This window comes from Enterobacter cloacae complex sp. IR5422 (genome assembly GCF_049238165.1).
Lineage (GTDB): Bacteria > Pseudomonadota > Gammaproteobacteria > Enterobacterales > Enterobacteriaceae > Enterobacter > Enterobacter roggenkampii.
Window position 1 is genome coordinate 1 of sequence record NZ_JBMKHT010000004.1, and the last position, 57671, is coordinate 57671.

General features: G+C 57.9%; 47 protein-coding genes (1 of these 47 running past the window's edge). 12 read left to right on the forward strand and 35 right to left on the reverse strand.

What is annotated here, in order from left to right; translation table 11 throughout:
• The 26 genes from ACOTXT_RS03065 to ACOTXT_RS03190 form a co-directional block, all read right to left on the reverse strand.
• Positions 1-1173, reverse strand: a 1173-nt coding sequence (locus ACOTXT_RS03065) for a PAAR domain-containing protein (RefSeq protein ID WP_421625279.1), incomplete at its 3' end; no start/stop codon positions are given.
• A gap of 2 nt (positions 1174-1175) precedes the next feature.
• Positions 1176-1970, reverse strand: a complete 795-nt coding sequence (locus tag ACOTXT_RS03070) for a DcrB-related protein (protein ID WP_008503526.1) — start codon at positions 1968-1970, stop codon at positions 1176-1178.
• 11 nt (positions 1971-1981) lie between these two features.
• Positions 1982-3910, reverse strand: coding sequence for a type VI secretion system Vgr family protein (locus tag ACOTXT_RS03075; RefSeq protein ID WP_279767835.1), 1929 nt, complete (start codon positions 3908-3910; stop codon positions 1982-1984).
• 65 nt (positions 3911-3975) lie between these two features.
• Complete coding sequence (locus tag ACOTXT_RS03080) at positions 3976-4386, reverse strand: hypothetical protein (protein ID WP_223825724.1); 411 nt, start codon at positions 4384-4386, stop codon at positions 3976-3978.
• 231 nt (positions 4387-4617) lie between these two features.
• On the reverse strand, positions 4618-6036 hold the full coding sequence (locus ACOTXT_RS03085) for a serine/threonine protein kinase (protein WP_055322267.1): 1419 nt from the start codon (positions 6034-6036) through the stop codon (positions 4618-4620).
• A 24-nt stretch (positions 6037-6060) separates the two neighbouring features.
• Entirely contained in the window at positions 6061-8676 is a 2616-nt protein-coding gene (gene tssH, locus ACOTXT_RS03090; RefSeq protein ID WP_023344382.1) for a type VI secretion system ATPase TssH, read from the reverse strand.
• A 38-nt stretch (positions 8677-8714) separates the two neighbouring features.
• Entirely contained in the window at positions 8715-9758 is a 1044-nt protein-coding gene (tssG, locus tag ACOTXT_RS03095; RefSeq protein WP_333165272.1) for a type VI secretion system baseplate subunit TssG, read from the reverse strand.
• Positions 9755-11626: a type VI secretion system baseplate subunit TssF gene (gene tssF / locus ACOTXT_RS03100; RefSeq protein ID WP_055322270.1), complete on the reverse strand. Its 1872-nt coding sequence runs from the start codon at positions 11624-11626 to the stop codon at positions 9755-9757. The genes tssG and tssF overlap by 4 nt, the downstream gene beginning before the upstream one ends.
• Before the next feature lie 2 nt (positions 11627-11628).
• Positions 11629-12192 carry a type VI secretion system baseplate subunit TssE gene (gene tssE, locus ACOTXT_RS03105; protein WP_024909842.1) on the reverse strand — a complete coding sequence of 188 codons (564 nt, stop codon included), beginning with the start codon at positions 12190-12192 and terminating at the stop codon, positions 11629-11631.
• The gene (locus ACOTXT_RS03110) at positions 12185-12997 is read right to left on the reverse strand and encodes a type VI secretion system accessory protein TagJ (RefSeq protein ID WP_008502635.1); all 813 of its coding nucleotides are present in this window, start codon (positions 12995-12997) and stop codon (positions 12185-12187) included. The genes tssE and ACOTXT_RS03110 overlap by 8 nt, the downstream gene beginning before the upstream one ends.
• Before the next feature lie 9 nt (positions 12998-13006).
• Positions 13007-14005: a hypothetical protein gene (locus ACOTXT_RS03115; RefSeq protein WP_021240378.1), complete on the reverse strand. Its 999-nt coding sequence runs from the start codon at positions 14003-14005 to the stop codon at positions 13007-13009.
• Positions 14006-14021: 16 nt separating this feature from the next.
• A complete protein-coding gene (locus tag ACOTXT_RS03120) occupies positions 14022-14819 on the reverse strand; it encodes a PP2C family protein-serine/threonine phosphatase (protein ID WP_008502637.1) in 798 nt (265 codons plus the stop codon).
• Positions 14816-16576, reverse strand: coding sequence for a type VI secretion system-associated FHA domain protein TagH (gene tagH, locus ACOTXT_RS03125; protein ID WP_044596602.1), 1761 nt, complete (start codon positions 16574-16576; stop codon positions 14816-14818). Before tagH ends, ACOTXT_RS03120 begins: the two co-directional genes overlap by 4 nt.
• A gap of 108 nt (positions 16577-16684) precedes the next feature.
• On the reverse strand, positions 16685-17083 hold the full coding sequence (locus ACOTXT_RS03130) for a hypothetical protein (RefSeq protein WP_055322272.1): 399 nt from the start codon (positions 17081-17083) through the stop codon (positions 16685-16687).
• Position 17084: 1 nt separating this feature from the next.
• Positions 17085-18074, reverse strand: coding sequence for a hypothetical protein (locus ACOTXT_RS03135; protein WP_063929813.1), 990 nt, complete (start codon positions 18072-18074; stop codon positions 17085-17087).
• A gap of 295 nt (positions 18075-18369) precedes the next feature.
• Positions 18370-18852: an Hcp family type VI secretion system effector gene (locus ACOTXT_RS03140; RefSeq protein ID WP_008502640.1), complete on the reverse strand. Its 483-nt coding sequence runs from the start codon at positions 18850-18852 to the stop codon at positions 18370-18372.
• A 180-nt stretch (positions 18853-19032) separates the two neighbouring features.
• Entirely contained in the window at positions 19033-19422 is a 390-nt protein-coding gene (locus ACOTXT_RS03145; protein ID WP_100245875.1) for a T6SS amidase immunity protein Tai4 family protein, read from the reverse strand.
• A 368-nt stretch (positions 19423-19790) separates the two neighbouring features.
• Entirely contained in the window at positions 19791-21290 is a 1500-nt protein-coding gene (tssC, locus tag ACOTXT_RS03150) for a type VI secretion system contractile sheath large subunit (RefSeq protein WP_021240385.1), read from the reverse strand.
• A gap of 3 nt (positions 21291-21293) precedes the next feature.
• Positions 21294-21818: a type VI secretion system contractile sheath small subunit gene (tssB, locus tag ACOTXT_RS03155; protein ID WP_008502644.1), complete on the reverse strand. Its 525-nt coding sequence runs from the start codon at positions 21816-21818 to the stop codon at positions 21294-21296.
• Positions 21819-21893: 75 nt separating this feature from the next.
• Positions 21894-22910 carry a type VI secretion system protein TssA gene (gene tssA / locus ACOTXT_RS03160; RefSeq protein WP_023293800.1) on the reverse strand — a complete coding sequence of 339 codons (1017 nt, stop codon included), beginning with the start codon at positions 22908-22910 and terminating at the stop codon, positions 21894-21896.
• Between the two features lie 11 nt (positions 22911-22921).
• A complete protein-coding gene (tagF, locus tag ACOTXT_RS03165; protein WP_032675002.1) occupies positions 22922-23638 on the reverse strand; it encodes a type VI secretion system-associated protein TagF in 717 nt (238 codons plus the stop codon).
• Positions 23639-23654: 16 nt separating this feature from the next.
• A complete protein-coding gene (gene tssM / locus ACOTXT_RS03170) occupies positions 23655-27275 on the reverse strand; it encodes a type VI secretion system membrane subunit TssM (protein ID WP_421625280.1) in 3621 nt (1206 codons plus the stop codon).
• A 3-nt stretch (positions 27276-27278) separates the two neighbouring features.
• A complete protein-coding gene (locus ACOTXT_RS03175) occupies positions 27279-28517 on the reverse strand; it encodes a DotU family type VI secretion system protein (protein WP_008502648.1) in 1239 nt (412 codons plus the stop codon).
• A gap of 17 nt (positions 28518-28534) precedes the next feature.
• Positions 28535-29878, reverse strand: coding sequence for a type VI secretion system baseplate subunit TssK (tssK, locus tag ACOTXT_RS03180; protein WP_021240388.1), 1344 nt, complete (start codon positions 29876-29878; stop codon positions 28535-28537).
• A 28-nt stretch (positions 29879-29906) separates the two neighbouring features.
• On the reverse strand, positions 29907-30410 hold the full coding sequence (tssJ, locus tag ACOTXT_RS03185; protein ID WP_023344389.1) for a type VI secretion system lipoprotein TssJ: 504 nt from the start codon (positions 30408-30410) through the stop codon (positions 29907-29909).
• A 23-nt stretch (positions 30411-30433) separates the two neighbouring features.
• The gene (locus tag ACOTXT_RS03190) at positions 30434-30928 is read right to left on the reverse strand and encodes an SH3 domain-containing protein (protein WP_333165264.1); all 495 of its coding nucleotides are present in this window, start codon (positions 30926-30928) and stop codon (positions 30434-30436) included.
• A 1003-nt stretch (positions 30929-31931) separates the two neighbouring features.
• Here ACOTXT_RS03190 and ACOTXT_RS03195 point away from each other — a divergent pair.
• Positions 31932-34220, forward strand: coding sequence for an FdhF/YdeP family oxidoreductase (locus ACOTXT_RS03195; RefSeq protein ID WP_333165261.1), 2289 nt, complete (start codon positions 31932-31934; stop codon positions 34218-34220).
• Positions 34221-34241: 21 nt separating this feature from the next.
• A complete protein-coding gene (locus ACOTXT_RS03200; RefSeq protein ID WP_333165258.1) occupies positions 34242-35138 on the forward strand; it encodes a LysR family transcriptional regulator in 897 nt (298 codons plus the stop codon).
• Here the strand turns inward: ACOTXT_RS03200 and ACOTXT_RS03205 are convergent.
• Positions 35117-35875: a phosphate/phosphite/phosphonate ABC transporter substrate-binding protein gene (locus tag ACOTXT_RS03205; protein ID WP_126288356.1), complete on the reverse strand. Its 759-nt coding sequence runs from the start codon at positions 35873-35875 to the stop codon at positions 35117-35119. The two genes, ACOTXT_RS03200 and ACOTXT_RS03205, sit on opposite strands and share 22 nt — an antisense overlap.
• Positions 35868-36839, reverse strand: a complete 972-nt coding sequence (locus tag ACOTXT_RS03210; protein ID WP_058673538.1) for a fatty acid desaturase — start codon at positions 36837-36839, stop codon at positions 35868-35870. The genes ACOTXT_RS03205 and ACOTXT_RS03210 overlap by 8 nt, the downstream gene beginning before the upstream one ends.
• 148 nt (positions 36840-36987) lie before the next feature.
• Here ACOTXT_RS03210 and ACOTXT_RS03215 point away from each other — a divergent pair, with 148 nt between their 5' ends.
• On the forward strand, positions 36988-37968 hold the full coding sequence (locus ACOTXT_RS03215; protein ID WP_039024216.1) for a GlxA family transcriptional regulator: 981 nt from the start codon (positions 36988-36990) through the stop codon (positions 37966-37968).
• Positions 37969-38046: 78 nt separating this feature from the next.
• The gene (gene gap / locus ACOTXT_RS03220; RefSeq protein ID WP_021240396.1) at positions 38047-39057 is read left to right on the forward strand and encodes a type I glyceraldehyde-3-phosphate dehydrogenase; all 1011 of its coding nucleotides are present in this window, start codon (positions 38047-38049) and stop codon (positions 39055-39057) included.
• A gap of 41 nt (positions 39058-39098) precedes the next feature.
• Here the strand turns inward: gap and ACOTXT_RS03225 are convergent, their stop codons facing one another.
• The gene (locus ACOTXT_RS03225) at positions 39099-40286 is read right to left on the reverse strand and encodes an MFS transporter (protein WP_333165254.1); all 1188 of its coding nucleotides are present in this window, start codon (positions 40284-40286) and stop codon (positions 39099-39101) included.
• A gap of 115 nt (positions 40287-40401) precedes the next feature.
• On the opposite strand from ACOTXT_RS03225, the gene ACOTXT_RS03230 reads away from it, so the two are divergent.
• Positions 40402-41358 (forward strand): AraC family transcriptional regulator, encoded by a 957-nt coding sequence (locus ACOTXT_RS03230; RefSeq protein WP_008502659.1) that lies wholly within the window; start codon positions 40402-40404, stop codon positions 41356-41358.
• Between the two features lie 102 nt (positions 41359-41460).
• A complete protein-coding gene (locus ACOTXT_RS03235; RefSeq protein WP_021240398.1) occupies positions 41461-43146 on the forward strand; it encodes an alpha,alpha-trehalase in 1686 nt (561 codons plus the stop codon).
• A 64-nt stretch (positions 43147-43210) separates the two neighbouring features.
• Here ACOTXT_RS03235 and ACOTXT_RS03240 read toward each other — a convergent pair whose 3' ends face one another.
• A complete protein-coding gene (locus tag ACOTXT_RS03240) occupies positions 43211-45313 on the reverse strand; it encodes a TonB-dependent siderophore receptor (protein WP_252454626.1) in 2103 nt (700 codons plus the stop codon).
• Between the two features lie 112 nt (positions 45314-45425).
• Positions 45426-45680: a GlsB/YeaQ/YmgE family stress response membrane protein gene (locus ACOTXT_RS03245; RefSeq protein ID WP_008502662.1), complete on the reverse strand. Its 255-nt coding sequence runs from the start codon at positions 45678-45680 to the stop codon at positions 45426-45428.
• A 208-nt stretch (positions 45681-45888) separates the two neighbouring features.
• On the opposite strand from ACOTXT_RS03245, the gene ycgR reads away from it, so the two are divergent.
• The gene (gene ycgR, locus ACOTXT_RS03250; protein WP_008502663.1) at positions 45889-46620 is read left to right on the forward strand and encodes a flagellar brake protein YcgR; all 732 of its coding nucleotides are present in this window, start codon (positions 45889-45891) and stop codon (positions 46618-46620) included.
• A 39-nt stretch (positions 46621-46659) separates the two neighbouring features.
• Here ycgR and emtA read toward each other — a convergent pair whose 3' ends face one another.
• Positions 46660-47271 (reverse strand): membrane-bound lytic murein transglycosylase EmtA, encoded by a 612-nt coding sequence (emtA, locus tag ACOTXT_RS03255; RefSeq protein WP_008502664.1) that lies wholly within the window; start codon positions 47269-47271, stop codon positions 46660-46662.
• 107 nt (positions 47272-47378) lie between these two features.
• Between emtA and ldcA the strand changes: the two genes are divergently transcribed.
• Both ldcA and ACOTXT_RS03265 read left to right on the forward strand, forming a co-directional pair.
• On the forward strand, positions 47379-48293 hold the full coding sequence (ldcA, locus tag ACOTXT_RS03260) for a muramoyltetrapeptide carboxypeptidase (RefSeq protein ID WP_055321140.1): 915 nt from the start codon (positions 47379-47381) through the stop codon (positions 48291-48293).
• 97 nt (positions 48294-48390) lie between these two features.
• Positions 48391-50124, forward strand: coding sequence for a potassium/proton antiporter (locus ACOTXT_RS03265; RefSeq protein WP_021240401.1), 1734 nt, complete (start codon positions 48391-48393; stop codon positions 50122-50124).
• A 94-nt stretch (positions 50125-50218) separates the two neighbouring features.
• Here the strand turns inward: ACOTXT_RS03265 and dadX are convergent, their stop codons facing one another.
• Both dadX and ACOTXT_RS03275 read right to left on the reverse strand, forming a co-directional pair.
• Positions 50219-51289: a catabolic alanine racemase DadX gene (dadX, locus tag ACOTXT_RS03270; protein WP_008500515.1), complete on the reverse strand. Its 1071-nt coding sequence runs from the start codon at positions 51287-51289 to the stop codon at positions 50219-50221.
• Positions 51290-51298: 9 nt separating this feature from the next.
• Entirely contained in the window at positions 51299-52597 is a 1299-nt protein-coding gene (locus ACOTXT_RS03275; protein ID WP_055321139.1) for a D-amino acid dehydrogenase, read from the reverse strand.
• A 321-nt stretch (positions 52598-52918) separates the two neighbouring features.
• Here ACOTXT_RS03275 and ACOTXT_RS03280 point away from each other — a divergent pair, with 321 nt between their 5' ends.
• Entirely contained in the window at positions 52919-54451 is a 1533-nt protein-coding gene (locus tag ACOTXT_RS03280; RefSeq protein ID WP_023293929.1) for a SpoVR family protein, read from the forward strand.
• Between the two features lie 116 nt (positions 54452-54567).
• Here the strand turns inward: ACOTXT_RS03280 and fadR are convergent, their stop codons facing one another.
• A complete protein-coding gene (fadR, locus tag ACOTXT_RS03285) occupies positions 54568-55287 on the reverse strand; it encodes a fatty acid metabolism transcriptional regulator FadR (protein WP_008500512.1) in 720 nt (239 codons plus the stop codon).
• A gap of 201 nt (positions 55288-55488) precedes the next feature.
• Here fadR and nhaB point away from each other — a divergent pair, with 201 nt between their 5' ends.
• Together nhaB and dsbB are read left to right on the forward strand one after the other, a co-directional pair.
• Entirely contained in the window at positions 55489-57027 is a 1539-nt protein-coding gene (gene nhaB / locus ACOTXT_RS03290; RefSeq protein ID WP_023293930.1) for a Na(+)/H(+) antiporter NhaB, read from the forward strand.
• A gap of 143 nt (positions 57028-57170) precedes the next feature.
• Positions 57171-57671, forward strand: partial view of a disulfide bond formation protein DsbB gene (gene dsbB, locus ACOTXT_RS03295; protein ID WP_028015880.1) — the 5' portion only. Its footprint extends 30 nt past the window's final position; 501 of the gene's 531 nt are visible here — the first part of the coding sequence; the start codon lies at positions 57171-57173; its stop codon lies off the right edge, out of view.

The window sequence follows — 57671 nt, forward strand, 5'->3', positions numbered from 1 at the left end:
CAGGGCCAAAATCAGCCACGAAGAGACGATTTTGGGCTGAAAATTGGAAAATTGAGCCACAGGACGTCGATAAAGGACGGTTTGGGGCGTCATATCGGGAGCTGCGGACCACTTAATCGCAACTTCCCTAAAAGTAGGAAGCTGGTCTAAGCCATCATTTATATGTTGAGTAAATGCTTCCATTTCTTTAGTCATTGGTTTCATACCTCGTAACGCTGGGTTTACCATTTGGTAGCCTGGATCGGTAGTATAACCATACAATGCACCTACTTGCTCATCACTGAGTAAAGCAGACAGAGCAGGATCTCGATTATCCGCCAATTCTCTGCCACGAGTAATCCATTTTTCGGCTCGTTGTTTCCCCACGGCTTCGCTTAAGCTCATCCTTGGCGAAGCTGAAGCTGTAACAGGTTCCGCACTAACGCGCGGCATTGATTTACCAGCCCGCCACGTATCAAACCGTGCCCCGCCTTTAATACCAGCCCCGCCGCCGATAACGGAGCCGATCAGCATCCCCCATTTCTGACCGTCGCTACCTTCGCCACACAGCATTCCACCCGCGTAGCCACCAATAGTCCCACCGCCCATCGCACCGAGGGTACTCAGAAGGGCGATTGCTGGACTGGCTAGCACCGCCATGGCTCCGGCACCAACGGCGAGCATCGTCCAGTTCACCCATTCCGGGATTTCAGGACTTATTTCATCGGTCTGAACTTTGCTTCCACCGATAATAACATTACGCGATCCCTGACTAATCTCAGCGCTGCATGTCAATTTATCGCCTGTGCGAGAGGCGGGAAAGTTGTTGATGTAAACTTTTATCGAACCTTCCGCAACCCGTTGCAGGCTACCGCTGTGCTCATCACACTCTCCGGCTGACAGGTGAGCGCGGATCGCCTTTCGGCTGTTGATAAAAACATTGGGTGAACCTTCTTTTAGCGTACCGGTAGTATGGCGTGGAGCCCATGACATACTGCCGAGGAGCTCACCCAACCCACCCGCAGCGCATGCCCCAGCCGCAACGGCAGAAACAGCAACCAGCGCGGTCCCTCCGGTGACGACAACGGCAGCTGCGCCCAGAATGGCCCCGCCCACCAATCCTGCAATCATCCAGCCTTTTGAGGCTGTATGTGCAATCTCATCATCTACGCGAGCAGCCTGACATTCGGACATGGCTATTCGGCTCGCTGTGCCATCAGATACTTACGGATCCGGTCGGCTGTATCAAGCGGGTCAGAACCAGACACCTGGCGGCATACGGAAAGCTGTGAAAGTAGGTGATGTGATTTGTCTGCGAAAGTCGTCCACAGCGCGTAACGAAGGGGTTGGCTCCCCGGAACGGGTGCAATACTGAGTGGTTTACCCTGTTTTTCAAAAAGCAAATATTGCCCCTCTTTCGCCCGCTGAAGCGAAAGATGTCCATACAGTTCCTGAATGTTTTCAAAGACACTCAATTCCTTACTCTCACTATCAAGCGCAAAAAATGGCCCCTGGCTGTCGGCAGCGAGCATTTCTCTAGTTTCAGTCTGAGCCGGTTTGTGGAACTTAATACTGCGAATAATTTCCTGATATTGATTATGATAATAATCGCTAAACTCGCCCGGGCAAGTACCGATATAACACACCATCTTTTGGCCGCCAGGATGGTCACCGAGCAAAATAACGGTCTGTCTCTGGAAAATGATCGCATTATCATTTTTGAATTGATAAAAAAGCTCAACCGCCGGGAGACCATCAACAGAGGTCATCTGCGAGGATTCGAGACGAAAGTCGGGCACCGTAATTTCCAGTTCACGTACCAGCCTTGTTGCCGCATCATGGACTTTATCTTCGTTTTTAGCACTCGCACGAGAAACAACAAAAGTAAACTCGCTGGCTCCGTTATCACTCAGGGTAAATAAATTCATGGTTCTGTCTTTAAATACATCGGGTAAGGCAAGGGATGCTTCCTGAAGAATATATTCAGCCATTCGGGTTACTCTTATTTATTGCCATTAATAACAAAAAAACTATCCACTTCCTGCTGGATTTCACCCTGAAGGGATGCGCCAGGCGGATCGATGACATTTTGTCCATCATCAGGGTTCAAATGTAATTCGCCGGAAAGCGTATTAATTTGCGCATTCTGTTTCGCAGTAAAGTTAAAGTTATTACCAATGATATGGACGCTGCCGTCTTTTGATAGCTCGATGGCGCTTTCACCACATTCCAGTCTCAGCGTATTTCCTGCGGAAAGTATAAAATTATTAACGACTTTATCGTTTCGACTGTTCCCCGTCAGGCATACCACATCGCCTTTAATCCCTGATTTCTGATTTTTCGCTACCCGTAAGGTTTCATCTTCGCCAACAAACTGGGTTCGATTTTTTTCAGTAGAATGTGTTTCGTCGTTTTTGACGTTAATATCAAGATTGCGCTCGGCCTGGATCCATACCTGCTCTGCGCCCGCTTTATCCTCAAACCGCAGGGCGTTGGCATTGTCCACGGAACCGTCTTTCGTGCGGCTCATAAAGCCCATCTGCGTCGCCGCAGCTGGCAGCGCCCACGGCGGCATGCTCGCGTCGTTGTACACGCGACCGGTAATGATCGGACGGTCCGGATCGCCGTTGATAAAGTCCACCACCACCTCATCGCCCACGCGCGGGATTTGCACCCCGCCGTAGCCCTGGCCCGCCCACGCGCTCGACACGCGCACCCAGCAGGAGCTGGTGTCATCGCCCTTCGCCAGCCGGTCCCAGTGGAACTTCACCTTCACCCGACCGTATTTGTCCGTCCAGATACTCTCGCCCTTCGGCCCCACCACTTTCGCCGTCTGCGGGCCGTAGGTGCGCGGCCACGCCGTGGTCTGCGCCGGACGGTAGGCCACCGCCGACGGGATGACCGTAAAATCGGTACGGTGAATGGTCTCCCCCTCGCCGCTGGCATAGCGGTTCTCTTCGAGGTGGTAACCCGCCGCCGTGACCAGATACTCCCCGTTGTCGCTGAAGAACGGCGCGTTGGTTAACGTGAAGGTGTGCCCCGGCGCAATCCCCGCCGCCGTCGCGGTGGCCTGAATCTGCTGATGCTCCACCTGCCAGCGCTCCTGACGGATACGGGCATAGAACTCCCCGTGCCCCTTGTCCACAAAGCGACCCGGCCAGTCGTACACGTCGATGCTGCCCGGCGTCGGCGACGCCGGGTTCTGCTGGGCCTGGAACAGCCACGCGTTCGGCTTGCGGAAGTCATAGTCGTCGAGGCTGTAAATCCCCGGCGTCACGCTGTCCTCCAGCGCCCACTGGCTGATGCCCTCTTCATCCGTACTGCCGCCGGACGGCGTCTGGTGGTAAGGAATAACCTCATAGCCGCTGAACGGCTGGTACTGCGTGGCGGCATCGGTGAGCACCAGGGTGTGCTTGTCCGCCTCATGGCGGAAGTGATACGCAATCCCCTCCAGCTCCATCAGGCGGCTGATGAAGTCCAGGCTCGACTCCTGATACTGCACGCAGTAGTCCCACACCCGGTAGCTGCCGGTGAGTTTATCCTCAACGTTGACCTGATGCTCACCCAGCAGGGTTTTCACAATCTGCGGCACCGTCTGCCCCTGGAAGATACGCAGGTTGCGGTCGCGCTTCATCGGCCACAGGTCCGGCTCCACCGTCAGCTGGTACACCGCATAGCGGGTGCCCGTCAGCTCAACGGCGCTGACCGCCACCCGGGTAATCTTGCCGTTTATATAGCGGGGCGTCAGCAGGCTCTGCGTCGGGATGGTCACCGTGACCGGCTGGCCCAGCAGCTTACTGCGGTCAATGCGCGCGTCCGTGCCGAGCACGGTCAGCGTCAGCGCGAACGACTCGGACATCGCCTCGCGGCCCGTCAGTTTCCAGAACAGAAGCCCCTCCACCGGGAGCTGAACGGTAATTCGGTTGAGCATAATCTTTATTCCATCTAGCTTATGCGATGCAGATAAGAGGTTCTGCATCTGTGATAAAGCGTCATTCAAGAAAGGGGCTTTTCCCTCTTGATCATCCAAAAAACAAGAGAGTAGATTTTCAGTGACTCTGATGTGACAAATAAACCTACATTCAACCAGATGTTTGAAAAATCAAACATACTTACTAAAAGAGGGAACAATGAGACCGAACATCTGAATGAAATCAAGCGAAATAATTCCTGAGCGAGGGCAAGTTTAACCGCTCCGATCTTTCGCTTGAAGAATAAACAGGCCGAAGTACACAAAGAGAGTAATAAAAGTAAGTCAAGCACAAAAAAAAGCATGACCAAAATGCTGAAACCATCACCTGCATAATAATGCAACGAATCACTAAACGCTTTTGCGTCAGAAATGAATGGAATTCTGTGCTGGCGAACTGAATTCACGCAATAAAGCAATATTGCGAGAAGATCCATACTTCCCCAGAAATACCATAGATGGCTATTTAAATGAGCGAGGTTGTTTAGTGTACGCCCGTTATTGTTATTTAAAAAAATGGGGGAGCACATATTGGCTTCAACTCAACCCTCCGGGTTAGGAATAAATTCAAAACGCACAAACAGGAGAGACAATCTTCTCGTACTCCTTGGAATGAAGCCTAAGACTTCGAAGATCGTACACTTCCATAGTCTCCCCTGTTTATATTCCTACGGATTCACCAGCCAGGTGCCCGGCTTGGTAATATCCAGCGTCTGGCCACGCGTTCTTCCGTTGCCCTGCAGTTCAATCTTCGCCTCACCGGCTGGCAGCTTGAGCGATGCATAGCCGTTGGTTCCCGGGCGCAGCGCTTTTGGCTCGCCGTTCACTTTCAGCGTTTCGCCGTCGAGGATGCGGATATAGACCAACGCAACAGGGCTCGCGGCAGGCGGTGGCGTATGCTGTGCCGTCGCCGGTTCGCTCACCTTCGCCGTTTCTGGCTTCACGTCTGGGGCGTTCGCGGCGGTTTCGGTTGGACGCGTCTCTGCCGGTGCCTGCGCAGCCTGCTCTGGCGCATCTTTGCCGCCGCTAAACAGCATCGCGCCAGCGACAACGCCGACCAGCACGCCTGCGGCAACCATGCCCGGGATCCTGTAGCGACGCCAGTCGAGCAGCGACGCCGGTTTTTCGTCTTCCACCGGTACCAGCATCGTGCCGGGCTTTTTCGCCGTCAGCACATCGTTGATACCCGCGACCGGCATTTCAATCAGCGCGGCGAACTCGTCGATGGACTGCGGACGATCCTCCATGTGCAGCGCCAGCGCGCGGTCAATGGCCTGCAGCAGCGGAATGGAATAGCCCTGCGGCATGATTTCCACCAGCGGTTTGCAGGTATCCTGAATCGAGCGCACCACGCTGACCGGCGGCGGAGAACCCACAATCAGGGTACGCAGCACGGCGCCGAGGGCGTAAATGTCCGTCCACGGGCCCTGCTCGCTTTCGTTGTCGTCGGTGTATTGCTCGATCGGCGCAAAGCCCGGGCGCAGCATGGTTTCCGTTTCATCGGAAAGGTTACCGATGGTGCGGCGCGCGGAGCCGAAATCAAGCAGCACCGGCAGACCGTTATCCTGGATCTGGATGTTATCCAGCGAGATGTCTCGGTGCAGATAGCCTTCGTCATGGATGGTCTTGATCGCACCGAACAGCATCGGCAGGGTGCGGCGGATCCAGGCTTCGTTGATCAGCTCCGGCTTTTCCTCGCGCAGGCGCGAAAGCGTGGTGCCGCTGTAAAACAGCGTCCCCATGTAGGCCGTGTCGTTTTGCACCCAGAAACGCAGGACGTGCAGCAGGTTCGGGTGGTTAAAGCGCGCCAGCAGACGGGCTTCCTGGATAAAGCTGTTCAGGCCTGCGGAAAACGCTTTGCCAAAGCGCTCGCTGCGCAGCACCAGGGTCATGTCGTCGCCGCGTACGGCGAGCGAGGAAGGCATAAATTCTTTGATAGCGATAGTGCGTTCGAGCTGGTGATCCCACGCGCGATAGACAATGCCAAAACCGCCGCCGCCGATCACCTCTTTGATTTCAAACTCGTTGAAGCGGTACCCGACCGGGAGCGCGTTTGGGACAGTCCGATTGTTATCATTATCCGTCATCTTTTACAGTTCTCTTGATGATTATTACGCGGCAAACTGACAGTGAAACTCGCCCTGCTCGCAGGTGACGTGCAGACGTCGGTACTGTTCGTCGCTGCGGCTGGCGGTAAGTAAGATCTGGCTCATCTGAGGCAGCAGGGTGTTGGTCAGAATAGCATCCACCATGCGGCCGCCGGACTCCACCTCGGTGCAGCGCTGAACAATCTGTTCCACCACGCTGTCGTCAAACTCAGAAATAATGCTGTGATTCTCCTCCAGACGACGCTGAATACGCTTAAGCTGCAGGCGAACAATCTGCCCCAGCATCTCGTCGCTGAGCGGGTAGTACGGCACCACCAGCAGACGGCCCAGCAGCGCCGGTGGGAACACCTCCAGCAGCGGCTGGCGCAGCGCGCCGCTTAAGGCCTCAGGCTCCGGCATGAGGTCCGGATCGGCGCACATGGCGCTAATCAGCTCGGTGCCAACGTTGGAGGTCAGAATAATAATGGTGTTGCGGAAATCAATATGGCGCCCCTCGCCGTCTTCCATCCAGCCTTTGTCGAAGACCTGGAAGAAGATCTCGTGGACGTCCGGGTGCGCTTTCTCAATTTCGTCCAGCAGCACGACGCTGTATGGACGGCGGCGGACGGCCTCGGTTAATACCCCGCCTTCACCATACCCTACGTACCCCGGAGGCGCACCTTTTAAGGTGGAGACGGTGTGCGCTTCCTGGAACTCGCTCATGTTGATGGTAATGACGTTCTGCTCGCCGCCGTACAGAGATTCGGCGAGCGCCAGCGCGGTTTCGGTTTTACCGACGCCCGACGGACCGCACAGCATAAAGACGCCCACCGGCTTGTTCGGGTCGTCCAGCTTCGCCCGGGAGGTTTTCACGCGGCGGGCAATCAGGTCCAGACCGTGACGCTGGCCGATAACGCGCTGGTTCAGCGTGTCGGCAAGGTTGAGTACCGCGTCGATCTCGTTTTTCACCATCCGGCCCAGCGGGATCCCGGTCCAGTCAGAGACGACCGCGGCGACCACGTTTTCATCCACCGCGGCAAACAGCAGCGGCTCGTCTCCCTGTAAGGCGTTCAGCGCCTGCTGCTGTTCCGCCAGCTGGCCGCGCAGCTCGGCGGTATCTTCTTCGCCCGCCGCGAACAGCGCGGCGCGCAGGCGGATAATCTCCTGCACCAGGCTGCGCTCTTCTTCCCAGCGCCGGGCCAGGGCTTCGCGTTTTGTCTCATACGCGTCGCGTTCGGCGCGTAATGCCGTGACGCGCTCGGCGTCACCGGCCCCCACGCGCGCTTCGCGTTCTGCGATCTCAATTTCCACGTCCAGCGCGGCAAGGTGGCGCAGGCAGTCTTCCAGCTGCGCAGGCGGCGCGCTCTGGCTGACCGCGACGCGGGCGCAGGCGGTATCGAGCAGCGCAACGGCTTTGTCCGGCAGCTGACGCGCCGGGATGTAGCGGTGGGACAGCTTCACCGCCGCGCTGACCGCTTCGTCGAGCAGCAGGACCTGATGGTGCGTCTCCAGCGGCGACACGGTGCTGCGCAGCATCAGAATGGCTTTCGCTTCGTCCGGCTCGTGAACCTGCACCGTCTGGAAACGACGGGTCAGCGCCGGGTCTTTCTCAATGTACTTTTTGTATTCTGCCCAGGTGGTGGCGCCGATGGTGCGCAGCTGGCCGCGCGCCAGGGCTGGCTTCAGCAGGTTCGCCGCATCGCCAGTCCCCTGCTGGCCGCCTGCGCCAATCAGGGTGTGGATCTCATCGATAAACAAAATGATCGGCGTGGCGCTGGACTGGACTTCGTTAATGAGCGCCTGCAGACGGGCTTCAAACTCGCCTTTCATGCCTGCACCGGCCTGCAGCATACCGATATCCAGCAGCCACAGCTGAATGTTCTGCAGCGGCTCCGGCACGTCGCCGTCGGCGATACGCAGCGCCAGCCCTTCCACCACCGCCGTTTTCCCGACTCCGGCCTCCCCGGTCAGCAGCGGGTTGTTCTGACGACGGCGCATCAGGATATCCACCATCTGGCGGATCTCCTCATCGCGCCCGACAACAGGGTCAATCTTGCCTTCCCGGGCGCGGGCGGTCAGGTCCTGGCCATACTGGGCCAGCGTCCCCTGTGCAGCCGGAACCGCCCCCGCCGGTGCGTCGACGGCGGCAGCGGCCTGCTGCGTCTCTTTGCTGTTGGCGCAGATGGTATCGAACTGCTCAATCAATACCTCGACGTTAAGGCGGGTGAACTGCGCCGAAATGCTTTTCAGCACGTTGGCCAGGTTCCAGGTTTTGAGTATGCCGATCAGCAAATGGCCGCCGCGAATGCGGCTGACGCCAAACTTCAGTGAGCCAAAGACCCAGGCGCGCTCCACGGCGCTGTCGATATGCTCGGAGAGATCGGAAACGGAACTCGCCCCGCGCGGAAGCACATCCAGCGCGGCAACGATGTCGCGCGTCAGCTGCTGCTCGTCGAGGGCAAAGTGGCGGATGACCTGCTGCAGATCGCCATCCTGCTGCTGCATCAGCTGATGCAGCCAGTGCACCAGCTCAACATAGGGGTTGCCGCGCAGCTTGCAGAACGCAGTGGCGCTTTCCAGAGAGGTAAATAACAGCGTATCCAGTTTGCCGAAAAGCACGGCACGGCTAATTTCTGACATGTTAGTTTCCATTAACAATGATTCGGTAGACGGAAGGATTACCGCTCTGCGCGATACACCAGATCGCCGCGCGGGACAGGCTGCGGCTGAAGGCCCAGCCAGGTGTTATAGCCCAATCGCGCATGGCTGCCGAGCGTGGCGCCCTGCACCGCGTCTTCGCGCAGGATCACCCGCGTTTCCCATTCAAACTCCACTCCAGCGTACTGACGCACCCAGTCGCGCAGCTCGGTCACCCACGCTTCACCCGGCAGAAAGCGGTTGTACTCCTCCGCGCTCAGCGGGCCAATTTCGATGCGAAACTTATGCTGCACGTCGCGGACGGCGACGCCGAGAAAGGCCGATTCACCCATGCGCGGCATGCGGCGTCCTTCCCCAAGCTGCGCCTGCTCGCGCGTGGAGAGCGGCATCCACTGCGGCACGTTGCTGACCAGTTTGACCGGCGCCTTAAAATAGCTGCGCAGGATCTTCTCCAGCCCCTCCGGATCCCGCCCGTGACGGGTCAAGTGCCCGGCGTGGGTAAAGCGCGCGTGTGAGCTCAGGCTGCCGTTTTCCATTTGACCCGGCTGGCCCATACCAATCAGCGACGCCAGATAGCCCTCAAAGCGCTTGTTATCGGCGCGGTCCAGCGAGACGGTCGGCTGCGCATCCGCCCAGGCGCGGTAAAACAGCAGCGCCAGACGATGGTGGAACAGATCGGCAAACGCGCTCAGGCTGGTGTCCTGATGATGATAAATACGCTCGCGGGCGTACTCGGTCATGTGGACCGGCAGCGGGCCGTTCGGGCCAAACAGGCCGAAGCTGAGGATAGAGACCTCATGCAGCCCGCTCTGTTCCCGCTGACGCACCCTGGCCAGCGTCGACGGGGCAAAACTCATCGACGGCTGCTGGCCGATGCGCAGCGGTTCAAATTTTGGCAGCGGCGCGCGGCCCAGCGGATAGCGCTCGCCGCCCTGGGCATCAATGCGCCTTAACAGCTGAAACAGATCGTAGCGCCAGGGCGTCTCGCGGACGCCGTACCAGAACGCATCCGGCAGCTTCGTCAGGCGATGCACGCGCAGCGGTGCAGTGGCGGCGTCACTCATATCAGCGCCCTTTTACCCATGCGCGGCGCCCAGTAGCCAATCTCGCCGCGCTGCTGACTTTTCAGGGTGAACTCGGTGAAGCTGTTGATAGAGACCAGACGGGCAAAGAGGCGCTCCATCACGCTGCCGAAGAGCCACGGACTGGCCCCCGAAAAGGCTCGCTCATCCACCGTCAGCGTAATGCCGATCCCGCGGGCGAACACGACCGGACCGGGTTCAGGCACGCGGCGGTGAACCGGCTCCAGCACGCAGTGGCGCACCCCCTCCACCTGACGCGCAACGGGCGTTTCGGCCAGGTTGGCATAAAGCCCTAACAGCTGGCGCAGCGCGGCAGCCCCCTCCTCATTGTCACTGTCCATCAGGCTGAGGTAGTTCATCTGCAGCTGGCTGATAAGCCGCCAGGTGCTGAACCCTTCTGCCAGCGCCGGACGCGGCGGCGTCGGCCCTTTACGCAGGGTGAGGGATTTCACCGGCATGGAGTCAGCCATAATGAACTCCCCGAGCTCCTGCTGCAGCATCAGCGGCAGGTCACGGCTGGTGCAGAGCACCTCCGCAGAGATATAGCGCAGATTTTCCTGCCACGGCGCGTGCTGTTCATCCACCAGCGAGACGAAGACCTCCGAGCCGATATAGCCGGTACGGGTGCCGTAGCGCAGCGCGTGCTCGGACAGCACGCGCTGCTCGCGTCGCAGGGAAAAATAGGCCCCGTAGTTGCCCGCATCGCCGCTCCAGGTGCTCCAGAACGGACGAAACGTCTGGTCATCACGCTGGCCGTCCGCGCTGCCATAGATTTTTTTTACCGCGTAGATTTCATAATCCAGCGGACGGATGTTATCGACCACCAGATGGTATTCATGCTGACCGTCATTTAGCTTCTGCCGCGCCGCAACTTTCGGGAAAAGGTTGATGACCGGGGTGCAGTGCAGCGCCAGATGGCTGGCATCGACCACGCGCTCCAGCTGTTCATCCGACTTATCCAGCAGGATGAAGATGTCGAAGGCTTTTTCTTCTTCACAGCGCTGGATCAGCGTGCTCAGGCCGCTGAGGCTAATGAAGCGGAAACGGGCCGGAAACGCGAAATACTCCTGCAGCAGGCGATAGCCGTCAAAGTTACGCAGATCGTCCGGCAGCAGCGCCTGGTCAGGCTCAAATCCCTCCTGGCGCAGCGCGTCCGTCGCCAGCAGCTGCCGCTGCGGCTGCGGGCTGACCGTCTGACAGACGATCCCGGCGTGGTGCTCCATCACCAGCTCCAGCAGCTTCAGCGCCTCGATATCCGGACCGGCGAGGAAAAATTCCAGACGGTCGAAGTCCAGGTGCCCGAGATGTTGCGGGCCGTCGCAGGCGATGCGGATCCGCAGGGCGCTGCCGATCCCCCGCTGGCTCAGACCCAGCTGTGCGAGGGGCAAATCGGCGGGAACTCCGCCCAGCTCAACCTTGTCGATTTTCAGCGGCAGCAGGTTGACCTCGTGCGCCGTGGTATAGCTGCAGGTCACGCCGGTTTTTTTCAGCGCCAGGCTGTCCATCATGGTGCCGCGCGGCACGACGAAGCCCTTGCTCAGGTCGCCCCGGCTGCTGTCGGGCTGAATCTCCGCAATCGCCATCGACGGCGTGGGCGCAAGATAGTTCGGCGCAATCATCTCCAGCAGACGCTGGGAGAAGCGCGGAAACTCCGCGTCCATTTTCATCTGCACGCGGGAGGTCAGGAAGGCGAACCCTTCCATCAGACGTTCGGTATACGGGTCCGCCACGTCGATGCCGCGCATGCCCAGCCGTCCGGCGACTTTCGGGTAGCGTTCGGCAAACTCGGCCCCCATTTCGCGCAGGTAGGCCAGCTCACGGTTGTAGTATTCGAGCAGTTTACTTTCCATGATTACCCCGCATCTTTCAGTTCAAAATGGCCGTTTTCCAGATCGACATCGGTGCGAAACAGAAACTCCAGCGGGTACGGCACGCACCATAAACGCCCTTTGATCTCGATGGAGAGCACGTTGTGCAGATCCAGCGAGGAGGTATCCGACACGCAGCGGACCTGCAGCCCCTGCGGCAAAATGCGTGGTTCAAAATTGATGATGGCCTCGGTGAGCTTGCGCTGAATGTCGTGCCATTCGATGTCCGACATTCTTTTCCCGGCCAGGGGCGCGACGCCGAAGTTAACCACCGAGCGGCTCACGTGCGGTAGCGCGCTTAAATCGCCGGAGGCATCGTGGTTGATGGTATTAAACAGCCACTGCAAATCGCGCAGCACATTGCGGCGCAGGGCGGCGTGGGTGATCAGATTGCTGTTGGCCGACTCACGCTTTTTTTCCGGGTCGTTATCAGTGAGGCGATCGAGCAGCGAGGGCTGCATTTTGTCGCGCGCCCCCACCTTCTCCTGCTTGCTGCGGGCTTGCCAGCCGCTGCGCAGCAGATCGCCTTCGCCAGCGGGATTACTCATCGGCTCCATCCGTCGCAAACGTCACGAGGCTTAAGGACAGCAGCGGGCTTTCGCTTTGCTCGCTCAGCCAGGCCTTCTGGCCCTGGCCTTCATAGAGCGTGCCGTCAGTATCGAGCGGGTGCCAGTCGGTGGTCCGCCCGAGTTTAACCGCGTCAGAAGCATCGGCGGCAAACGGGTAACGCGCCGGGATCTGGCACACCTGCTCCGTCCCGTCCGTCAGGCGCACCAGCGCGTGACGCCAGACCAGATCGGTCACGCTGGCAGGCGCCTGGAAACGGATCTCCGCGATAGCGTTAAACGGCAGCCAGAAATAGCGGCCGTTGACGATGGTTTCGCATACCGGGCCGAGACGGGCATCGCCGTCCATCAGCCAGTCAAAGGCCTGCGTCTCCTCGTTTTCGAGGGTAATCTGGCCGGGGGTGGCCTGCGCCTGCTCAAGGGCTTCCAGACGCAGCGCCTGCGCGCGCTCGCCCTCCTCGCTCAGCGCCGCCGCAAGGGTGGTTAGCCACGGCCACTGGGTTTCAGGCATCGCCGGACGCGCCTGTCCCGCCATCACCTGCGCGCGCTGCAGCTCGCCCTGAATGGACTGCTCCAGCAGCGTGACGGTGGGTTTCGCCTGCGGCTTCAGCGCCAGCCAGCTTTTCAGCTGGGTCAGGGCACGCGTCCAGTTGCCGCTAAGGGTTAAAAACTGCACGAACGCGGCGCGGAGGTCGGCATCCGCCGGACGGGCTTTGATTTCTGCTTCCAGACGCGCGAGCGCGTCGTTGAGCGACTCACCCGCCAGGTGTTGATAGAGCGTATTCATCGCCATTCCTTAATTTGCCGCGCGCCATGCGCCAACGGCCGGATCGCGCAGCTGAGGACGCAGGGTGTCAATCAGCACGATATTCAGCGGGGTGCCGGGTGCCACCCAGGCGCTCCAGGTTTTTTTCACCGCGGCGATACGCGCCTGCAGCTTTGCATCGTCGCTGGCGGTTTCACGGGAGATCTCCACCGCGACGGTGCCGTTGCTCTTCCAGCTGTTCAGGGCGCTGTCGTAAGGCAGGATCATCCAGCTCTGGTCGCTGTTTGGGGTGCTGAATACCATGCGCTCTTTGTTGACGGAGGTGATCAGCGCGTTTTCCGGGTCGGCGCTCTGATTCAGCCCGGTGACCGGGAAGCCATGAATGTACGTTACCGCCATCTCTTTCTGCCCGCCGTTGCGGGACTGCGAAACAACGGTGTGTCCGCTCAGCCAGCTGCCGTTGCCGCAGCGGGTGGTGTCAGAATCCGGAATGAAGAGCGCCGGTGCAGAGGCGCCCCCTTCCCAGAAGGTGCGCAGGTGGCAGCCGTCCTGCAGGGTAAACTCCTGCCACGGCGTACGGTCGGCGGCAACGGTGCGGGAAGCCACGTTCTGATCGGGCGGCAGTAACGCGCCGCTGGCTGGGGTGGCGGTGACGGTCGCAGCAGGCGCGGCCTGCTCCTGTTTCACCACCAGCGCCCAGTCCTGCGCTTTGCCAGCCGTGCCCTGCGCCAGCGTGGTACCCGCCGGATCGTTGAGCGTCCAGCTGAGTTTATTGACTTTACTGCACTGGTGTTCCAGCAGCGCGCCAAGACGCGGCACAAAGTTCTCCAGCACGGAGACGTCTTTCTTGCCGTTCGCCACAATGCGCAGCGCCACCTCAGGCTTACACCAGCTCTGCGGCGTGTTGTCTTTGATGTTGTCGATCCAGATATCCAGCTTCTGCGCAGGAGACTGCACGATGCGGAAATTTTCAGCCTGCGCGGTAGAGGTCGCCGCCAGAAGTGCCAAACCCGATAGCCAAAGTTTCATATCGTTCCTTGTGTGTCTAATCAGTTCCGCAGGGAAGAAATTGTGCTGCGTCAGAGAGGGTGTGCAGCAAAGTGGTGTCCTGAGGGTTGCCCATCCATACCGCCAGGGCAGTATAGTTATCCTGGGCATTCCCCTCCTGTTCGCCATTCTTTTGAATGATTTGGTTCATTAAGGTCAGCCACTCCTGCGGCGTATTAACCATATGCAGCGACTGCTTCATTTGCTCTTCGCTGACGCCGTGCCAGAACCCGTCGGTGCAGAGTAAAAAGGCATCGCCGTCTTCAACCTGCACCACGTCGCTGTAGCTCGCTTCCGGCCCGCCGTTTTCAATTCCCAGCGCCAGATAGAGCAGATTGCTGTTCAGGTTGTCGGTCTGGTGCCCGGCATCTTTCATCTGCTGCACCAGGCTGTGGTCGGTGGTCACATGCCACAGCCATCCCCGGCGGAACAGGTACAGGCGGCTGTCTCCGGCATGGGCCCAGTAGGCCAGCCCGTAATCACGGTCAATGAACAGGCTAACCAGCGTCGTGCCCATCCGGCGATAGTCCTGAACGGCCTGCTGTTCGCTGAGAATAGTGCGATTCGCCGTCTGCACGTAGTCGCGAATATGCTGCGCATTAAGATGTTTGTCGCCATCAAAGCGGGAGATAATGCTGTTGCGGGCCAGCGCGGCGGCCACTTCGCCGCCCGGCAGCCCCGCGATGCCGTCGCAGACGACAAAGCAGGCTGAACGTTCCCCAATGGTTTCTCCCGTCTGATCCTGGTTGCTGGCGCGCGTCCCCTGGCGGGAGAGAGAAGCCGTTGCGATATTCATTTGTCTTCCGATCCGCTCTGTGAGTCTTTGTACTGATTGACCTCCATGTCATACGCATGAAGGAAGGCCTCGCCGAACAGGGTGTGGAAGTCGTCCTCAATCTCGCCCGCCGTCTCGCCATAGCTGCGAACAAAGTAGTCCCACAGGGCGGCTTTGCGGCTGCCCGGCAGCGCCAGACGCGAGGTCATGCCGTTCTGCTTCGCCTGCTCTTCCAGCTGTTCCGGGTTAAAGGACTGCAGCATCGCGGCAATAATGGCGCGGATGCCGGAGATCATGCCCAGCTGGTGCGCCTGCAGGTCGATCAGCGCGTCGCGCACGGATTTGGTCGGCGGCATAAAGCCCGGCATTGGGGTGCCGAACATCTGGATTAACACGGTTTTGCCGGTCGGCAACAGCTTGAACGGGTTGTTGGCATCGTCCAGCACCATGGTCATGTCGGCTTTTACGCCGCGCTTGAGAATGGAGCGCGAGGAGAGCAGCGCCACGGTCCCCTGGGAGAACATGCCGAGGATCTGCCCCAGCTGACGCATATTTTCACGGTCAAACTGCGGGACGGGCTGCATTTCGCTGAGCCCCATCCCCTCCAGCAGCGCCTCCAGCAGCTCGCCCTGCAGCACTTCGCCCTTCTCACCGCTGTTTGCCGTGGCGGTTGGGGCGGCGGCGTTATTCACCGGATCGATGCGCAGGCGGCCCTTCGGTGCCTGAGCGCTGCTGCGCGCAACGGCCTGTGGCGTCGGCATGGTGAAGCCAGCGTAATCCGGTCGCGCGGGTTCCTCTTCAGCACGCGGTTCCTCCTGCGGCTCAGGGGCGAACAGCGGAGAATCGGCCAGCGCGTCCTCTTCCTGCTCAGGTTCCGGCACGGGGGCTGGCTTCTCGTTAATCACGTCATCCGGATGGGTTAACGGCGCGCCGCCCATCAGCCCGAGCGGGTCGTCATTACGCGCGGCTGGCGCGCTGGACTTACCGCCAAACAGGGCCAGCGGATCGAGCTCATCCGTCCCCTCTTCGTTCGGGGCTGGCTGGGTCTCAACCGGTGGCACCAGCGTGGAAGGCGTAACGTCGTCAAAAATGCTCTCTTTTTTAAACAGCGCTTCGTCGCTGAACAGCGAGTCCGGATCGACATGCTTACGTTCGAGCGTGGGATCGCTGTCGTTGAACATCGCCAGCGGATCTTCGGCGTTACGCTCCGGGGCTGCAGGCTGGGAGAACGGATCGTGCGATGCCGCAGGCTGCGGTTTTGTACGGTTGCTGGAGATGCTGTCGGAGATGGAAAACTCCTGCATCAGGCTATCCCAGATCTCCGTTGGCACGGCGGTCGGCTCGGCTTTCCCACGGGGTGCGGCACTCGCCGGTTTCGGCTGCTGCGCAGGCGCAGGAGTCACGGTCGGACGCGCCTGCTGGTGCAGGCTGGCCGCCATGCGGCTCACGGGCTGGGTATCGTGGATCAGCTCGGTCACTTCGATACGGTAGTCATCAATACCGAGAATGTCGCCATCCTGCAGCTCAACCTGACGCCCTCGCTCCAGCGGAATGTCATTTAATACTACGCGGGTGACGCTGCCGCGGTTGGTGACGCGGCATTCGCCCTGAGCGTCCACGTGAACAATGGCCTGCAGACGAGAGATGGTGCGGTCATTGTCCGGCAATACCAGATTGTTATCCGTACCGCGCCCAATGGTGCCGCCCGGGGCGTAAAAATCACAGCTGCTTTGCGGCGGCTGATGACCGGGTTTCGTAGAAATAATCGTGAATCGCATGGCGTATTCCTGCTGGTATGATTAGCGCTCAAACGCTGCCGCTCTCGGGGCGAGAACGGCGGCGTTTGGGGTTAAGCCTACAAAATCAATCATAAAGACAATGAAAAATTACATTCCATTTATACTCGCCAAAATTAAAAGCAGTATAAAAATAGCCATAGTGAATTTAATTTTTTTGTCATATGAATAAACCCAGGAGAGTTCAAAGTCCGTTAAAACACCATGACATGCATGAGCTTCTAGTCTTCGAGAGTCGGTTAACTTAACACTCTTCCCCCGTAATAATCTTGATAAAATTGTGACACGAAAACCGAAGCCCCAGAACCCCAGCCCTTCCCAAACCTGGTAATCTTCTTTTCTTAATAATCCAGCTTGCGTTAATGAATTATATATTTCCGAAACTTCACTTGAGTGCTTTCGATAATCAGTATAAAAAGCAACCACCAGGATTAAGAAAAGAACAAAAAGAAAAATCACAAAAATGGAGAAAATATCATTAGTAGTCACATCATTCTCCACTGAATATTAAGCTACCAATCTGCTCGCCAACAAACCCACCGATTTTCGTGCCCCCTGCAGCGCCAGCAGCACCTATAATTAACCCGCAAACAAGCGTTCCTGCCCCGGCGGTCGGGACCCCCAATGCAAGACAAATAGGTGCAGCAAAGGTGGAGCCTAATGCAGCTCCAGCGACACCGCCACCAAATTTGCTATATTCAGTCACAGCAACTTTTCCACATTCATCTTCCCTGTCAACCGTACATGCATGATAAACATCATTGGATGTACTCATAAAAGAAAAACCGAGCGCTACCCATCCACCGGCTTTCATGTAAGCCGTAATTTTGGAGACTCTATCAATATAGGTAGAATAACCGGGAATTGCACCTATACCGACAGTACTCCATTCATGAACAATTGATTTCGTCGATAAGCCTAGCGCTCTTTTTAAGTCGACATAATCTTTAAACCTCAATTGTTTTTTTGTAATTTTATTTAATAGCGGTTTTAACTGGGAAAATAGAGCATTCCGTTCAATATAAAATTGCTGGCCAATCAAAGTTCCTTGCGTGCGAAACTGGTTTTGATATGTGCTTTCAATTTTAACCAAAATACTCTCAATCTGCTTGAAGTAAGAATCTCCAATACCACTTGCGTTTCCGACTACAGTGTCACCCCAGAATGTTATGGATTTAATTTTATCGTAATTTTTATTTAAAAAATCAGCAGTAGATGCATCTATAGTTGCTAATGCAGCATTGACCTTTTTCTTTGCGTTAACCAAACTATTGATTATGTGAGATTGGTTTTCATTATGCGGATCGGCAACAATCAATATCTGCCCAGGTTTTAACCAGGCCGTATCCCTATTCAGTTGCATAAAATATTCTGAAGTTTCATTTTGCGAACTACCAAACAACTGTCTTGCCTGAAAATCAAGGGTACCTGGTTGTTGTACAACACAGTAGCCTGGAGCAACTCTCGACTGAATCGCCATACTCATTTCCTTTTGGCTATCTAAATAGCTAATAATTCAGGGAAAAATGCAGTATAAAAAAGTATACAAACATAGACGCAATTCTTGACAACACCAATGTTTGAACACTTACCTGCTCAATGTTAATTAACGATACCACCTCATAATCATCTTTATTAAGTATAAAGCGAACCGCATAGCGGTTACTGTTGGCCTGTAAATGTAATTACGATTAACTTTCCAATCATCATTAACCTGCAGCAAATGCAGAATCAATCATCATGACCGGGGCAAAACCCCGGTCAAGGATGAACAATTACGCTTCTTTGTTCTCTTTGATGTTCCAGCCAGCGCTGCTTTCAGCACCTTTACCACCCGACGTGGTCTGCTCCCAGTACTGCTGTTTCACTTTCGCAGCCTGGAATGCATAGGTCACACCAACGGTATCGCCATTGTCAGCACCGGTGTACTGCACAGAGGTCACCAGCACATCTTCCAGCGTGATGCGGGAGTATTCCACCTGCTGGCCGCCCGCTTTACAAACGGACAGCTCAACTTTGGTCAGGTGTTTACCGCTGGCGCAGTGTTTCAGGATAGCGGTGGTGGATTTGTCGATCAGCGCGTTAACGTGCAGGTCGTTAAAGTTAACTTTACCGGCACCGCCGCCACCGCCAACGCTCATATTACCTGGCTGGGAAGCGCCCCAGGAGAAGGAGGTAATATCAGTCCAGCCGGTGTGGTTAGAATCTTTAGATTCGCCCGTAACACCCTCGACCTTCAGAAACATATCAATAGCCATAATATCTACTCTTCGTGGATGAACAATATTGCTTTCGAAAAAGCACTTATATGGCAAACAGGAAAGCATGGGGCTGAATAAAACCGTCCATATTTTACCTCTGCCTCATATCAAATGACCCGTGTCATTTGACAGTCTTACATTCCCCCTGAATGAACGGAAAGAATGTGAAGTCTTTTACTACTGCGGGTTATCCTGAATCCAGGTACGATCAGGATCGCCTATGATGACCTGCGGAACCAGTTTGTTCAGCTCATCGCTATGATAAAGACGTAAACAGTTTAAGGTTACACCTTTGACATCGGGTTTTCGCTCTGAATGAAAAACGTTAATTTGATTTTTATATTTTCCGATGAGGGCATCCACTTTATCAGTGCCATTTTCGGCATCAAAAGGTATCCACTCAATGAATGCACTTGCACTGCGGGCCGCATCAGCAGAAAACTGGCTGCCTTTATCTGCCACCTGCGCAAGGCATCGCGCCAGAACTAAATCTTTTAAAACCTGCCGGTATGTTTGCTGATGATAAAAATCAGGATAGTTATTTCCGGCACACACATAAGAGGTCATAAATACGAGGAAAAAACAGAAACGTTTCACCTTAATATCCTTTGCCATAGGATCCGCAGCGCATCAGTCCGCGTAAAATACTAATTTTTCTCTTTCCGTTTTTCTGCGACAACGTATATCCCTATCGCTAATGCATTAAGTCCAGCGCATAGAAATGCATGCATTGCGATTCGCGGGAAATCTGCCGGCCAGTCAAAGATAAACAAATAGTAGCCGGATACCGTCACAAACAGCATGAATGAAATTATTAGCAACGTATAAATGGCTAAATAGCTGATGAATTTTCGTATTAACGCTGTCAGAGTCAAATTCATTAGCTATCTCATATTCACCGAAATGTAGCCGGCCCAATGGGCCGGCTAAATTTATCACGCGTCTTTCGTCTTCAGCGACGGCAGTTTAGAAACCAGACGCAGGGAAACGGTCAGACCTTCCAGCTGGTAGTGCGGACGCAGGAAGAACTTCGCGGCGTAGTAGCCCGGGTTGTCCTCAATCTCCTGCACCTGCACTTCCGCAGCCGCCAGCGGTTTGCGGGACTTGGTCTCCTGGGAGGAGTTCGCCGGGTCACCGTCGACGTAGTTCATGACCCAGTCGTTCAGCCAGCGCTCCATCTCTTCGCGCTCGCGGAAGGAGCCGATTTTGTCGCGCACGATGCACTTCAGGTAGTGGGCAAAGCGGCAGCAGGCGAACAGGTACGGCAGACGAGACGCAAGGCGCGCGTTGGCGGTGGCATCCGGGTCGTGGTACTCGGCCGGTTTCTGCAGAGACTGCGCGCCGATGAAGGCGGCAAAGTCGGAGTTTTTGCGGTGAACCAGCGGCATAAAGCCGTTTTTCGCCAGCTCGGCTTCACGACGATCGCTGATGGCGATCTCGGTCGGGCACTTCATGTCCACGCCGCCGTCATCGCTCGGGAAGGTGTGACACGGCAGGTTTTCCACCGCCCCGCCGGACTCCACGCCGCGAATTGAGGTGCACCAGCCATACTCTTTGAAGGAGCGGTTGATGTTGGCGGCCATCGCGTACGCGGCGTTCGCCCAGGAGTAGCTGTTGTGGTTCGCGCCGTCGGTCTGCTCTTCAAAGTCAAAGCTGTCGACCGGGTTAGTGCGAATGCCGTACGGCAGGCGCGACAGGAAGCGCGGCATCACCAGGCCCAGATAGCGGGCATCTTCGGATTCACGCAGTGAACGCCAGGCGGCGTATTCGGTGTTCTGGAAGATCTTGGTCAGGTCGCGCGGGTTGGCCAGCTCCTGCCAGGACTCCATCTGCATCACGCCCGGTGCGGTACCGGTAATAAACGGACAGTGCGCCGCAGAACCGATGCGCGCCATTTCCCCCAGCAGCTCAACGTCCTGCGGGCTGTGGTCGAAGTAGTAGTCGCCGACGATGCAGCCAAACGGCTCGCCGCCGAACTGACCGTACTCCTGCTCGTAAATTTTCTTGAAGATCGGGCTCTGGTCCCAGCCCACGCCCTTGTAGCGCTTCAGGGTGCGGCCCAGCTCCTGCTTGGAGATGCTCATAAAGCGGATCTTCAGCATCTCGTCCGTTTCAGTGTTGTTCACCAGGTAGCTCAGACCGCGCCAGGCGCTCTCCAGCTTCTGAAACTCTTCGTGGTGAATGATCTGGTTCACCTGCTGTGACAGCTGTTCGTCGATACCGGCAATCAGGTTCTGAATGGTGCGGTAGGTATCGTTCGAGAAGGTGACGGTATTTTCCAGCGCCTGCTGCGCCAGGGTTTTGACCGCGCTTTCGACGGCGGAACGCGCCTGGTCGGTTTTCGGGCGGAACTCTTTGTTCAGCAGCGCGCTGAATTCATCCTGGCTGAACGCCTGACCCGCCTGCTGCTCGTGTTGTTGAGTCTGGTTGCTCATCGATTATTCCTCGCTACCTTTCGCGCTTTCGTCATTTTTCGGCAACTGGCTCAGGGATTTGAGCAGCGTCGGATCCTGCAGAATTTTTGCGATCAGCTCTTCCGCACCGTTTTTACCGTCCATATAGGTCAGCAGGTTGGAGAGCTGGGTGCGCGCTTCCAGCAGCTTGTTCAGCGGCTCAACCTTGCGGGCCACCGCGTCCGGCAGGAAGTCGTCCATGCTGTCGAAGGTCAGATCCACGTTGAGCTTACCTTCGCCCGTCAGGGTGTTGTCCACCTGGAACGCCACGCGCGGCTTCAGCGCCTTCATGCGTTCGTCAAAGTTGTCGATGTCAATTTCGAGGAATTTACGCTCGTCGACGGCCGGCAGGTTTTCCACCGGTTTGCCGACCAGATCGGCCATAACGCCCATCACAAACGGCAGCTGAATTTTACGTTCTGCACCGTAGATCTCTACGTCATACTCGATCTGCACGCGGGGGGCACGGTTACGTGCGATGAATTTCTGCCCACTGTTACTCATTGCCATGATGTTCTCCATCAAAGATGCGCGGTGAAGGTGAAACGCCAGGCTCCATGCCTGACGTCATAATGCCTGGACGCGCTATTCGCGGCGCCCAAAGATGTTTTCCAGTTGGTTAACGCCGTCTGGCGCCAGGTCGCGAATAATGTCCATAAAGTTAAGTTCTGACAGCCGCTGCACCCGTTCAATCATCAGCGGTGCGGGGTGGCTTGGTTCGTACTGCGCAAAATACTGCTTCGCTTTTTCCAGCATCAGCTGGGCGTCGGCGCGGCTGGTGACCTGCACGCTGCGCCAGTCGGTCACCGGCTGAACGGGCTGCGTTGCCGTCGGCTGCTGTTCAGCCAGTGTCTCTGCCTGCGCTTCACGGTTCGGCAGCAGCTTGCTGATGTCGGTCACCTGACAGGCGCTGGCGACCAGCCCCACGGTTTTCAGCAGTTGCTCCATCTCAGGTACGCCGCTTTCACCGAGATGCCCGATGAGCAGCTCGCGAATGGCCAGCAGACGTTCGTTAATGACGATGACCGCGGCGGTCCCCGGCTGGTCGCCGCGAGCCAGCTCGTCAATCAGCCGCGGGCGCCCGCCGGGATAGTCCGGGCATTCGGTTTTACTGCCGTCCAGCAGCGCCTGGGCATCCCGCAGCGAAATTTCATCGCCGTTTGAACGCAGCAGCGAGGCGTTGCGTACCGCGACCGTCAGGTCAGATTTATCACTCAGCCCGGCGAGAGCGTTGATGCGGTAGAACGGGTCGGTTTCGCCATACTCTTCGAGCAGCGGATAGAGCGGCTCCCAGTAGCGGGCGATCGCCTCCTGCACCAGCAGCAATCCGTCCGCGTAGCCTGCCAGCCCGCGACGGCGGGTCCAGGCATGGGTTAACGCCAGCAGGACGCGAAGATCTTTGGTGCGGGTCAGCAGGCTGGTGGCGTATTTTTCGACCGTGTTCCAGTCAGCAGGCTCCGCCGGGATGATGGTGTCGCCAAACTGCTGTTCCGCTTTCCCAAGACTTGCCTGGTTCATCGCCTGGAAGTCAGCGTCGTACTCCAGGTTTTCGCCGCAGGGGTTGTCGGGGCTTATGGGCGCGAGAAATTCTTCGATATTCATGAGATCCCTGCTTATTCAAACATAGGCGGATAGAGACCGTGACGGCCCGGACGGGCGCCCCCTGCCGGATCGAACAGCAGGGTGAAAAGCTGCCCGGTAAAGTTACCGCTGTGCACGTGGGTGTAGAGCGGGTATCCGTCGCAGCGGTTGGTCCACCAGTAGCTGGTCTGACGCAGCGGGTCAAAGCACTCTGCCGCCTGAGGCCAGCCCAGCGTGCTCTGGCCGTCCTCGTCGTAGCCAATCACATCCAGGATGTCGGAGCGCTTTTGCGGCTCGACCGGCTGCGGTGCCGGAATGGACATCAGCATCTCGTCGAGCTGCGAGGCGGAAAAACTGTTGCGCACCGCGTGCAGCCCCAGGCGTCCAATCTGCTGATACCAGCTTTCGGCCTGGCTGAGCAGGCTGGTCGACCACTCTGACGGGGCGAAGCTCAGCTGAAGGCAAACCGGGTATTGTCGGCCGACGCTGTCGCGCCCGGGCAGCAGACAGCCCATCTGGATCATCTGGCTGCCCAGCATGGGCGGTACCACAAAATTCCAGACGGGTGCTTTCTGAAACGGGCGCTCGCCGCTGCGCTGCTCTTCCTGCTGCCAGGCCAGCAGACCGACCTGGAACCAGTGCGACCACTGGCGCTGTAAGGTGTCAGGAAAGCGGCGCTGCAAAAAATCTCCGGCGCTGGGTAACTTGCCATACCAGCTGTAGCGGTTCATCGCAGGGGTATTCGTCATACGGCTGTCCTTGCGGTTATGGGCATGAGAAACGGGGAAGCTGGAACGGGTTGCGAATGCTGTTTGGCGCAAACTCCAGCGTGACCTGATGTCCGTCGACGTTGAAGGTGGCCTGACGGCTGAGGCTACCCGCCCCCGGGCTGGTGCTCGCTTTATCAAAGAAGCGGTTCAGCGCCCAGGAACCGTTGGTCACCAGCGTCGCCGTGCTGCCGTTCGCCAGACCCAGCTGCATGCGGACCTGGTTGGTGCCGCCCGGCCCCGGCCAGTTCATGATCTGCACCGCCTGCGGCCCGTGGCTGTAGCGCAGCAGCTGACCGTCCACGTCCAGGGTCAGGTTCAGAATGGTGTTATCCATTCGCACGGTGCGAACCGTCACCTTGAAGGACGGCGTGGTTGCGCCGTTAGCAAAGAAGGCGTCGCGAATCGACTGGGCCTGCTGGAACGGTCTCAGCAGCCCTTCGCTTCCCGGCAGCGTTTTCCCGTCGATGCCCGGCATAAAGCGCCAGTTGGCCTGGGTGGTGTCCACTTTGCTGGTCAGGTTATCGCGAAAGAAGGTATCCATCAGCCCGGTCCCCGGCGCAAACATGCGCGCGAGATCGTCAGGGGTGACCTCGGTGCTGGCGCTGCGCACCAGCGGGTAGCGACCGGCAATCGCCTGACGGCAGAACCCGCCCACCTCAACGTTAATGCGCTTACGCACGTTTTCCAGGTCACGGCGCTGGGTGTCGCTGCTGGCACCCACCGCCATGTTGCTGAACATGGTTTGCAGCCCGCCGGGAAGACGACCGGCGCTGGCCTGCAGGCGGCTGATCGCCTCCCCGCCCGGCGCCGGCATGCCGCTGTTGGCGGCATCCTGCACGGCGGTCAGGTAGCGATACAGCTCATCCACCTGCTTGAGAAAATCGTCAAACACGATGGTCTTCCCGCCCTTCTCCAGCGGCTGAGCCAGCTCAATCATCGGCGCGTAATGGTCGGTCACCAGCTGCTCCGGCGCCTGGGTAACCGCGGCGGCCTGCGTTGGCGCGTTGTCATTATTGCTGAACAGCGCTTCCAGCGTGCGGGTGGCGCGGCTGCTTTGCGCCTGCGCTTTACCCGCATCTTCCGGCGCTGGCGTATCGCGGGAGAGCGTCAGGACCTGGCTCAGGTTCTGCACCAGGCGGCGCAGCGGCGAGTTGGCGCCGGAAAGCAGGCGCGCGGTGTTGATGCGCTGGGAAAGGTCGGCGCTGTTATTCAGCTGAATGTCAGCGAGAAAGCGATCCCAGTTAGCGATAAAGTCGCGCATATAGAGCTGGCGCACGGCGTTATCGATCTGCTGTTTATCTTCCTGCGCCGTGGCGGCCCCCAGCACCCAGGCGTCGTCCTCGTGCAGGGCGGTGGTAACGCTGTCAATCTGGCCGTTAAAGCTTTTCCAGTAGCCGTCCGGCGTATACAGACCCGGAACGCCTTCGCTCACCGGCTTGCCGCTTTTGCGGGAAAATACCAGCTCGCTCTGCGGTCCGCCCAGGTCGGAAAGGGAGACCGGCTTCAGGTTGTCGTCATGTTCCAGCAGGCGCTTCAGGCGGCCGTAGACGCGGGTTGAAAGCGGCTGCTGGCCGATCATCGCTCTTTCGCGCGCCACCAGGGACTCGTCCTGCGCGTACGGCGAGGCCTGAATTTTCGGCTCCAGCAGCTGCGTCAGGTGCCATTCAAGCTGCTGCAGCTGTGCCTTCGTGACGTTCTGCGGCAGGTTACGCTGCAGGTTGAGCATTACCCACGAATGCAGGAATTTGCCGTCGTAGTGCTTCGGCTGATAGAGCATCTGATAGGCTTTCAGCGCCTCGTAGCTGTATTCCACATCGCTGCCGTTGTCGTTGCGAAGCCAGGTGGTGATGTGCATGGCGACGGCAGGGAGCAGCATCTGATCCAGCGCTTTCTGATACAGGGACTGAGAGGCGTCGCTGACGTCGTCCCCGCGATAGAGCCCCATACGGCGGGAGACCGGCGGATCGTTCACATCAAACGCGTCGCTTTTCGGCAGATCCACCAGGCTATTCAGCAGCGGCAGCAGTTCGAACAGGTCACGCTGGGTCTGGTTCTGTAAGGCCTTGCTCTGCTGGTCGAGCAGCGGAACCTTCGCATCCACTTCTTTCAGGTATGCCTTGTTTTTGGCATAGCTGGTGAGCCACAGCCCACCCAGGATCACCAGCAGGGCCAGCAGCGCCGCATAGCCAGACCAGATCACGGCCCGGTTGCGCAGCTCCCACCAGCGGTTTTCTCCGGCGATCCCGGCTTCCTGGAAGATGACGTTTTGCAGCAGGTTCTTGATGAAGAAACTCTGGCCTTTTGCGCCCGGGATTGGCGATTCTTTGCTGACCGAATCCCAGTTATCGCTCTCTGCCCCTTCCGGCAGCGACAGCGCGCGGTTCAGTTCGCCCATCACGCGGTCGAACGGCATGCCTTCCTGCGTCCCGCTGGCGAAGTAGATCCCGCGCGGAGAGAACTCGGTTTCGAAGTTCGAGCGGGCGAAGACCGTGCTCAGGTAATCCGCCAGCAGCGGACGCAGCGCGGCGAACTCCTGCGGGAAAAGATATGCTTCGGCGCGGGTCTTCGCGTCATGCTCTTTGAGCATGGTTTCCGGCAGCCCGGCGTCGAGGCGCTGCTGCAGCAGAGAAAACTCCTGCTGGAAGTTGCCCATCAGGTCGTAATCGGCGTGTTTGGTTTGTTCCCACGGCAGCGTGAAGCCCCAAATCTGGTCGCGCTGCGCTTTATCGTAGTCGGCAAACCAGGCGCGGAAGCCTTTAAGCAGGTCGGCCTTGGTCACCATCACGTAGACCGGGAAGCGAATTCCCAGCTGTTCATGCAGCTCGGACAGACGCTGACGCAGGTTCACCGCCTGCTGGCGGGACGCCTCGGCTGACTGGGTGAGCAGGTCAGAAATGCTGATGGTGACGATCACACCGTTGATCGGCTGGCGGCGGCGATACTTGCGCAGTAACCCCATGAACTGCAGCCATTCCCCGGCGTCCTGCACCTGCTCGCTCTCCTGGGTGGTATAGCGACCCGCGGTGTCCAGCAGCACGGCCTCGTTGGTAAACCACCAGTCGCAGTTGCGCGTGCCGCCAATGCCGCGCAGGGCGGTCTTACCGAAACGGTCGGCCAGCGGGAACTGCAGCCCGGAGTTGACCAGCGCCGTGGTTTTACCGGAACCCGGCGCGCCGATAATGACGTACCACGGCAGCTGATAGAGGTATTGCGTGCTGAAGCGCTGCGTCCACTGGGCGCCCTGTCCCGCCTTGCTGAAGTGCGCTTTTTTCAGCATCTGCGCGGCTTCATCAAAACGGCTGGCGAGGATCTGCTCCTCGTTGTTCAGTCGCTTCTGCGGATCCGCCGCTTCCGGGCTGGTGGTGTTCTCATTGAGCTTGTCCATCAGCTTGCGGTTCAGCCAGGCGTTATAAAGACGCGGCAGAATGTGGCCCTGCGCCCACAGCAGATAGACCACGGCGATACTGATGATGCGGTTCTGTTCAGATTCAAGCGGCCGGGTGTCCACGATGGACAACAGCGGGCCAATCATCCAGATCACCGCCGCCAGCGCCGTGACGCCGAGGAAGCTCCACAGAATGCGGTTAGTCAGTATGGAAAGAAGAGTCGTCAGCATTCCTTAGTTTCCTTGCGGCAATCCGTTCAGCTCGGCCTGGGTATTTTCAGGCGACACCAGCAGAGTAATTTCCACACGGCGGTTACGGGCGCGGTTTTCAGGCGTCGTGTTCGGCGCCACCGGGTTAATCTCGCCCCGCCCTTCCGCTTTCACGCGGCCAGGCTGAGAGAGGCTTCCCTGCAGCATTTTCTGTACCGAGCGGGCGCGTTCCAGAGAGAGTTCATAGTTAGAGGCAAAGCGCGCGCTGCGGATCGGCACGTTGTCGCTGTAGCCCACCACAAGAATTTTGCCGCTCACGTTATTCATTGCCTGCGCGATGCGGTGGATGACCGGTTCATAGCGGTCGCGCACGACGGTCGAGGCAGAGGCAAACAGCCCGTCGCCTTTCAGGATAACCACGCTGCGATCCGCTTCGTCTTTCACCGCGACGAGGCCAGCCTCGATCTCCGGTTTCAGGAAGCCGCGCAGGTTCAGCACTGCCGGAAGCTGACGCGCCGGTTGCTGAATAGTGGTTTCCGGCAGCTGGGACTGGTAAATCTTCGCCAGCACCGGGTTGGTGCTGTCGCCAAGACGCCAGTTGAGCACGATATAAAACAGACAGGCGATAAACCCGGCCAGCGCCACGCAGGCCCAGAGAGGAACCATCGGCCGCCAGAGCTTGCGCAGCACCGGGCGATCTTCCGGATGGGGAGAAAGCGGCGCCGGATAGCTGCCGCGCACGCCGCGGATCATCTGCCACAGTCGCTGCTTGATGGTCTCAAGCTGGGTGCGGCCATTGTCCAGCACCCGATAGCGTCCTTCGAAGCCGAGCAGCAGGCAGTAGTTGATCATCTCCAGCAGCAGAATGTGCTCGCGCGGGTTTTGCGACAGGCGCGCCAGCAGCTGGAAGAACTTCTCGCCGCCCCAGGTTTCGTTATGGAACGTCACCAGCAGGCCGTTGCTTGACCAGACCCCGCTGCTGCCCCAGGGGGTGAGCGCGGCGGCTTCATCAAGCGCCGTACACAGGCAGTAACGTGCCCCGACGATCACTTCGTAAGGCAGCCCCGCCTGCTGACAGCGGACTTCGAAACGGCGAATTTCATCGATCAGGCGCTGGCGTAACGCCACCTGATCGTCGTGCGATACCGAATGACGGATCTGCGGAATCGCATTGAGCAGCGGATTGGCGGCCGCCACCAGCTGATTGTTGCTACTGGCCCCGGTGAACGCGGCATCGCTGCCGGTATCCTGTCGTTCCTGCATATTAAGCGCTCGCTTTATTATTCTGTCGGGCTACGGATGGCCCAAAACTCCATATCCAGCCCCGGGAACTCCCCCGCAAGGTGCAGGGCGAATGCGCCGGACTTATCCATCTCGTGCCACAGCTCGCTGCCCTTCTCGAGCTCAAAGTAGCTGTAGCCGGCATGCCACGGGATCTGCGGCGGTGCAACCGGCATGGCGCGCAGCATAATGCCCGGCAGCTGAAGCTGAACCAGATCGCGGATTTTCGACACCGGTGCGACCTTCATCTGCGCCGGGAAATGGGTTTGCAGGTGTTCGCCCGGCACGTTGGCTTTGACCGCCAGCACGAAGCCGAACTCACGCACCATGCTGGTTTCAGGCACCGTGGCGATGTTGAGGCCGTGAGAGCGCTCGTTAAGCGGCAGCTGGATAGCGTGGTCTTCCATCACCAGCGACAGCCCCTGACGCAGCATCAGCATCAGCTTGCTGAAGCAGTTCGCCAGATCGTCATGATCGTAAATCGGCAGCACGCTTTCGGCGGTCCGCTGCGACGTCCAGGTGGCGAGCTCGGTGGCAAACGGCAGCCAGCTGCGCCAGAGGGTTTCCGGGTGCAGCAGCGGGAGGGTTTTTAAATGAGACACCTCGCCCAGATGACGGTTAACCAGCGACAGCAGCGTAAACTCGATCATTTCAGAGGTGTTAAAGCGGCCTGGCTGGCGCAAACGGCCGCCAATCTGCTGGCTGCGCTGCACCAGTAAGCCGTGCAGATCGTTGATCATGCTGTAGATCTGCGGGCTGTTATTGGCATTGAGCATCGGCGGGATGTAGCTGTTGTCGAGCCGCACGTGGTTGTCATTACGCTTCTCGGTCACAAACGCCACGCCGATGGCGGTCCACTCCGCCGTGAGGTCTTTTTCGAGCATCAGGGTCAGACGCAGGCGGCCAAACTGGACGGTAGCATCCCCCACCGACATGGCGTTATCGTCCTCCACCTCCTGCTCGAACGCGATAAAGCGCGCCAGCGAGGATGGCTCTTCGCTGAAAATCACCTCTTCTCTCTCGCCACGACGAACCGGCAGTGCGAGCACCACCTTTTCGTTGGTGAGATTGTCAGGAATTTTCAGCGGTACAGGACCGTTGCGCCCGTTGCGCACCTGGAAAAAGGTGCCGTCCGGCAGCAGCCCACTGCAGTAGCTCAGGGCAATGCATCCCTGACGAAGCATCGCTTCATCCAGTTCAACGTCGAGAAAGCCCCAGAGATACGATCGCTGCAGCGCGCCCCATTCACGAACATGGTTGAGCAGATAGCTTTCAGTCCGCTGAAAATGGTGTGGACGCAGGAACATGCCTTCGGTCCAGACGACCTTTTCTGCTTTCGTCATGATGATGTGTTTCCTGTTTAGAAGCGCGTTACTGGCTGATGACCCGAATGCCGTTCACGTCGAGAAAAACGTTGGCCTGAAGTTCATCGGCGGACCATTTCCAGAACTGGTAGATATGATTTTCGCCAGGCACGGGCAGAGGGAGTGAAACGCGCCATTTTTTGCCATCCAGCACCTGGTACTCCGCCATCACGCCGATGTAGCGAGCCTCCGGCGAGCTTTGCCCGCTGAGAGTTTTTGACAGCTGTCCCGGCATCAGGAAGAACACATCGCTGTTCAGCAGATTCGCGCCAAGCGTGGCTGACGCGTTGTTCTGCAGGGAGTAGAAGTCGCTGGACATGAAATCCGCATCGGATTTCAGCAACAACACCCGAACCTTAAGCGGCGCAGATTCATTGATTTGTGGATGAGCCTGAAACTGCAGATTGTAGCGGGAGGGGTCGCTGTGTGAAGACGACGAACAACCACCGATCAACGCGAAAATCATCGCGTAAAAGAATAACCACAGCCTATGAAAATTTTTATTATTCATAAAAATGCGCTCATGAAAGCCGTTTAGTTCAGGATCCAGGTACCGTTAGCGCTGTCTTTGCAGGCTTTGCTGTTGCCGTCGACATCGACACAGGTCGCTTTTTTACGCGTCTTATGGCGAATGGCCTGTTTACTCACGGCGGCGTCGTACTGGTCGGCCTTGATAACGGCGCGCATCGGAACGTAACCAATCAGCTGCTCGTTGCCTTCATCGGCAAGCGCCATCCAGTAGTGTTCAACCTGACCCAGCACCACGTACGTTTTTCCGGTATCAAGAGTGCGGATAACTTTACCGCCGAAGTCAGGACGGCTCATCAGAGAGGCTGGATACATGGCACGATACGGCTCGTTAACCGGCGTGAACTCCGTCGGCGGCGTCACAGCGTGACGGTGGGTTAAGGTGACGCCGTTGACCTGGCTGGTCTCGATCGTATCGTCGTTGATCACAGGTTTCTGCGGTGCTTTACAGCCCGCCACCGCCATTACAAACAGAAGTGAAAACAGTACGCGCATTTTCATATGCTTTTCCGTAGCGATATTTCGATGATGGAGATAAGGGGATGAAGTTTGACTTAAGTGCTATTGTTAAAATAGCCAGGATATTTTCGGGGCGTTACTACTTTAAGGGCATAGCTACCGCACGAGCCTTTCAGAATAAGGCCCAGTGTCTTCCTGACATATTTTGACAAACGGTAAACAAGTTTACATGAGCTTCGTATCAATTCAATATTTACCGCCGCGTAACTGTTGGTAAATGAAGCAGTCGGAAAATTATAGGATTAATCCTATGATAAAAAACGATATGGCCCACCCTTTCTTATTTCTCCACCACAAAACTACATAACATCATGTTTTATCTATTAAAAAACACAAAAGAGAACCACTTTCATTAACGCAATCACGCTATTATCGCCACTACCATAATTAGTAGAATTCGCGTTTTTTTGATGTCAAAGGAATATATCCCTGATGAATTATTTGTTGCACTAACAGGGTATCTTTAATATTGAAGACGCTTCATCGCCTGGGTGAGAATATTTCACCTATGCAGAAAAATGTTAATTTCATGCCGCAAAAAAAGCGTATATTTTAGGCCGTAATAATTCCACTGCCAGGTATACCTTATATCTATTATTCATTAAGCGTGAGTAAACCTTCCTGCCATTCTCTCAAATGAAAAATGCCTCCGGCAGCCCGCCAGCCGCGAATCGTGGCGATATCTCCAGCGCAACAGCTTCAGTCGATATTTTACTGGCGCTACATACTTTCCTGCTCACTGCCATCTATCTCGCCTACCGGACGATAGATAAGATTTATTATTAAAATGATAAATATTCGTTATAATTTCTTTAAATATTTAAACACCAGACCAGATAAATTACTGTAATAAAAAGAGTTTGCGTTAAGGCATTTTCCCGTTCCGTATGTGCGTTGCCATCCGGTCGTCATTGCTTTCACCTATTGCTCTCGTCAGTGATTTATTGGCTCAGGCGTTGTGTGATCGAACAAATCAGGAGTGGGTATGAACAAGAAAAGACGCTCGGTGCCAGGCATCAGACACTATGACGGCCCTGCCGGCGGCTGGGGCGCACTGAAAGCGACGGCCATTGCGGTACGCACCCAAATGGATACCTTTGACGCCCCGGCGACGCTGCTGCGCACCAACCAGCCTGACGGCTTTGACTGCCCGGGCTGCGCGTGGCCTGATAAAGAACACAAATCGACGTTCCAGTTCTGTGAGAACGGCGCCAAAGCGGTGACGTGGGAAGCCACCAGCAAACGCGTCACCCCCGCGTTTCTGGCCGCAAACAGCGTCTCCTCGCTGCTGGCAAAATCGGACTTTGAACTTGAAGGTTACGGTCGGCTGACGCATCCCCTGCGCTATGACCGCGACAGCGATACCTTCCGCCCCGTCGAATGGGACGAGGCGTTTCAGCGCATCGGAGAGGTGTTGCGCGGGCTCGAACCGGACCAGGTCGAGTTCTATACCTCCGGGCGCGCCTCTAACGAAGCGGCGTATCTGTTCCAGCTGTTCGCCCGCGAATACGGCACCAATAACTTCCCCGACTGCTCAAATATGTGTCACGAGGCCACCAGCGTCGGTTTGCCCCGTTCGATTGGCATCGGGAAAGGGACCGTCTCGCTGGACGATTTCGACAAGACGGAGCTGGTGATCTCCATCGGCCATAACCCCGGTACGAACCATCCGCGAATGATGGGGACCCTCCATGAGCTGGCCCGTCGCAACGTGCCGATTATCGTCTTTAACCCGCTGCGCGAGCGCGCGCTGGAACGTTTTGCGGACCCGCAAAGCGTGATTGAAATGGCGACCTACGGCTCCACGGATATCGCTTCGACCTATTTCCAGGTGAAGGCCGGAGGTGATGCCGCCGCGCTGAAAGGGATTGCCAAACACCTGCTGGAAATGGAGGCCGCTCGCGGGGACGTGCTCGATCGCGCGTTTATTGCCGAACATACTCAGGGCTTTGAGGACTTTGCCGCCGATATCGCGCAAACCCGCTGGGACGAGATCGAACGCGAGTCGGGTCTCAGCCAGGCGGCGCTCAAAAAGGTGGCAGAGGCGTATGCGAAATCGAATGCCACCATCATTACCTACGGGATGGGCATTACCCAGCATAATAAAGGGACGGCCAACGTCCGCCTGATTGCGGACCTGCTGCTGATGCGCGGGAATATCGGCAAGCCCGGCGCGGGAATATGCCCGCTGCGCGGCCACTCAAACGTGCAGGGGAACCGTACCGTCGGGATTAGCGAGAAACCCACGCCGGCCTTCCTGAACCGTCTGAAGGAGGTTTTCGGCTTTGAGCCACCGTCTCACCACGGCCATGACGCGGTGCAGGCCACCCAGGCGATGATCGACGGCCGCGCGAAGGCGCTCATCTGCCTCGGCGGTAATTTTGCGGTGGCGATGCCCGATCATGAACGCGGCTTTCCGGCGATGGGATCCCTGGATTTGAGCGTCCACGTCGGCACCAAGCTCAACCGTACCCATCTGCTGGTGGGCAAAGAGACCTTTATTTTCCCATGTCTTGGCCGTACCGAGCTGGATGTTCAGGCCACCGGCCGCCAGTCCATTACCGTTGAAGACTCGATGTCGATGGTGCATGCCTCATCCGGCAAGCTCAAACCCGCCTCCCCGTTGCTTCGGTCAGAACCCGCTATCGTCGCGGGCATGGCGAAAGCCACCCTGCCGGATACCCGCGTGGACTGGATGACGCTGGTTGAGGATTACGACCGCATCCGCGATCTGATCGAGCAGACCGTTCCGGGGTTTGAGAACTATAACGCGCGGATCCGCGTTCCCGGCGGCTTCCGTATGCCGCTGCCGCCAACGCAACGTCTCTGGCCAACGGCGACGGGAAAAGCGATGTTCTCGGTCTTCGACGGCGTACACGAGAACGCCAGCGGTGAAGGTGAGCACGTCCTGCGCCTGATCACGCTGCGCAGCCACGACCAGTACAACACCACCATTTACGCGCTGGATGACCGCTACCGCGGCGTGTTTGGCCGCCGCGACGTGCTGTTTATGAACGAAGAGGATATGGCGCAGTCAGGGCTGGAGCACGGCGACCGCGTGGATATCGAAACCGCCCTGCCCGGCAACGGACAGCGTCTGGAAGACATTACCGTGGTGGCGTACAACATCGCGCCGGGGACCGTCGGGGCCTATTATCCGGAGGCCAACGTGCTGGTCCCGCTTGATTATCTGGATAAGGACAGCGGTACGCCGTCGTATAAATCCGTTCCGGTTCGCATCACCCTGCGCTCAAAAGAGATCCGCATGCTGTAAGCCGATCGCGCAGAGAAAAAGATGGATATTAAACAGTTAAAATATTTAATCGCGCTCGACGAGACCCGCCATTTTGGCAAGGCGGCCTCGCAGTGCAACATCACTCAGCCGACCCTTTCCATGCGCATCCGCAGCCTGGAAGAGGAGCTCGGGCTGGTACTGATTGTGCGCGGGCAGCGCTTTGAAGGGTTTACGCCGGAGGGTGAACGCATCCTCGCGTGGGCCCGCGCGCTGCTGGCTGCACATGACGGGCTACAGGCGGAAGCCGCGCTGTGCAAAGGTCAGGTGGTGGGCGAACTCCGTCTGGGGATGGTGCCGCTGGCGAGCGTGGATCCGATGATCTTTATTCGCCTGCTGACGGAAAAATACCCGGAGCTGACCTACAGCCTCTATTCCATGTCCTCCACGCAGATTGCCGACGGCGTCAGCCGCAATCAGCTTGAGCTGGGGATTTGCTATCTCAACAGCATCGACACCAGCCTGTTCGATATTATCCAGCTTCCCAAAACGAAGATGGGCCTGCTGCACGACGTCCGCCATTTCCAGCTCGGCCAGGAGACATTGACCTGGCGCAATCTGACGGATTTTCCGCTGGGGTTCCTGACCAAAGGGATGCATTACCGGGCGCATATGGAGGCCAGCTTTAAGTCTGCTGGCATTGAACCGAGGTCCGTTTTTGAGAGCGACTCCACGTTCCAGATCATTCAGGCGGTGCAAAGCGGCGTGTGCTGCGCCGTGATGCCGCTGAACAACGGGCTGGAAGAGTTGAACAGCCATTTCAGGATTGTCCCCATCGCCGACGCGGATATCGAGGCCCCTGTCGGCCTGATTATGCGCCGACAGAAACCCGTCTCCTCGCTGGCGCTGCGCTGCTTTACCGACGCGCAGGAGATCTATCACGCCAGCAATGAGGCGTAGGCCTGACGCGTCACCACGCTAAAACCGCGGATCAGCACCGCGTCGCAAACGGCCCGGTGCTCCGGCGAACTCACCAGCGCGTGGAGCGCATCGCGAAGGGCGTTCAGGGTCTCAGGCGAGGTGCGGGGCGAGGTAATGAGCGGCAGCCCCGGCGTCAGCGGGGTACGGTCAATGACCGCCAGACCCGTCAGGCTTTCCGGTTCGTGACGCTGCAGCAGTGCCCAGGTGACACAGTCGATGGCCGCGATATCCCCTGCCCCGCGTTTGACATCCTTCAGCGACTGGCGATGGCTGCCGCTAAAGGACGTTTGCGCGAAAAACGGCTCCTGAGCCACCAGAGGCGCCACTTTTTTTCGCAGCGCATTGTAGCCGGACTGCGAGTCCGCAGAGTTACAGACCGCCCGTCGTCCGCGAAAATCCGCCAGCGTGAGGTGCCGATCCTCCTCGCGCACCACCAGAAAGCTGCGGTAGTGGAACCCTGCGCAGCCCGGGGCCGCGTAATGAAAACAGCCGACGACCTGCACGTCCGGAAGCTGCGTGACGAGCGGATAACCGCAGGCCTGGCTGAGGACAAGCGCAGGCTGTCGCCAGTGGGTCAGCAGATCGGACTCCGGCCCGTCGGGGACATCTTCGACGGGCACACCGCGAGCGGCCAGCAGCCCCTTGACCGCCAGCCAGAGCGCGCGGGTGTCGGCGCGATCCACCGCATACATGGGAAACGCCAGCAGGTTACTCATATCCCTCCTCCTGTTGTTTTCCGGGGTGAACGGTGACGTCGACGGGCCTGGCCCAGAACTGGCGCAGCCATTCACCGTAGCCCCTGACGAGAAAACCGCGGTTTCGCTCCCGGTACGCCTCCCGGTTTTGCTGGTAGATCGCCTTCAGCCCGTACCACGGCACGCCCGGTAAATCATGGTGTACTGAATGGTAGTTGAGATTTAAAAACAGTATCCGCCAGAACAGCCCGGCCTCGTTAATGACGGAGCGTGCCAGGGGATCGTCCGCCGCGCGATGTTCGAGAAACGATCGCACCTTGGTCAGCGCCAGCGCCGGATAGCTGACCGCCAGCACGAACCAGACGGGGGAAAAACCGACGTGCGTCATCCAGGCGAAAAGCGCCACCAGCAGCGTGATGTGAACCAGCCACATCGTCATCGCCCGCAGGTGAAGATGACGAAACGCCGCCCCGGCGCTGCCCAGCGTCTGGACGATATCCAGCAGCGGCGCCAGCAGAAGCCGCCCGGCAAAGGTATTTCGGGCCCGGATCAGGCGCTTCTGCCAGGGGGAAAAGCGCGCCCAGCTCGCCTCGGTAAAATAGTACGACTCCGGGTCATCCACCGGATGGGTCAGGCTATCGTACCGATGGTGGGCCAGATGGGAATCCCGGTAGAGGCCATACGGATACCAGACCGCCAGCGGGAGCGTGCCGAACAGCTGGTTAAGCCAGGCAAAACGGGTGGGATGCCCGTGGATAAGCTCATGCTGCAGGGACATGTACCAGGCGGTAAACCCGATGAGCAGCAGCGTGGCGGGCAGCAGGCCGAGCGTTTGCCAGAACGCCAGCGTGGCAAACCAGCCCGCATAAATCGTGAACATTAACAGCCAGGTGGGCAGTTCGCTTCGCCATAAGAAACCCGACGCGAGGCGGTGAATTTGATTGCGTTGTTGCGGATGTAAATAGAGGGAGCTTCGTTTACCCATTCCTTCAGACGCCGTTTCGCCAGAGACAGAGCCCTGACGATCGGGGATTACGCCTGAAATCACAAACAACTTAAATCGCTTTGCTTTGCCAGAAACGTGAAGTGCGGGCACGCTTGACTTATTTTGTATTAAAGGTACTTTTCAGGACATGAAGAAGATCCTGATTATCGTTCCCGACGGCGGCATGCTGTTTGAAGCCGCCGGTATCGCCGACATTCTGATGCAGGCCAATCGGCTGCATCCGGAAGGGCTGGCGCATCCCCGCTACCGGATTATCATCGCCACCACGCAGCCTCACCAGGTGATCCACGGCCAGTCCGGTCTGAACCTGCTGGCGGACTATCGTCTGCCGGAGCTGGATCCGCGCGAACCGCTGGACACCATTATCATCACCGGACGCGGTATGAACGAGCAGGAGAGCATAGCCGTTGTGGACTGGCTGCACCTCGCTGCGCCGCACGCCCGGCGGGTAGCCTCTATCTGCGGCGGCGCGATGCTGCTGGCCCAGACCGGCTTGCTGGACGGTCGGCGCGCCACCACCCACTGGCGGCTGCTGGAGACCCTGCAAGCCCAGTACCCGTCAATCCAGGTCGAAGGCGGCCCGCTGTACATTCAGGATGGCCCCATCTGGACCTCCGGCGGCGTGAGTTCCGGGTTCGACCTGACCCTGGCGCTGGTGGAGGACGACTACGGATTTACCCTCGCCCGCGACGTGGCGCAGGATATGGTGATGTACCTGCGACGTCCCGGCGGACAGCTGCAGTTCAGCCGCTACAGCCTGCAGCAGCCTGGCACCGCAGGGCCGATAGGCGAAGTGCAAAGCTGGATCCTGCAGAACCTCACCGCCGATCTGTGCGTGGAGAACCTGGCCGAGAAAGCGGCGATGAGCCCGCGTAACTTCACCCGCGTGTTTACCCGCGAGGCCGGGGTCTCGCCTGCCCGCTACGTGACCGAAGCGCGTCTGGCCGCCGCCCGCCAGCTGCTTGAGCAAACCCGCGATCCCCTTGAGCGCGTTGCGGAGCAAAGCGGATTTGGCACCAGCATTAATTTACGCCGCATCTTTGAGAAACAGCTTCACCTCACGCCCGGCGAATACCGCCAGCGCTTTCACTGCCGCAAGATGGCGTAATCTGATCCTTTTTTGTCATTTACGCCAAGCGGCCCGACGCCTACAGTGACTCCAGACAACAGAGATAAGGAGTGCACCATGGTTAAGGTCGGTATTAACGGTTTCGGCCGTATCGGACGTAATGTCCTGCGCGCGGCGCTGGGCAACCCGGATCTGCAGATTGTGGCGATTAACGATTTGACGGACAGTAAAACCCTCGCCCATCTGCTGAAGCATGATTCCCTTCTGGGCAAACTGCCCGCGCCCGTTGAAGCGGGTGACGGTGCGTTGCAGGTAGACGGCCAGCGGATCGTGGTATTTAGCGAACGCGACCCGGCGAATATCCCGTGGCGTGATGCCGGGGTAGACGTGGTGATTGAGGCCACCGGCTTCTTCACCGAGCGGGAGAAAGCGGCGGTGCATATCACCCACGGCGGCGCTAAGCGCGTCATCATTTCCGCCCCCGGGAAGAACGACGACCTGACGATTGTGATGGGCGTCAACCATGACCAGTACGATCCCGCCCGGCACGCGGTGGTGAGCAACGGAAGCTGCACCACGAACGGTCTGGCACCGGCCGCTCAGGTGCTGCATCAGCAGTTCGGAATTGAGCATGGCCTGATGAACACGACGCACGCCTACACCAACAGCCAGGCGCTGCACGATCAGCCGGAGAAAGATCTGCGCGGCGCCCGCGCGGCGGCGCTGTCGATTGTGCCCTACTCCAGCGGCGCGGCGAAAGCGCTGGGGAAAGTGATCCCCTCCCTGGACGGCAAGCTGACCGGGTACTCCCTGCGCGTGCCGGTGCCGGTGGTGTCGATTGTCGATTTAACCGTGACGCTGAGCCGCAACGTGACCGCCGAAGAGGTGAATGACGCGTTCCGCAACGCGGCCGCCAGCGGGCCTCTGAAAGGCATTCTGGGGTATAGCGATGAACCGCTGGTCTCCAGCGATTACCAGGGTGACCCGCGATCCTCGATTATCGACGGGCTTTCCACGCTGGTGATTGGCGGGAATATGGTGAAGATCCTGGCGTGGTATGACAACGAATGGGGCTTCTCTAACCGCCTGGTGGATCTGGCGGTATTGATGGATAAGAAAGGGCTGTAAACCTGAGGCCGGGTGGCACGAACGCTCACCCGGCTAAAAAATCACTCCGCTTTCACTTTCACACCCATAAACACAATCACCATCGCCGTCACCAGCAGCAAACCGCTGCCCGCGAACACGCCGCTGGCACCGTTAAGATCAAATACCGCCCCACCTCCGGCCGCACCGGCGCTTATCGCCAGCTGGATTGAGGCCACCAGCAGCCCCCCTGCACTTTCGGCTTCATCCGGAACGGTGGTCGCAAGCCAGGTTGACCAGCCCACCGGAACCAGGCCAAATGCAAAGCCCCACAGCGCGACCAGCAGCCCGTCCAGCATGGCCAGATGACCAAAGGCGACCATCATGAGCGCGAGAACGCCCATCGCAAACGGCACCAGCGCCAGCGTCAGGCGCAGATTACGTGCCAGCAGATGCCCGGCCACGGAGGTGCCCACAAAGTTGGCGATGCCAAAGCCCAGCAGGATCAGTGAAATGGTTTCCACGCTCGCCTGCCCCACCGTCTCCAGGAACGGACGCAGGTAGGTAAAGAAGGCGAAATGGCCGCTGAAGATCAGAATGGTCGCCAGCATGCCGCCGATCATCCCTGGACGACGCAGCACGCGGAACAGCGTACTCAGGCTACCGCTGCTCTCCGGCTTCATGGACGGCAGCACCCAGAGCTGCCACAGCAGCGCCAGCATGCTCGGCAGAATGCAGAGTACAAAGACGTTGCGCCAGCCGATCAGGCTGCCCAGATAGCTGCCCAGCGGGGCCGCGACCACCGTGGCAATTGATACGCTGGAGAAGATTACCGCCAGCGCTTTCGGCACGTTATCCGCCGGAACCAGACGCATCGTTGTCGCCGTCGACATGGCCCAGAATCCCCCGATGGCTATCCCCAGCAGCAGACGCCCCATGAGCAGGACGTGCAGGTTGGGCGCAAAGGCCACCAGCAGGCTGGAGATAATTTGCAGCACCGAGAAAAACATCAGTACCCAGCGGCGGTCGATACTCCTGGTTGCCGGGGTGATCAGCAATCCGGTGACCAGCGCCACCAGCGCGGTGGCGGTGACAGCCTGTCCGGCCATCCCCTCGGTCACGCCCAGGCTCGCGGCCATGGGTGTTAACAAGCTGGCGGGCAGAAATTCTGCCGTAATCAAACCAAATACCCCCAGCCCCAGTGAATAGACGGCCCGCCAGGCGGGTTTTGCAGGCGCTACCGCCTCGCTCGCCGCGACACATGAACTCATCTGTTGATCTCCCGTTATAAAAATGTGACTACTGTCGCAAAAGAATAGAAGGTTCACCCTGGACGATCTATGACATATAATCTCCACTTATTGATTATTCGTCCGGAGTTGCGCCATGACCGTACAGTCACCCGATTTGATCAGCGAACTTTTACGGGGCATGCGCCTGTCAGGCGTGAAATACCGGCGGATTGAAGCCAGCGCGCCCTTTGGCGTCGCGTTTCATCAGGCTCCCGGCCGGGCACAATTCCATTTTGTGAGCCACGGTAGCGCCCTGCTGCGCATGGAGAGCGGCGCAACGTTCGAACTGAGCGGTGGCGACGCCCTCTTTATTCCCGGCGGGAATTCCCACGCTTTGCTCTCTGACGAGCAGGCCACCCTTACCCCGGTCAACGCCTTCCCGAGCGAGCCTATCTGCAGCTCGGTCTGCGCCATTACCTGCGAGCCCTGCCCGGAGAGCGAGAACACCCTCATTTTTAGCGGGTGCATGGATTTTGAGCTGGGCGGGATGCAGCCGCTGATCAAGGCGATGCCGGAAGTGATGATGGTTAGCCGGCTGATGTCCACCTGGCCGGAAATTCATCCGCTGCTGGCGGCGATGGAGCGGGAATCCGCGGCGCGTCAGGCCGGGTATGCCGGGATCCTTGCGCGGCTGGCCGACGTGGTGGCAGCATTAATTGTGCGGGGCTGGGTTGAAGGCGGCTGTGGCAAAGCCACCGGCTGGGTGCAGGTGCTGCGCGATCCGCGCCTGAGCCGGGCCATTTACGCCATGCACCAGCAGCCAGGCCTGAACTGGAGCGTGGCGGATTTGGCAAAAGAAGCCGGGACTTCCCGATCCGTTTTCGCGGAACGGTTTCTCGCGGCGACGGGAACCACCCCGGCAAAATATCTCAGCGAGCTGAGAATGCGGCTGGCCATTCAGTATATTCGTCATGAAAACCAGCCCATTGAAACCGTCGCGCTGCGGCTGGGGTATGGCTCTCTGGCGGCATTTAGCCGGGCGTTTAAGCGCATCATTGGCCATGCGCCGGGCACGCTGCGGGAAGCCAGCCAGACCGCGGAAGAGGTCTGAAAGCGCGGCAATATTTAACGCGAAGCGGGCAATATTCGTCTAAGGTTTTCAGGTGATTGACAACAGCGGTCACGCTGTTTAGTGAAGACAGGAGACGAACTGATGATAAGACCTCGTACACTACGCCCCGCGTTTTTGCCCCTTGCGTTAGGCGGCGCGCTGCTCGGCGTAACGACACTGGGCTATGCCGACGATAACCCCGCAACCCAGACAACCTCACCCGATATTTTACTTGGCCCTCTGTTTAACGACGTGCAGAGCGCCAAACTGTTTCCCGATCAGAAAACCTTTGCGGATGCCGTCCCCAAAAGCGACCCGCTGATGATTCTGGCGGACTACCGCATGCAGCACACGCAGTCCAGCTTTGACTTACGCCACTTTGTCGAGATGAACTTTACGCTCCCTGCGGAAGGGGAAAAATACGTTCCGCCTGCTGGACAAAGTTTACGTGAGCACATCGACGATCTCTGGCCCGTACTGACGCGCACTACCGATAAAGCCAGCAACAAATGGGATTCCCTTCTGCCGTTACCGAAGCCCTACGTTGTGCCCGGCGGACGTTTCCGCGAGGTCTACTACTGGGACAGCTATTTCACCATGCTGGGACTGGCAGAGAGCGATCATTGGGACAAAATCAGCGACATGGTGGATAACTTTGCGTATGAGATCGACACCTTCGGCCACATTCCCAACGGCAACCGCAGCTATTACCTGAGCCGCTCCCAGCCGCCGTTTTTCTCGCTGATGGTTGAACTGCTGGCGACCCATGACAGCGACGCGCTGAAGAAGTATCGTCCGCAGATGGAGAAAGAGTATGCTTACTGGATGGACGGCGTCGATGCCCTGCAGCCGGGCCAGGCCAACAAACGCGTGGTGAAACTGGATGACGGCGCTGTCCTCAACCGCTACTGGGACGACCGCGATACGCCGCGCCCGGAGTCCTGGCTTGACGATGTGAATACCGCGAAAAGTAACCCTAACCGACCGGCAACCGAGATCTACCGTGATTTACGGTCCGCCGCGGCTTCGGGCTGGGACTTTAGCTCCCGCTGGATGGACGATCCGCAAAAACTCGGCACCATCCGGACCACCAGCATTGTGCCCGTGGACCTGAACGCCCTGATGTTCAAGATGGAAAAACTGCTGGCCCGGGCAAGCCAGGAGAGCGGCGATGCCGCCAGCGCAAGCAAGTATGAGACGCTGGCCACCGCGCGCCAGAAAGCCATCGAGAGCCACCTGTGGAATGATAAAGAGGGCTGGTACGCCGATTACGACCTGAAGAGCAAGAAGGTACGCAATCAGCTCACGGCGGCGGCCCTGTTCCCGCTTTACGTCAAGGCGGCGGCGCAGGATCGTGCCGAAAAAGTCGCCGCGGCAACGTCCTCTCGTCTGTTGAAGCCGGGCGGGATAGCGACCACCACCGTTAACAGCGGCCAGCAGTGGGATGCGCCAAACGGCTGGGCTCCGCTGCAATGGGTGGCGGCGGAAGGGTTGCAGAATTACGGGCAAGAGAAGGTCTCGATGGACGTGACCTGGCGCTTCCTGAAAAACGTTCAGCATACCTATGACCGGGAAAAGAAACTGGTCGAGAAGTATGACGTGTCGACCACCGGTACGGGCGGCGGCGGCGGTGAGTATCCGCTGCAGGACGGCTTCGGCTGGAGCAACGGCGTGACCCTGAAGATGCTGGACCGGGTCTGCCCGAAAGAGAAACCGTGCGACAGCGTGCCGGAGAATCGGCCTGCGGCGAATGACGAGGTGGCGCCGGTGAAAGCCTCGGCGCAGTAAGGGAGTATTGCCGGGTGGCGGCTACGCCTTACCCGGCCTACTTTTTGCCCTCACAGGGCCTTGCTCAGAAACTGTAACTTGCCCCAAGCTGATACGTTCTGTCCCGCCCAATCCAGCAGTTGGTCGCGTCGTAGCAGGTCAGCGTCTCTTTGTTGGTGATGTTCTGCGCGCTGGCTTTAAGCGTTAGCCCTGCCAGCGAAGGCAGAATTTCACCCATCCGGTAGGATGCCGACAAATCGTACTGCGTGCTGCCCCCCAGTTTACCCGCATCGTTAGCCGGTGAGATTTCCATTGGCCCGGTGTAGCGTGCGCCCGCGCCCAGCATCAGCCCTTTCAGCGGCGTGTTTTCAAAGGTGTAATCCCCCCAAAGGTTGAAGGCATTCTCCGGCACCTGCGTTGGACGTTTACCTTTGTACTTGTCATCTTCCGTATTGATCGCGTGGGTGTAGGCGTAGTTGGCAATCAGCGTCAGGTTGTCCGTCGGGCGGCTGATGGCAGACAGTTCCGCCCCTTTGGATTCCACTTCCCCGGTCTGACGATAGTTCAGGAAGCCCGGATCGGAGGTAACGACATTTTTCTGGCGGATGTTAAACACCGAGGCGGTAAAGGTGGTGGCGTAATCCGCCAGCAGATATTTTACCCCACCTTCCACCTGCTTGCTGGTGGTCGGTTTGACGTCTTTCGCCACGAGGGTGCCCTGCGGCGACACCGGCGCAAAACCTTCGGAATAGCTGATAAACGGCGAAATCCCGTTATCAAAGGCGTAAAGCGCGCCCAGACGTTTGGTGACGCGGTCCTGCGATACCCAGGCCTTATCACCGTTTTGCAGATAATTGGTGGTGACGGAGCGATAATCATCGTAACGCAGGCTGGCCAGCAGATTTAACCCGCCAAACTCCACCTGATCCTGCAGGTAATAGCCGTTCTGCTGATAGCTCAGACGGTTTTTCTGAGCGGTATACAGCCCTAATGCGCTTTCGCTGATTTGCGAATAGTCAGGATTGCGCATATCCATGCCCGGCGTGGTCGACGCGTAACGGTAGTGGAAATGGGCGTTCAGCTTCTGATAGTCAAACCCGGCCAGCAGATGGTGTTGCCAGTCACCCAGCGCCACGGTTTTGGTGACCTGGTTATCGATGTTGAAGCTCTGCAGATCTTCATCGGTGGTGTAGGCAAAACGGTTGAGCTGATAAACCTCGCTTCCCGTGCCCGTTGCATAGACGCTGCGCTGGTGCGTGTCGACGTCGAAATAGCGCGCCTTCTGGTTAAAGCCCCAGCCGCTGTCAAACTCATGCTCAAAGCTGTAGCCCAGCATCCACTGACGCTGCTTAAACCCGCTCCACTCATCACCGGCGTAATCGCGCTTGCCCGCGTATGTCGAGCGCAGGTAGGCGATCGGAAGCGGGTTAGACGGCGTCAGGCTCGGGGAGTTCTGCGCCAGCGCATCCAGGGTGAGGCGGGTTTTGCTGTCGGGTTGCCAGGTGACGGACGGGGCAACCAGGTAGTTTTCATACCGGGTGGTGTGCGGCTGATCGTCATTTTCCGTCGCTTTACCCAGCAGGCGGTAGTTCCAGTCGCTGTTGGCAATCTGCCCGGTTGAGTCGAGATAGCCCTCTTTCAGGTTGCGGTTGCCGGTGTTAAAACCGAATTCAGTTCGCGCTTCCCGCTGCGGCTTTTTACTCTGGATATTCACCAGCCCGCCCGGCGAGCCGCCGCCGTAGAGAACCGATGAGGGGCCTTTCAGGATATCAACGCTGTCAATCAACAGCGGATCGATGCGCGCTTTGGTATTGCCGGTGACGTTATAGGGTAACTGCAGCCCGTTGTAGAACTCCTGGTCGACGGTAAAGCCACGAATTTTATATTCGCTCATGTAGGAGGTGTTTCCCCGCACTTCGGTTGAAACGCCCGGCGCATAGCGGAGGATTTCATTCACGGAATTCGCATGGCGCTTGTCAATTTCCGGCGCAGAGAGGGTCGTGATGACCTGCGGCGTTTTACTTTCAGCTACGGCCGATTTCGTGGCGCTGTTCGTCCAGGCCGGCAGCGCGCTGCCCTGCTCTGCGCCCGTGACGACGATAGTGGATTCCTCGGCGAATGCCGGAGCGTGCAGTGCGAGCGTGATGGCGCCTGCCAGGGCGCAAAGCGTAAAACGTGAGGGAGTCATAATGTCGTCTTGTTGTTAGATGCAATACGGAACGACAATTATTATCATTTACATTAACAAATCAATACTCAGGTAAAAAAACGGCCCTCCGCAGAGAGCCGTTTACGTTATCTTATGCTCGTCGTAGTAACCTGAATATGCCCAGCACCACAATGGCGCCCACGACAGCGACCAGAAAACTGTGCAGGTCAAAACCACTTATGTTGCCTCCGAAGCCAAACATCGTCGCCAGCCAGCCGCCCACAACCGCACCAACGACCCCGAGTACGCAGGTCAAAATAAAGCCGCCGCCATCGTTTCCCGGCATGATCAATTTCGCGATAGCGCCAGCAATAAGACCAAAGATAATCCAGGCGATGATACCCATAGTGATGCCCTCTTGCAGGTTTAACGCATGTGCAGAAAACCTTCTGCACAGCTAACTTAAGTATAGGTCATCGCCGGAAAATCATTTTCTTGTCACCGACTTATCTTTGCCTGAACAGGCAAAAAAAACTCACCGGTTTGTATTAAGTTTCATTGCAGATTGCCGATAACGCTAAGACAGTCTGTCATCTATCAAGGAGCCATCCGGCGTGAGTCATTACAGTGAGCAGTTCCTCAAGCAAAATCCGCTGGCTGTATTAGGGGTATTACGCGACCTGCAAAAAGGTGAAGTGCCGCTGCGCATCAGCTGGTCGAATAATCAGTTCATCAGTAAGATCCTTGACGCCTCCCAGGAGCGGCTGGTGATTGATTTAGGCAGTCAGGAGTATGAAAACCGCGCGGCGCTGAAGGCGGAGAATATCGCCGTGATGGCCGAAACGCAGGGCGCCAAAGTGGAGTTTGTCCTGTCGCGACTGGAACTGAGCGAATACCAGGGGCTGCCGGCCTTTGTGACCCCGCTTCCCACTAATCTTTGGTTTGTCCAGCGCCGTGAATATTTCCGCATCAGCGCCCCGCTTCACCCTGCCTACTTCTGCAAGGCCAAAATGCCGGACAAAAAAGAGATTCGCTTCCGTCTCTTCGATCTGTCGCTGGGCGGTATGGGCGCGCTGATGGATACGCCGAAGCCTGACGGACTGGTAGAGGGCATGCGGTTCACGCAAATCGAGCTGGATATGGGGGGCTGGGGGCGCTTTTATTTCGATGCACAGCTGATTGCCATCAGCGAACGCACCGTCGTGGACAGCAAAAATGAAACGATCACCACGCCGCGTCTAAGCTTCCGTTTCCTCAACGTCGGACCTGGCGCTGAGCGCGAACTGCAGCGCATTATCTACTCCCTGGAGCGGGAGGCGCGCGAACGCGCAAATAAAGTTCTGTAAAAAAACATCGGGCAGCGTGACCGCCGCCCGTCTGCGGCATTACATGGCATCCATCGCTTTCTGCACTTTCCAGATATAACGAGGCGCCTGTGGTGCCGGGTGATTTTTCACCACATGCTCAAAGAATTCGTCTTTGTCCATGCCGTTAATCTCTTCTATCGCCTCTTTGCGGTCAGAGGAGAAGGTTCTCAGCAACGCGCCGGCGCCGTTAACGTAAGACACCACCAGCGCGTACTGCATGACCTCCGGATCCTGAATCCCCTTCAGCACGCCATGCTCCATGATGCTCAGATAGGCCGTGCCCATTGAAATATTGCGCTCCGGGTTCTTCAGCTCGCTGGTCGACGGCTGGCCGCTCCAGCCCATGTAGCGGTATACCTCTCTCCCCGCCGTTGACGCTTTAAGCTGCATCAGCCCCACCGCGTTCGACTTGCTGACAAGCGTGGGGTTACCGCCGGACTCCACCGCAATGATCGCCGTGATGAGACGCGGACTGACGCCCCAGGCTTTCCCGGCTTGTTCACTGATCGGCATCCACTGCATCGCCCGCTTCACCGGCACTTCCGGGTTCCAGGGCGGGTTTTGATAATCATGTTTTGAACTACAGCCAGCGAGCAACACAATCAAAAAAGCAAACCATCTCAATTTCACGTCATCTATCCTTATAGCCGGTCATCGCGGTGCGCCGCCCCTTGAAGCAGGCGGCGTATACGCGGCATGATATAGACAATTAGTTTCTCATTCAGCAAGGAATTGCCATGTCTCAGATTCATCTCATCGCGCCGTCGGGCTACTGCATTAACCAGGACGCGGCGCAGCGGGGCGTTCAGCGTTTGCTGGAATCGGGCCACCAGGTAGAAAATCAGACGATTATCCCCCGCCGCCAGCAGCGTTTTGCCGGTACCGAAGCGCAGCGGCTGAATGATATCAACAGCCTGGTGAACCTGAAGGGTGAAAACCGGATAGTGCTGGCGGTGCGCGGCGGATATGGCGCGAGCCGGCTGCTGGAGAGCATTGACTGGCAGGGCCTGGCGCAGCGTCAGCAGCAGGATCCGCTGCTGATATGCGGCCACAGCGATTTCACCGTCATCCAGCTTGGGCTGCTGGCGCTGCATAACGTCATCACCTTCAGCGGCCCGATGCTGGCCGGGAACTTCGGCGCGCCGGAGCTGGAAGCGTTCACCGTGGAACATTTCTGGCGCGCGCTGCGTAATCCCACCTACAGCGTGGAGTGGCAGGGGAATGGACCGCACTGGGAATGCGAAGGTCAGCTCTGGGGCGGCAACCTGGCGATGCTGGTTTCGCTCATCGGTACGCCGTGGATGCCGCAAATCGAGGACGGCATTCTGGTGCTGGAAGATATCAACGAACATCCGTTCCGCGTCGAACGCATGCTGTTGCAGCTCTATCATGCCGGTGTTCTTGAGCGCCAGTCCGCGATTGTGCTGGGCAGCTTCAGCGGCGCTGCCCCGAATGACTATGACGCGGGTTACTCCCTGGAAACCATGGTTGAGTTCATTCGCTCGCGGCTGGATATTCCGGTGATCGCCGGTCTGGACTTCGGTCATGAGCAGCGCACCGTGACCCTGGCGCTGGGGGCGCACGCCTCCCTGCTCCATAATGATTCCGGCTCCCGGCTGACCATCAGCGGCCATCCTGTCATAAAGGCATAAAAAAGCCGTTATACCCCCTTAATAAAACGCTGTTGCCGTCGTTAATATGTTAGGGTTTTAGTAACAGCGTTAACATTGAGGTGGGAGTAAGAGAACATTGGATGCCGCAGCGATAATCAGCCTTTTCATTCTGGGTTCGGTCCTTGTAACCAGCAGTATTTTATTAAGTTCATTTTCATCGCGTCTCGGCATACCTATTCTTGTTATTTTCCTCGCCATCGGCATGCTGGCCGGCATTGATGGCATTGGCGGTATCCCTTTCGATAACTACCCTTTCGCCTACATGGTGAGTAACCTGGCGCTGGCGGTGATCCTGCTGGACGGCGGGATGCGCACCCAGGCGAGCTCCTTCCGCGTGGCCTTAGGGCCCGCGCTGTCGCTCGCCACGGTCGGCGTGTTGATTACCTCCGGCCTCACCGGAATGATGGCCGCGTGGCTTTTCCATCTCAATATCATGGAAGGGTTGCTGATAGGCGCCATCGTGGGCTCAACCGATGCGGCTGCGGTGTTTTCCCTGCTCGGCGGTAAAGGGCTTAACGAACGCGTTGGCTCCACGCTTGAGATTGAATCCGGCAGCAACGACCCGATGGCGGTGTTTCTCACCATCACGCTGATTGAGATGATCCAGCAGCACGAGACGGGGCTCAGCTGGATGTTTGCGTGGCATATCCTGCAGCAGTTCGGGCTGGGGATTGTTATTGGCCTGGCGGGGGGATACCTCTTACAGCAGATGATCAACCGCATCTCGCTGCCCGCGGGGCTTTACCCGCTGCTGGCCTTGAGCGGTGGCATTCTCATTTTTGCCGTTACCACGGCGCTGGACGGCAGCGGCATTCTCGCCGTCTACCTCTGCGGGTTCCTGATGGGCAACCGCCCTATTCGCAACCGCCATGCCATTTTGCAGAACTTCGACGGCCTGGCATGGCTGGCGCAGATCGGCATGTTCCTGGTGCTCGGTCTTCTGGTTACCCCATCGGACCTGCTGCCCATCGCCGTTCCGGCACTGCTGTTGTCTGCGTGGATGATCTTCTTCGCCCGTCCGCTGTCGGTATTTGCTGGCCTGCTGCCGTTTCGCGGCTTCAACCTGCGCGAGCGCGTCTTTATCAGCTGGGTGGGTCTGCGCGGCGCGGTTCCGATTATTCTTGCGGTCTTTCCGATGATGGCCGGTCTGGATAACGCCCGGCTGTTCTTTAACGTGGCTTTCTTCGTGGTGCTGATTTCGCTGCTGTTCCAGGGAACGTCCCTCGGGTGGGCGGCGAAAAAAGCCAAAGTGGTGGTCCCTCCCGTGGGCTGGCCGGTGTCGCGGGTGGGGCTCGACATTCATCCGGAAAACCCGTGGGAGCAGTTCGTCTATCAGCTGAGCGCCGACAAATGGTGCGTGGGCGCTTCGCTGCGCGATTTGCACATGCCGGCCGAAACGCGCATTGCCGCCCTGTTCCGCGACAATGTCCTGTTGCACCCTACCGGCAGCACCCGCCTGCGCGAAGGGGATATTCTCTGCGTGATTGGCCGCGAGCGTGACCTGCCCGCGCTGGGTAAGCTGTTCAGCCAGTCCCCGCCGGTGGCGCTGGACCAGCGTTTCTTCGGCGATTTTATTCTGGAAGCCAGCGCCAGGTTTGCCGATGTGGCACTGATTTACGGCCTGGATGAAGGTGCTGAAGACGGAGATAGCCAGCAAACGCTGGGCGAAATCATCCAGCAGCGGCTTGGCGCTGCCCCGGTCGTGGGCGATCAGGTAGAGTTTGCCGGGATGATCTGGACGGTAGCAGAGAAAGAAGATAACGCGGTAAGGAAAGTCGGTTTGAGGCCGATGGAAGAGGAAGCGGAGTAGCGGTTTTTTGCCGGGTGGCGGCTTCGCCTTACCCGGCCTACAAAACCCTCGAACGTAGGCCGGGTAAGCGTTAGCGCCACCCGGCGAACATACGTTACACCGTCACAACCGGCACCCTCGGTGCCAGGGCACACATCAGTTCATACCCTACCGTGCCCGCCGCGGCCGCCACGTCATCAATTTTGATTTCGTTACCCCACAGCTCGACCGGCGAACCGATACCCGCCTGCGGGCAGGGCGTCAGGTCAACGGCCAGCATATCCATAGAAACGGTGCCTACCGTTCCCGTGCGGACCCCATCGACCCACACAGGCGTACCGGTCGGCGCAATGCGCGGGTAGCCGTCGGCATAGCCGCCCGCCACGATACCAATCCGCTGCTCGCCCTTTGCCCGATAGCGGCTACCGTAGCCCACCGTGTCGCCAGCTTTCAGGGTCTGCACACCAATGATTTCGCTGCGCAGGGTCATAACCGGCTTCAGGCCGCTGTTGGCGATATCCTGCCACTGGCCCGAGGGCGACGCGCCGTACAGAACGATCCCCGGACGCACCCAGTTGTAATGCGCCTCGGGATGCCACAGCGTGGCCGCCGAGTTGGACAGCGAGCGCGGGCAGTCCAGCCCTTCTGCCGCCTGCTCGATGCGGACCATGGCATCGGCGATACCGTCCGGTTTTTCCGCGTCGGCAAAGTGCGCCATCAGCGTCATTTCACCCACGTTCTTCAGGGCGCGCAGCTGCTGCCAGACCGTATGCACCCGCTCAGGCTGGAAGCCCAGGCGGTTCATGCCGCTGTTGACCTTGAGATAGATATCCAGCGGCGCGTGGAGCTTCGCATCCTGAATCGCTTTGATCTGCCAGTTGCTGTGAACGCTGGTGGTCAGCCGGTACTTATCCAGCAGCGGCAGATCGTCGGCGTGGAAGAACCCCTCCAGCAGCAGTATGGGCCCTTTCCAGCCGCGCTCGCGCAGCAGAATGGCCTCTTCAAGATTGAGTAACGCAAAGCCATCGGTGGCGCTCAGCGCGCTCCAGATACGGTCAATGCCGTGGCCGTAGGCATTCGCTTTCACCACCGACCACACGCGTGCGCCAGGTGCCGCCCGGCGAACAATCTGCAGGTTATCCTTCAGGGCCTGCAGGTTCAGCTGAGCCAGAACAGGACGGGACATGACAACTCCTTAGTTATGTGCGCCGTGCAGGTGCTGTGGACGCGACGGCGTAAACCCCGATTGATAGCGCGCGACACTGAGATCGTCAAACGGAATGGCCGGCGTGCGTCCGGAAATCAGGTCGCTCAGCAGCTGTCCGGAGCCGCAGGCCATCGTCCAGCCAAGCGTACCGTGTCCGGTATTGGTCCACAGGTTTTTAAACGGCGTGCGCCCGACAATCGGCGTGCCGTCCGGCGTCATCGGACGCAGGCCGGTCCAGAAGGTCGCCTGCTCGACAAAGCCACCGCGCGGGAAGAGGTCCCCCACCACCATCTCCAGCGTTTCACGACGCGGTTTCAGCAGTTCGGTGTTGAAGCCGACAATCTCCGCCATGCCGCCTACGCGGATGCGGTTATCGAAGCGGGTAATGGCGATTTTATAGGTTTCATCCAGAATGGTAGAAACCGGTGCGCCGCTCTCCTCTTTTACCGGAATGGTCAGCGAGTAGCCTTTTAGCGGGTAGACCGGAATATCGAGGATGCCCTTCAGCATGGCGGTGGAGTACGAACCAAACGCCATGACGTAAGCATCCGCTTTGATCACCTCTTCGCCACACTTCACGCCGTAAATTTTTTCCCCTTCCGACAGCAGCTTGTCGACAGAGGTGTTGTACCGGAATTTCACCCCTGCCTGCTCGCACATCTGCGCCAGACGCTGCGTAAAGAGCTGGCAGTCGCCGGTTTCGTCATTCGGCAGGCGCAGGCCGCCCGTCAGCTTATGCGCCACTTCCGCCAGCGCAGGTTCAACCTGACCAAGCTGGCTGGCTTCCAGCAGCTGATACGGTACGCCAGCATCTTCCAGCACGGCGATATCGCGGGTGGCGTTTTCATACTGTTGTTCGGTGCGGAACAGTTGGAGCGTTCCGCCCTGACGGCCTTCGTACTCAATCCCGGTTGAGGCGCGCAGCGCTTTCAGGCAGTCGCGGCTGTATTCCGCCAGGCGCACCATGCGCCCTTTGTTCTCCATGTAGTGGCGTGTGTCGCAGTTGCGCAGCATCTGCCACAACCACTTCAGCTGGAACTGCGTGCCGTCAAGGCTGATGGCCAGCGGCGCGTGGCGCTGGAACATCCATTTAATCGCTTTCAGCGGAACGCCCGGCGCTGCCCACGGTGCCGCATAGCCCGGAGATATTTGCCCGGCGTTCGCCGCGCTGGTTTCCAGCGCGGGGCCTGACTCACGATCGATAACGGTGACGTCATGTCCCGCCTGACTTAAATACCAGGCGCTGGTTACCCCAACGACACCACTTCCCAGTATGACAACACGCATAGCCACTCCATTATGTGCAAAAGAACAATCTTCTAATTACAGATTGATAACCTAGTTGAAAATATTATTCAACATACGACTTTTTTATGGTGACTTACCTCACACATCCCCCAGCATCAGGGGATAGTGCTAATTTGGGATCTCCTGCTGCGCGTTATTTTTAACCAGCATAAAATGCTGAGAGACACCGTTTTTTTGCCGTATCAAAAACGCGAAATCGCAAAGAAAAAATTTCTGCCCCAGCACGCTTTTTAACACGTTGATCTATGCTTGAAAGGAGGCTCTCCAGACAGAGAGAGCACCCACAACGAGGGCGCGCTAATGGCTACTATTGATTCCCTGAACAAGGACAACACACGTCTGAGCGATGGACCCGACTGGACCTTCGAGCTGCTGGATGTTTACCTCGCCGAAATCGACCGGGTTGCAAAACTGTATCGCCTGGATACCTATCCCCATCAGATTGAAGTCATTACGTCCGAACAGATGATGGACGCCTACTCCAGCGTCGGGATGCCGATCAACTATCCGCACTGGTCGTTTGGTAAGAAATTTATCGAAACGGAGCGGCTGTATAAGCACGGCCAGCAGGGTCTGGCGTATGAGATCGTCATCAACTCCAATCCGTGTATCGCCTATTTAATGGAAGAGAACACCATTACCATGCAGGCGCTGGTGATGGCGCACGCCTGCTACGGGCATAACTCCTTTTTCAAGAATAACTACCTGTTCCGCAGCTGGACGGATGCCAGCTCGATCGTCGATTACCTGATCTTCGCCCGTAAATACATTACCGACTGCGAAGAACGCTACGGCGTGGATGAAGTGGAAAAACTGCTCGACTCCTGTCACGCGCTGATGAACTACGGCGTTGACCGCTACAAACGTCCGCAGAAAATCTCCCTGCAGGAGGAGAAGGCCCGGCAGAAAAGCCGAGAAGAGTATCTGCAAAGCCAGGTGAACATGCTGTGGCGCACCCTGCCGAAGCGTGAGGAAGAAAAAACGATCGCCGAAGCGCGGCGCTATCCGTCCGAGCCGCAGGAAAACCTGCTCTATTTTATGGAGAAGAACGCCCCGCTGCTGGAGCCGTGGCAGCGTGAGATCCTGCGCATCGTGCGCAAGGTGAGCCAGTATTTCTATCCGCAAAAGCAGACGCAGGTGATGAACGAAGGCTGGGCGACCTTCTGGCACTACACCATCCTCAACCACCTGTATGACGAGGGGAAAGTTACCGAGCGGTTCATGATGGAGTTTCTCCACAGCCATACCAACGTGGTGTTCCAGCCGCCCTACAACAGCCCGTGGTACAGCGGCATTAACCCGTATGCGCTTGGCTTTGCCATGTTCCAGGACATCAAGCGTATCTGCCAGTCGCCAACGGAAGAAGACAAGTACTGGTTCCCGGATATCGCCGGGTCTGACTGGCTGGAAACGCTGCACTTTGCGATGCGCGATTTTAAAGATGAGAGCTTCATTAGCCAGTTTATGTCGCCGAAGATCATGCGTGACTTCCGCTTCTTCACCGTGCTGGACGATGACCGCAACAACTATCTGGAGATCTCCGCAATCCACAACGAGGAGGGATACCGTGAGATCCGCTCTCGCCTCTCTTCCCAGTACAACCTGAGCAATCTTGAACCCAACATTCAGGTGTGGAACGTGGATTTGCGCGGTGACCGCTCCCTGACGCTGCGCTATATCCCGCACAATCGCGCGCCGCTGGATAAAGGGCGTAAAGAGGTGCTGAAGCACGTGCATCGCCTTTGGGGCTTTGACGTGCAGCTGGAGCAGCAGAATGAAGACGGGAGCGTCGAGCTGCTTGAACGCTGCCCGGCGCGGTTGAATACGCTTTAGTCCAGCCTTTTTTGCCCGGTGGCGCTACGCTTACCGGGCCTACAAGACCCGTAGGTCGGGTAAGGCGCAGCCGCCACCCGACGAAAAAAAACCTCTCACACGAGAGGTTTTTTATTTCAGCGGCTCTGAATCGCCAAATCACCCGGCAGCGTTTTCTGCATACGGTGCCAGATTTCACCGGAATCGTGACCGTAGCGGCGCACCGTCTCATACACCTGATCGTGCAGACCTTCGGAGCACAGCTTGCTCAGCTTATGGTAAAAGCCCAGCGCCAGGCTGCGGGCTTCGGGATTGGCAAAGTAGTGGCGGCCAATGCGGGTGTAGAGTCCCTTCATACCGTTGAGGATCAGACCGTACACCGGGTTGCCGGAGGCAAACGCCAGGCCACGGAAGACGTTGTAATCGAGGGTGGCGAACGCGTCGGCGTGATCTTCCACCTCGTTGGCACTGGCCAGCACCGCAAGCGCATCTTCCGGATGCTGGCGGAAAGCCGTACGAATAAAGATCGTCGCGATGTTGGTGCGAACGGAGAGCAGATTATCAATGAGCTGCGGCACGCTTTCATGATCGAGACGCGCCAGCGTTTCAAGAATGTTCAGCCCGGAGGTTTCCCAGAAGTTGTTCACTTTTGTTGGCTTGCCGTGCTGGATCGTCAACCAGCCATCGCGCGCCAGTCGCTGAAGCACTTCACGCAGCGTGGTGCGAGTGACGCCAATCAGTTCAGAGAGTTCGCGTTCAGCCGGAAGAATGGACCCCGCAGGGAAACGATTATTCCAGATGCTTTCAATGATGTACTCTTCCGCGAAACCCGCCGGGCTCTGCGCCTTAATGACCATAGTGAGATTTCCATTACACAGCTTTTGCAAATTGGACTCATCATACCAGAGGCGTGCAGTGGCAGGTAGCGCGGCAAAGAGAGAAAAGAGGGATCGCCGTTTCATTTTTATGAAATTTACAATGCAGTCTTATCCGCGTCTGGACCGTGAATTTTGCGTATACTGATGTTTTGTCTTACTTGACGGGGAAGGACGTCTGTCGTGGAAATTTCTTTTGGGCGCGCTCTGTGGCGCAATTTTTTAGGCCAGTCTCCTGACTGGTACAAACTGATACTGCTGGTGTTCCTGGTCGTTAACCCTCTCCTCTTTTACGTGAACCCGTTCGTTGCCGGGTGGCTGCTGGTCGCGGAGTTTATCTTCACCCTGGCGATGGCGCTGAAATGCTATCCCCTGTTGCCGGGCGGATTGCTGGCGTTTGAAGCGGTAGTGATTGGCATGACCTCAGCCGAGCATGTCAAAGCAGAGCTGGCTTCAAATCTTGAAGTGCTTCTGCTGCTGATGTTTATGGTGGCGGGCATCTACTTTATGAAACAGCTGCTGCTGTTTATCTTTACGCGCCTGCTGCTCAGCATTCCGTCGAAAATGGTTCTCTCGCTGGCGTTTTGCCTTGCGGCGGCCTTCCTGTCAGCCTTCCTGGACGCGCTGACGGTCGTCGCGGTGGTGATAAGCGTCGCGGTGGGGTTTTACGGTATTTATCACCGCGTGGCCTCCTCTCGTCCGGGTGAGGATCTGCAGGATGACAGCCATGTCGATGCGCATAACCGCGAGGTACTGGAGCAGTTTCGCGCCTTCCTGCGCAGCCTGATGATGCATGCCGGGGTGGGTACCGCCCTGGGGGGCGTGATGACGATGGTGGGCGAGCCGCAAAACCTGATCATTGCGAAAGCGGCGGGCTGGCACTTCGGTGATTTCTTCCTGAGAATGGCCCCGGTGAGCGTGCCGGTGCTGATCTGCGGTCTGGCGACCTGTTTGCTGGTGGAGAAGTTTCGCCTCTTTGGTTACGGGGCACAACTCCCGGAGCCGGTACGTCAGGAACTGCATAAATTCGATCTGCAGAGCCGACGCCAGCGGACGCGCCAGGAGACGCTGCGCCTGATTGCACAGGGGATCATCGGCGTCTGGCTTATCGCCGCGCTGGCGTTCCATCTGGCTGAAGTGGGGCTGATTGGTCTGTCCGTGATTATTCTCGCCACGACCTTTACCGGCGTGACGGATGAGCATGCCATCGGCAAAGCCTTTACCGAAGCGCTGCCGTTTACCGCCCTGCTGGCGGTGTTCTTTGCGGTCGTGGCGGTGATAATCGACCAGCACCTGTTCGCGCCGATTATTGCCTTTGTCTTACGGGCATCGCCGGATGCTCAGCTGTCGCTGTTTTACCTGTTTAACGGCCTGCTCTCGTCGATCTCTGATAACGTCTTTGTCGGGACGGTTTACATTAACGAGGCTAAGACCGCGATGGAGCAAGGCGTGATCAGCGCCGGACAGTTTGAACTGCTGGCCGTGGCGATCAACACCGGTACCAACCTGCCGTCGGTGGCGACACCCAATGGCCAGGCCGCCTTCCTGTTCCTGCTGACCTCCGCCCTTGCGCCACTCATACGTCTTTCTTATGGAAGAATGGTCTGGATGGCCCTGCCCTATACGCTGGTGCTTACGATCGTGGGATTGCTTTGCGTCAAAATTACCCTTATTCCCTGTACGCAATGGTTGATACAAGCGGGTATACTTGCGGCGCAGTAAACTCTGCAACTCGGGCAGTTCGCTGCCCGTTTGCCTTTTCGCACGATAAACATCCAATTACGTTTTATTTCGCCAGGTACAGGTGGCGCGAAAAACGAATTCGTTTACACTGCGCTTTCTAAGCATGTTCCAGGGAAATGATTATGTTGAGATTTTTAAACCAGTGCTCCCGCGGTCGCGGAGCATGGTTGTTAATGGCCCTGACCGCCTTTGCGCTGGAAATGGTCGCGCTGTGGTTCCAGCACGTAATGGGACTCAAACCTTGCGTGCTCTGTATTTACGAACGCTGCGCGCTGTTCGGCATTATGGGGGCTGGCCTGGTCGGCGCGATTGCGCCGAAGTCGCCGCTTCGCTATGCCGGGATCGCAATCTGGCTCTACAGCGCCTGGAAAGGCATTGAACTCTCCTGGCAGCACACGATGATGCAGCTGCATCCGTCACCGTTTATGACCTGCGATTTTGCCGCCCGCTTCCCGAGCTGGCTGCCGCTGGACAAATGGCTGCCGCAGGTGTTCGTTGCCTCCGGTGACTGCTCCGTTCGCCAGTGGGAATTCCTGACGCTGGAGATGCCGCAGTGGCTGGTGGGCATTTTTGCCGCCTACTTCGTCGTGGCGCTGCTGGTGTTGATCGCTCAGCCGTTCAAA

Bases quoted from the DNA above. Each gene is read 5' to 3' on its own strand.
- ACOTXT_RS03070 (WP_008503526.1), bottom strand. From the start codon at position 1,970: ATGGCTGAATATATTCTTCAGGAAGCATCCCTTGCCTTACCCGATGTA.
- ACOTXT_RS03075 (WP_279767835.1), bottom strand. From the start codon at position 3,910: ATGCTCAACCGAATTACCGTTCAGCTCCCGGTGGAGGGGCTTCTGTTC.
- ACOTXT_RS03080 (WP_223825724.1), bottom strand. From the start codon at position 4,386: ATGGATCTTCTCGCAATATTGCTTTATTGCGTGAATTCAGTTCGCCAG.
- ACOTXT_RS03085 (WP_055322267.1), bottom strand. From the start codon at position 6,036: ATGACGGATAATGATAACAATCGGACTGTCCCAAACGCGCTCCCGGTC.
- tssH (WP_023344382.1), bottom strand. From the start codon at position 8,676: ATGTCAGAAATTAGCCGTGCCGTGCTTTTCGGCAAACTGGATACGCTG.
- tssG (WP_333165272.1), bottom strand. From the start codon at position 9,758: ATGAGTGACGCCGCCACTGCACCGCTGCGCGTGCATCGCCTGACGAAG.
- tssF (WP_055322270.1), bottom strand. From the start codon at position 11,626: ATGGAAAGTAAACTGCTCGAATACTACAACCGTGAGCTGGCCTACCTG.
- tssE (WP_024909842.1), bottom strand. From the start codon at position 12,192: ATGAGTAATCCCGCTGGCGAAGGCGATCTGCTGCGCAGCGGCTGGCAA.
- ACOTXT_RS03110 (WP_008502635.1), bottom strand. From the start codon at position 12,997: ATGAATACGCTCTATCAACACCTGGCGGGTGAGTCGCTCAACGACGCG.
- ACOTXT_RS03115 (WP_021240378.1), bottom strand. From the start codon at position 14,005: ATGAAACTTTGGCTATCGGGTTTGGCACTTCTGGCGGCGACCTCTACC.
- ACOTXT_RS03120 (WP_008502637.1), bottom strand. From the start codon at position 14,819: ATGAATATCGCAACGGCTTCTCTCTCCCGCCAGGGGACGCGCGCCAGC.
- tagH (WP_044596602.1), bottom strand. From the start codon at position 16,576: ATGCGATTCACGATTATTTCTACGAAACCCGGTCATCAGCCGCCGCAA.
- ACOTXT_RS03135 (WP_063929813.1), bottom strand. From the start codon at position 18,074: ATGGCGATTCAGTCGAGAGTTGCTCCAGGCTACTGTGTTGTACAACAA.
- ACOTXT_RS03140 (WP_008502640.1), bottom strand. From the start codon at position 18,852: ATGGCTATTGATATGTTTCTGAAGGTCGAGGGTGTTACGGGCGAATCT.
- ACOTXT_RS03145 (WP_100245875.1), bottom strand. From the start codon at position 19,422: ATGACCTCTTATGTGTGTGCCGGAAATAACTATCCTGATTTTTATCAT.
- tssC (WP_021240385.1), bottom strand. From the start codon at position 21,290: ATGAGCAACCAGACTCAACAACACGAGCAGCAGGCGGGTCAGGCGTTC.
- tssB (WP_008502644.1), bottom strand. From the start codon at position 21,818: ATGGCAATGAGTAACAGTGGGCAGAAATTCATCGCACGTAACCGTGCC.
- tssA (WP_023293800.1), bottom strand. From the start codon at position 22,910: ATGAATATCGAAGAATTTCTCGCGCCCATAAGCCCCGACAACCCCTGC.
- tagF (WP_032675002.1), bottom strand. From the start codon at position 23,638: ATGACGAATACCCCTGCGATGAACCGCTACAGCTGGTATGGCAAGTTA.
- tssM (WP_421625280.1), bottom strand. From the start codon at position 27,275: ATGCTGACGACTCTTCTTTCCATACTGACTAACCGCATTCTGTGGAGC.
- ACOTXT_RS03175 (WP_008502648.1), bottom strand. From the start codon at position 28,517: ATGCAGGAACGACAGGATACCGGCAGCGATGCCGCGTTCACCGGGGCC.
- tssK (WP_021240388.1), bottom strand. From the start codon at position 29,878: ATGACGAAAGCAGAAAAGGTCGTCTGGACCGAAGGCATGTTCCTGCGT.
- tssJ (WP_023344389.1), bottom strand. From the start codon at position 30,410: ATGAATAATAAAAATTTTCATAGGCTGTGGTTATTCTTTTACGCGATG.
- ACOTXT_RS03190 (WP_333165264.1), bottom strand. From the start codon at position 30,928: ATGAAAATGCGCGTACTGTTTTCACTTCTGTTTGTAATGGCGGTGGCG.
- ACOTXT_RS03195 (WP_333165261.1), top strand. From the start codon at position 31,932: ATGAACAAGAAAAGACGCTCGGTGCCAGGCATCAGACACTATGACGGC.
- ACOTXT_RS03200 (WP_333165258.1), top strand. From the start codon at position 34,242: ATGGATATTAAACAGTTAAAATATTTAATCGCGCTCGACGAGACCCGC.
- ACOTXT_RS03205 (WP_126288356.1), bottom strand. From the start codon at position 35,875: ATGAGTAACCTGCTGGCGTTTCCCATGTATGCGGTGGATCGCGCCGAC.
- ACOTXT_RS03210 (WP_058673538.1), bottom strand. From the start codon at position 36,839: ATGGGTAAACGAAGCTCCCTCTATTTACATCCGCAACAACGCAATCAA.
- ACOTXT_RS03215 (WP_039024216.1), top strand. From the start codon at position 36,988: ATGAAGAAGATCCTGATTATCGTTCCCGACGGCGGCATGCTGTTTGAA.
- gap (WP_021240396.1), top strand. From the start codon at position 38,047: ATGGTTAAGGTCGGTATTAACGGTTTCGGCCGTATCGGACGTAATGTC.
- ACOTXT_RS03225 (WP_333165254.1), bottom strand. From the start codon at position 40,286: ATGAGTTCATGTGTCGCGGCGAGCGAGGCGGTAGCGCCTGCAAAACCC.
- ACOTXT_RS03230 (WP_008502659.1), top strand. From the start codon at position 40,402: ATGACCGTACAGTCACCCGATTTGATCAGCGAACTTTTACGGGGCATG.
- ACOTXT_RS03235 (WP_021240398.1), top strand. From the start codon at position 41,461: ATGATAAGACCTCGTACACTACGCCCCGCGTTTTTGCCCCTTGCGTTA.
- ACOTXT_RS03240 (WP_252454626.1), bottom strand. From the start codon at position 45,313: ATGACTCCCTCACGTTTTACGCTTTGCGCCCTGGCAGGCGCCATCACG.
- ACOTXT_RS03245 (WP_008502662.1), bottom strand. From the start codon at position 45,680: ATGGGTATCATCGCCTGGATTATCTTTGGTCTTATTGCTGGCGCTATC.
- ldcA (WP_055321140.1), top strand. From the start codon at position 47,379: ATGTCTCAGATTCATCTCATCGCGCCGTCGGGCTACTGCATTAACCAG.
- dadX (WP_008500515.1), bottom strand. From the start codon at position 51,289: ATGTCCCGTCCTGTTCTGGCTCAGCTGAACCTGCAGGCCCTGAAGGAT.
- ACOTXT_RS03275 (WP_055321139.1), bottom strand. From the start codon at position 52,597: ATGCGTGTTGTCATACTGGGAAGTGGTGTCGTTGGGGTAACCAGCGCC.
- ACOTXT_RS03280 (WP_023293929.1), top strand. From the start codon at position 52,919: ATGGCTACTATTGATTCCCTGAACAAGGACAACACACGTCTGAGCGAT.
- fadR (WP_008500512.1), bottom strand. From the start codon at position 55,287: ATGGTCATTAAGGCGCAGAGCCCGGCGGGTTTCGCGGAAGAGTACATC.